The organism is Anaerococcus sp. Marseille-Q5996, assembly GCF_946893725.1.
Lineage (GTDB): Bacteria > Bacillota > Clostridia > Tissierellales > Peptoniphilaceae > Anaerococcus > Anaerococcus martiniensis.
This window is the reverse complement of the sequence record NZ_CAMPPE010000004.1, coordinates 115,344-173,014: the sequence shown is the minus strand read 5'-3', so window position 1 is coordinate 173,014 and position 57,671 is coordinate 115,344. Positions and strand designations below refer to the sequence as shown.

The following is a 57,671-nucleotide window of genomic DNA, read 5'->3' as shown; positions in this document are numbered from 1 at the left end:
GGAGAAACGTCCATGTATTGGATTTTCTCTCTTGGGTAAATATCATTTTCACCCCTAAAACCACGACCTGATACTCTTTCGTTGACGAATCTATTTTCATCATCAAGTGGCTCATTGGCTTGGGCGATAATGTAGTTATCTTCTGTATCTGCTGTTAGGTAGTCTATCTCATCTGTTACAATTCCACCTTCTTTTACAACCCTATATGGAGTTTCGATGAATCCATATTTATTGATTCTAGCATAAGTTGTAAGGGATGTGATAAGTCCGATATTTGGTCCTTCTGGAGTTTCTATTGGACAGATTCTACCATAGTGAGAATCGTGGACGTCACGAACTTCTACCCCTGCCCTATCTCTTGATAGACCACCTGGTCCTAGGGCTGATAGTCTTCTTTTGTGTGTTAGCTCACTCATAGGATTTGTTTGGTCCATAAATTGTGAAAGCTGTGAGCTACCAAAGAATTCTTTTATAACTGCAGTTACTGGTTTGATATTGATAAGTCCTTGAGGAGTTGCAAGGTCTGGGTCTTGGGTTGTCATTCTTTCACGTACAACTCTTTCCATTCTTGCAAGACCAACTCTAAATTGGTTTTGTAATAATTCTCCAACACCTCTTACACGGCGGTTACCAAGGTGGTCGATGTCATCAACTTCACCAATGCCTTCAAATAAGTTAAATTGGTAGTTTACAATTGCAAGTAGGTCTGCTTTTGTAACATTTTTTGGAGATAATTCTTTTTTACGAGCATTCATTGCATTTAAAATTTCTTCAGCATTGTCGTATTGGTCAAGAATTTCTCTCATAACTGGGTAGTAAACTTTTTCTGAGAATTCATCTATGTCATAGTCTACACCATCTAGTTCTTCAAATGATCTTATATCTACAAAGTGGTTACCAACTATTCTAAGTACTTGGTCTTCACCATCATTATTTAATTTTTTAATATCAACAGAGTTTATACCTGCATTTTCGATTGCAATAGCTGTTTCGTGGTCGATTTTATCGCCTTCTTTTACAAAAAGCTCTCCTGTTTCGCCATCGATAACATCTGCTGCTGCAACTCTTCCTTCAATTCTTGGCCATAAAGCTAGTTTTATATTGTATTTATATCTACCAACTTTTGCCAAATCGTATCTTCTATCGTCGAATAGAAGGTTATTGATAAGATTTTGAGAAGACTCTAAACTTGCAGGGTCTCCTGGTTTTAATTTTTTATAAATTTCAATTAAAGCTTCTTCACTAGTCTCAGAATTTTCTTTTTCAAGAGTTGTTCTAAGGTGTTTTGTATCTCCAAGTGCATTTATAATTTCATCATCAGTTTCAAATAAAAGTGCACGTACTAGAGTAGTAGCTGGAAGTTTACGAGTTCTGTCAAGACGCACATTTACTGTATGGCTTGCATCTGTATCAAACTCAATCCATGCTCCTCTATTTGGGATTACAGTTGAAGAATATAATTTGTCCCCAGCTTTATCAGTTTCTTCTGCATAGTAAACTCCTGGAGAACGAACAAGCTGGCTTACAATTACCCTTTCTGCACCGTTTATTACAAAAGTTGCAGAATCTGTCATCATTGGGAAATCTCCCATGAAAACTTCTTGTTCTTTTACTTCTTCAGTTTCCTTATTTATAAGTCTAGCCTTAACTTTAAGGTCTCTAGAATAAGTTGTATCCTTGTATTTTGTTTCTTGGACAGTGTATTTTGTTTCTTCATCAAATTCGTATCCAACAAATTCAAGAATCAAATTTCCATTATAATCTTCAATTGGGGAAATATCTTCTAAAATTTCTCCAAGACCTTCTTTTAGGAACCACTCGTATGAATCTTTTTGAACTTTTAGCAAATTAGGTAGATCTAAGACTTGAGGGAATTTAGAAAAACTCACTCTTTCAGTTCTTCCAAACATCTCGTTGTGATATTGGGCCATTAATTAAAAACTCCTTATCTTTATAAAAACACAAAAGGCTAAAAATACACAAATATCTTAGCCTAATGAACGAATAAAAATCTTTACTGAATAGATTTCTAGCAATGCTTAATTATACTATACCAAACTAGGTTCTGTCAAATATTTTTTTATAGTTTTCTATACTTAAATGAAATTTGTAGGAATGTTATGTTCCTTGCCCGTTAGCTCAGCTTCCGTATGGCCTATAACAATGCCTGCTACTGGTGAAAAACCATCATCTAGATTTAATTTTTCTATATATGCTCCATCCTTGCCAAGATTGTGGAAGGTCCCTCTGATATAGCAAGAACCAAGATTTAAACTTGTTGCAGCAAGTGATATGTTTTCTAAAACACATCCAGCATCTTGAAATCTTAAATCATTCTCTTTGCTTGATGAAAAAACAATTAATAAAGGTGCATCAAAGAGTGGATCAGATTTTTTGTCCATTTTCTTCATATACTCTTTGCTAATTTCTTCTATAAGAGACTTATCCCTTATAACAGTCAACCTGCACTCATCGTAAGTTCCCATGCCAATTGGGGCTTTATTGGCTGCATCTATTAGTTTTTCAATGTCTTTATCAGATACTTTTTCATCAGAAAATTTTCTTGTAGAAACTCTTTTTCCTAAAACTTCATAAAAATCCATAAATTACCTCACTTTACTATTACTATACGAATTATTTCTAGTTTTTGCGAGTTAATTTTCCTTATAAATAAGTCCCTATTTGTGTTATAATTAGACCAACGGAGGAAGTATGAGAGATACAGTTAAATTTTTTAGTGTAATTACAGGTTTTTTTAGATCACTTGTTACAATTATGTTTTTGTTAGGAATTGCTTTTACAGTCCTAGTTGATACAAATTTATTAATGTCATTTTTAGATTTACTTGGTTTTCAAGAAATAGCTGCAGGTATTGTAAAACCAGTATTTATAATTATCTTTGCCCTATTATTTGTAGTAAATTTTATAATTACCAGACACATTTATAAGGCAGGTATAACTGGAGACTACCACCTATCAAACTTTGTTTTTGGCTTATTATTCCTTGCAATTACTGGATTTGTTTTTGTAACATTTAGAAGTTTTACAACCAATCTGATATTTGTATTTTTTGCCCTAAATGGTCTTTTGGTTTTAAATTCCATGCTAGGTTTGATTGCAAAAGCTCGTGGCCAATACCCAGCCAGTGAAGCAATGACTGCAAATATTGAAAATCCAAATGATTTTATAGAATTTGAAGATAGTGATAATAATGAGCAAATCTTAGAATCAAAAGCAATTGGCATAAACGATGTGGTGGAGAATACTGGAGAAATTAAAGTTATAAAAGATAACAAAGATAAGCAAAAAATCGTAGATAGACCAGCTGAAGACAAAAAAGAAAGTCAAAGCGAAGATGTCAAAAAAACTATTGATAATAGTAAAGAAAAGAAACAAGAAAAAGAAATTGCAAAAGCTGACAAAAAAACAGAACGAAAAGTAATAGAAAAAGATAGTAAGGTGGTTTTTGAAAGCAAAAAATCATCTGTAAATAACAAAAATAATGAAAACACCATTAAGAATTCTCGCCCAGTAGAAGTCAAAAAATCGAAGACAAATAAAATATCATATGCAAATACTGATAAAGATGGCGAAATATACGGCGAGGATGAAGCAAATAAAATTAGAAAAGAAAAGGATGAGAAAGTTTTTGATAAGGACCAATTTACTGGGATAAAAGTTAAAGATATTAACAAAGAAGAAAAATAAAAATGAGGTGGGTCATGGAAGAAAATTATTTTAAACTCTTAAAGGAATATTATCCGAGCAAATCCGACATTCGAAACGAGCTAATCTCCCTAAATGCTAAGTTATACTTGCCAAAGGGCACAGAATACTTTTTTTCTGATGTCCACGGTGAGGCCCAAGCTTTCTTGCAACTTTTAAAATCAGCCTCGGGAAATATTAGGGAAAAAACCTCCATTCATTTTGGAGATACTCTTTTAAAAGAAGAACAAGATAAGCTTTGCGAGCTAATTTATAATCCCAAAGCTGCCCTCCATCAAATGGAAGAAAATGGTGAGCTTAGTGATAACTATCTAACCATAACTATCCATAGGCTAATAAGTTTGTTTAGATTTGTTTCAACCAAGTATGCCAAAAATTATGTAAGGCAAAAATTTGGTCATTTATTTACCGACATAGTTGATGAACTCTTATATACCAACGATTCGGAGTTTAATAAAAAAGAATACTACGATCAATTAATAGAAAATATAGTAAAATACGACGCCGCAGAAGAATTTATAATAAAAATCACAACCATGATCCAAAGGATAAGTGTTGATAAACTTCACGTTGTAGGAGACATCTACGACCGTGGTCCTTCCCCACAAATAATTATGGATGAGCTATTAACTTTTCCAAATGTTGACATTCAATGGGGCAACCACGATGTTGAATGGATGGGTGCAGTAGCTGGCAACAAGGCCCTAGTTGCTGCTTGTATTGCAAATGCAATTTCATATAACAATTTTGATATGCTAGAAGATGGATATGGTATAAATCTTAGACCCCTTTACGAATTTGCAATCATAACCTACAAGGATGATCCTTGCGAATTATTTATGCCAAGGATATTTGATACAAATCTTTATGACAATATTAGTTCAGAAATAGCTGCAAAAATGTTTAAGGCAATATCAATTATTCGTTATAAGCTTGATGGCAAACTCATAGAACGCAATCCTGATTTTAATATGGATGATAGGAATTTCTTAAAAATAATTGATTTTGAAAATAGTACATATAAGGGAGCAGATCTAAAAGATAGTAATTTCCCGACAGTTGATCCAAAAGACCCACTAAAATTAACTAAAATGGAAGAGGCTGTAATTGAAGCCCTAGCTCTTGATTTTAAACGCGGGACAAAACTTAACCGCCATATAGAACTCTTATATGAAAACGGATCTATTTATAAAATTGAAAATGGATCACTATTATTCCATGGATGCATCCCACTAAATGACGATGGATCACTAATGGAGGTTGAAATATGGGGTGATTATTATTCTGGCAAGGCTTTAATGGATAAGTTTGATGAGATTGCTAGATCTGCATTTTATAATAATGATCAAAAATCCTTGGATATCATGTGGTATCTGTTTTATGGTAAACAATCCCCTATCTTTGGTAAATCCCAATTTTCGTATTTTGAAAATATTTTTATCGAAGATGAGGCTTTAAGAAAAGAAATTTACAATCCATACTACAAATTATCCAACGAAGAAGAAATTGCCGATATGATTTTGGATGAATTCGGAGTAACCGGTGCCCGCAGAAGAATTGTTAACGGCCATGTCCCAGTAAAAACTAAAAAAGGTGAATTGCCTATAAAGGCCAAAGGAAAAGTTTATGTAATCGACGGTGGTATTTCAAAACCATACCAAGAAAAAACTGGAATTGCTGGCTACACCTTGGTTTTCAATTCCCATGCAGTTTCCTTAGCAGAACATAATAATTACCAATCAATAACCGATGAAGCCAGTTCATATAGGCCAAATATAAAAGAAATTGAAGTCCTACATCCTAGGATGCTGATTAAAGATACTGATGAAGGCAAAAATATAAGGCAAAGAATAGAAGTCTTAGAAGAATTACTGGAAAGATATGACAATTTATAGGAGTTAATAATGAAAAGAAAACACTATAACCTAATATCTATAGCCTTATGGATTGTGGCTTTGATTTTAATTTTCGCCTTTAATAATCCCTTTGCTACAAGTATCACTTGGAATATAGTTCTAGCTATATTACTTGCTGTTGTTGGTATTATATTGTATTTTGCTGCCAATAAGTGTCCATATTGCAATAGTCTAATTAATGATTATTTACTAAAACCAGCTAAATATTGCCCACACTGTGGCAAAGATATTTCTAAATTTTAGATTAATTTTTGATAAAGGAGCTATAAGTGAATTTAAAAAAAGCTAGCCAATTAAATCTAATCTTAGGCTTTATTGGCCTTGCTATTTTAATCTTTGATTTGATAAACAAGGGAAGGCTATCATGGTATTCAATAATAATTTTTCTATTTATATTTATAATCACAATTATAATTGAGAAAATTTTCTTTAAATGCCCCCACTGCAAACACCAGATAAAAAGAAATGATTACTTTAGAAAAACTTGCAGAAATTGCGGCAAGCCTTTGGACCAATAAAAAAGATGCGGTAGATATTTTCTACTCGCATCTTTTTTTATAATTTACATTTTTTCTGGTTCTGGATAGTCTTGATCAAAAGTATCTACTGTTACTTTTTTTATTTTTACTTCATCTACTGGTCTATCAGATCTATCAGTTTTACTTTCTGCAATTTTATCTACCACATCCATACCTTCTGTAACTTTACCAAAAGCAGCATAGTCACCATCTAAGTGTGGGCTGTCTTTGTGCATTATAAAAAATTGGCTACCAGCAGAGTTTGGCATCATAGATCTTGCCATTGATAAAACTCCAGCTTCATGGGCTAAATCATTTTTAAAGCCATTTGAAGCAAATTCACCTTTAATTCCATAACCTGGTCCACCCATACCAGTTCCTTCAGGGTCACCCCCTTGAATCATAAAGCCTTTTATGACTCTATGAAAAATAAGTCCATCATAAAATCCTTGGTTTATGAGTGAAATAAAGTTATTTACAGTGTTTGGTGCTATTTCAGGATATAATTCAGCTTTAATTATATCTCCATTTTCTATTTCAAATGTAACTATTGGATTAGTCATATTTACCTCTTTTCTTAAATTTGTCATATTAAGTTTATAACCAAATTTTAGCTTAAGGTAACATTAATTATCCTTTTCGTCTTTAGGATCTTTATCCTTATCTCCCAAGGCTGCAGTGTGAGTAAATACTGGATACTGGTCTATGAAGGCATCATCAAGGCTTAATCTTCTTTTGTCATAGGCTATTTTATGGTAGTGATTTTTAACTATTTCCAAAAATACTCCTGTATTAAAATCTGAAACAACATCACTGAATTCAAATTTTTCTTTAAAATTATAGTCATTTCTTACAGTAACCTTGTTTTTAGCTGAGTTATATTTTACTTTTGTAGCCCCTATATATCTTTCAAGATTAAAATGGTCTTTTTTTTCTATAATATCAAACTTTTTCATTTGGCTGATGATAAAATCTTTGTCGTAGTTTCTTTCATGAACTTCTTTTAGTGTATCTTTTACAGTTTGGTAAACTTCTTTTGATTTTTCATCTTGAATTTCGCAAATCTCATCATCGATTGATTCTTTAAGATCTGCAAAATAATCTTCATCAAGTTTTTTAATATTAAATTTCTCAACTGCTATCTTATCAATGTATTTTTTTGTCAGCGGGTCAATTTTACCTCTAGAAATCTCCCCATCATTATTTACTCTTAGTGATTTGGTTGCAGTATTTATTTCTATAATACTATCATTGTCACGGTATTTTATATAGACACCCTTAAAAACAATAGTATCTAAATCTAAAATAATAAGTGTATCACTTTCTTCATCAAAAAAAAGTGTTTCTATCTTATCTTCATTGCAAAGTCTATTTAATTTTTTCTTTACACTATTAGCTTTATCCATTCTTCCCCCTAGCATTATTTTACATACTGGACAGTTTATAATGATTATATCATTTATTTGTAAAGTTTGTGTAAAGAATTTAAAATTAAAAAAAGACTACCAAAAAATGGTAATCTTTTATAAATTATTTCTGATTAATACCAACCATTAGCTGCCCAGAATTGTTGTGCACGTTCCCATGAACCATATCTTTGTGCTACATAGTTATCTGCTGCTGCTTCTTGTTGAGCTGGGCTTGCACCGTAAGGAATTAATGATGGATTTAATTGGTATCTACCGTAATATCCGCCATTTGGATTGTATGCTGTGTATGAACCGTTTGATTCTCTTTGAGCAATCCATTCTTTAGCCCAGTTTGAAGAACCTTGGTATGATTGTTGTTCTTGTGGTGCTTGTTGGTAAGTTTGTGTTCTTGTTTGAGTTTGTGTTTGAGCTTGTCTTTGAGCTGTTTGTGTATTGTTGTTTGCTGCTTGAGCTTGTTGAGCTTTTTCGTTTTCAATTCTTACTTGTCTAAATGATTCTAAAAGATCGTGGTAAACATATCCTTCTTTATCATTTGCTTTTACTTTTACATAACCATTTTCAGCAAGACCTAGTACTTCAACTTCAGTATTAGCTTTTAAAACTTCGATTACATTTGAGTCAAGGTTAGCTGCATCTCTAAAGTTTGCATCTGCTACTAGTTTTGTATCATCTAATTCGATGAACCATTTTGAAACAACATATGCTTCTTTGCCGTTAAATTCGATTTTTGTCCAAGCTCCTTCTTTGCCTAGAACTTCATATGTTTTTTCATTATTATCTATAAGGCCGATAACATTGTCGCCTTCTTTTGCTTCTGTTCTAACATTTACACCTTGGGCAAGGTTTTTGTTGATTGCAAGTTTGCTTGCCTCAGAGTCTTTTGCTCCAAATCCAATTACTGTTGGAATTACTAATGCTGCTGCAATAGCATATTTTTTAAAGTTAAACATGTATAATATCCTTTCAATTGCCTTTTAGGCTAAATTTTCTATTTAAGTTTAAATTTAACGGGTCATTTGTAACAAAGGTTACAAAATGTTAACAACTCCGTTTGTACAAGTGTTATTATACAGGCTAATTGTGTAGTAATTATGTAGATTTAGAAATTTGTAATTCTATTAGTGGATTGCCGAAATATGTTGATATTATAACATTTATGAAGAATTTCCAAAAGTTCTATTTTTATTTTTACTATGGTAAACCACATATTTACACCATTTTTAGCCGTTTTTTATAAAATTATTTCAATTTAATAAAACTTGTGAATATTTAACTATATATAATAAGTAACTAAATTGTTACAATTGCCTGCTTAAATATGTAATCAGACCATTAAATTTGCCCAGTTTTTTTATATGTAGTAAAATTTTATTAATTAGAGATGAAAGTGAGATTATGATGATTAACGTATTTCTATTATGTGGAGGACCTTCTAGTGAACATGAAATTTCCCTAAGAAGCGCCCTAAACATTAGTCTTAGCTTAGATAAAGAAAAATATGATACTAAAATTGTATATATAGATAAAAAAGGTGCCTTTTCAAACCCCTTTGATATTATAGATACAAAGGATGAATTTGAACTTGCAAAAGAAACTGATAATAATGTTGCTGGATCCATTGCAGACTTTTTAGACATCCTAAAAAATTATGACCCAGCAAATACAATTATTATTCCAGCCATCCATGGTACTTATGGAGAAGATGGAACTATCCAAGGATTTTTAGATTGCATTAGATTTCCTTATATAGGTAATGGTTTATTATCCTCTGCTATTTGCATGGATAAGGTTACAACCAATGACATTTTTGAAAAAAATGGACTTTCTCAGGCAAAATACCTTTACACATATAAAGAAGGTTTTGATGAAGAATTTATGCAAAGGTGTATTGATGAGATAGGTTTACCTCTTATAGTAAAGCCATCTGCAAATGGATCTTCTGTGGGTGTTAGCAAGGTGGAAAATAAGGATCAATTAGAAGATGCTATAATAGAGGCCTTAAAGTATGACCAAAAAGCCTTGGTTGAAGAATTAGTAGACGGCCAGGAAATAGAAATTGCAATCATTGGCCAAGGGGACAATCTGGATGCATCAGAACCTGCTGCATATATCACAGACCACAAATTCCTTGACTATGATGCAAAATATTTTGATACAAAAACCATTGCCCAAATTCCTTATCAAATGGAGGAAATTTATAAAAACCAAGCCATAGAATTTGCCAAAGAATGCTACAAGGCAGCAGGTTGCGAAGGTTTTGCTAGAGTAGATGTTTTCTATACAAAAGATCACAAATTTTATATGAATGAAATAAATACCTTCCCTGGCTTTACACCTACTTCATTTTTTGCAAGACTTGCTATGGATATGTATAAAGAATCTTTTTCTTATGTCCTTGATAAGTTAATTGAAGATGGATTTAGGAGATTTCAATGATTAAAAGAACTTTATGCCAAGTTGCAGATATGGTTGGTGGAGAGCTTTCAGATGAAAATCAAAAAGATATACTTATAGAAGGAATTTCTACAGATTCTAGAACAATAAGTCCGGGCAATCTCTATATACCGCTTATAGGAGAAGTATTTGATGGTAGGATTTTTATAAAAGAATGTGAAAACAAGGGAGCGGCTGCCTTTATTATCGATAATGATTTTGAGATTAATAAAAATATCACGATACCATATATAAAAGTAGCTGATACTGCAAAAGCCCTTAGAGATCTTGCCACAGCTTACAGAAACCAACTAGATATAAAAATAATTGGTATCACAGGTTCAAACGGAAAAACAACTACAAAAGATTTACTAGAATCTACTTTAAAAGAAAAATATAAAGTACAAAAAACAATGGGTAACTTAAATAATGAAATTGGAGTCCCAAAAACAATTCTTTGCTTAGATGAAGATACAGAAATAGGAATTATTGAGCTTGGTACAGACAATTTTGGTGACATTGCCCTTACAAGTCCTATTGCAAAACCAGATATTGCTATGATTTTAAATATCGGCGACAGCCACCTGCATAATCTAAAAACAAGAGAAGGAATTGCAAAGGCAAAAATGGAAATTACTGAAGGTCTTTCTGATGATGGGATTTTTATCTATAATATAGATGATCCAATTTTGGCAAAAGTCATTCCTACTTATGATTTAACACAAAAAGTCATGACATTTGGGCAAGATCAAAAAGCAGATTTTATAATCAATCGAGTAGAGAACACTAATTCTGGGGTAGAATTTAAACATGAGGATATTACTTACACTGTCCCACTTTTAGGCGACCATCAAGTTTATAATGCTGGAATTACAGTAATGATTGCCCAAATGCTAGGTCTTGATGAGAAAGAAATAAAAGATGGCCTAAAAAAAGTAAAAGGCAGCCACAATAGGTCTGCTATTTTAGAACTTGATGGCTTTGACATCCTAGATGATTCTTACAAGTCAAATCCCCAAGCACTTTTAACAGGGCTAAATACAAGCTACACCCTGAAGGGCTACAAAAATAAAATTGTAGTTTTGGGCGATATGCTAGAACTAGGTGATGATGAGAAAAAACTCCATTATGAAGCTGGGAAAAATATTGACCAAAAGGAGATTCACTACTGCCTTTTCTATGGCCCTCTTTCCTATGAAATGTATAAGGGAGCTATGGAAAATTTTCCAAAAAATCGCTTATTCTACTTTGAAAATAAGGCTGATGTCTGCGATAAGCTAAAACAATTGATTACAAAATCAAGCCTAGTCTTTGTAAAAGGCAGCCATGGCATGCACATGGAAGAAATAATTGAATGTATAAGAACACTTAAAATTTAAGGAGTAATTATGATTTATACCGTAACCCTAAATCCCTCCATAGATTTATACGTTGGACTTGAGGAAATAGAACTTGGAGAAAAAAATTATGTACAAAGCGAACGTACCCTACCAGGTGGTAAGGCGATAAATGTTTCAAGGGTCCTCTCTTCACTGGGAATACCTACAATTGCTACAGGATTTGTGGGTGGATTTCAAGGACAATTTATCAAGGATTGGCTTCATAATGAAGATATTTTAATCGATTTTGTAGAGATGGATGCTGTAAACCGTACAAATGTAACAATTTTTGAAAATCACAGAGAAACATCCATCCACTTTCCAGGGCCAAATATTTCATCTGACGAAGTTGATGAGCTTTTATTTTATCTATCTAGGGTCCGTGAAGGAGATACTATTATCTTTGGTGGATCTGTCCCACCTATGCAAGAAAATATGGACGAAGATATATATGATAGGCTACTTTCTGTTGCAAAAGCAAATGGTGCCGACTTTGTAGCAGATGTTCCTAGCCAATATCTTTTAAATATGGTAAAGCAAGAGCCAATTTTAATAAAGCCAAATGGATACGATATAGCAAAAATCTTTGATGCAAATATCAAAACTAAATTCGACTACATCCCTTACGGCAAAAAATTATTAGAAATGGGTGCAAAAAACGTAATTATATCCTATGGAGCCAATGGTTCTATGTTATTTTCAAAAGATAAGGTTTATGAATCAAATGAAATAAACGATGGTAGAGAAATAGTAAATACAGTTGCCTGCCGCGATGCAATGATTGCAGGATTTCTGGCAAATATGGCAAAGGATATAGATCCAGTAAAAGCATACAAAATGGCAGTAGCATCTGCATCAGCAACAGCCAGGGTCCTAGACTTACCAGATCGTGATTTGATTATTGATATGCTAGATTATGTAGAAATTGAAGAAATTGAATAAAAACTCTCTTAAATATTATTATTTAAAATTCTAAAGTAATATTTATTTTAAATAATACATCAAAAATTGGAGGGCCACTTTAAGGGAGTTCCGATAGCCCCTCCAAACCACCCCACAAACTTCACCCCTAAGCGGGGAGCGTAATTAAGCAAAAAATAAAAGATAGGCAATAAGTGCCTATCTTTTATTTTTTACTTATTCTTGTCTGATTTTATTAATTCTCTTAAAGCTTCAACTGCTACATTTATAGCCATTTCTGTATCGTGTACCACTGGATTTTCTAGCCCAGCTTTTTCTCTTTCTTGATTAGCTACTACTAAAAAGCATGAGCCGCATCTAACATTTAAATAGTTTGCAACTGTAAAAAGTGCTGCTGATTCCATTTCACTTGCTAGAGTACCCATTCTAAGCCAAGCCTGCCATTTACTTTCTAGTTCATAAGAAATTGGCATTTTGTCTGGCTCATGTTGGCCGTAAAAACTATCCTTGCACTGAACAACTCCCACATGGCTAGTTAAATCCAACTTATTACTTGCATTTTTAAGGGCAGATGTGATTTCAAATGTGCTTACTGCAGGAAACTCTATTGGTGCATATTCCTTGCTAGTACCCTCTGCTCTAATGGCAGCATTTGCAATAACTATATCCCCACTTTTTATATTTATTTGCATACCACCGCAAGTTCCTATACGGATAAAAGTGTGAGCTCCGATTTTTGTAAGCTCTTCCATGGCAATAGCTGCTGATGGACCTCCAATTCCTGTTGATGTTACAGAAACTTTTTCTCCATTTAGATAGCCTGTGTAGGTGATATACTCACGATTATCCCCTACTAACTTTGCATCATCAAAGTGGGCTGCAATTTTTTCGCATCTTTTTGGGTCTCCAGGAAGGATTACATACTTTCCGATATCCTCTGCTCCTAATCCAATATGGTATTGCTTATTATCTTCACTATAATTCATAATATCTCCTATCTAAGATTAATATTCTGTTGGCAAATCAATCTTGATAAACTCTATATTATTGCGATTTAAAAGCTTGAATGCATATTCATCCATTCTATAAGCTTCCTTATAATAAATTTTGCTGATACCCGCTTGTATCAAGCTTTTTGTACAATTTAAACAAGGAAAATGGGTTACATAGCAGATACAATCTTTTACTGAAATACCTTCTTTGGCACAATATAAAAGTGCATTCATTTCTGCATGGATAGTTGCAATGCAGTGGCCATCGCGCATAGTATGCCCGATTTCATCGCAATGTGGATTGCCTTTTATAGAACCATTATACCCAGTTGTGACTATCCTATGATCATTATTAACTATTACACAACCAACATAGGCCCTATCACAGGTCCCCCTTTGTGAAACTGTGATAGCTAAGTTCATAAAATATTCGTCCCAAGTCAATCTATCTTTTGCCATAAAAACTCCTTAAAAGCTAAAATTTAAGTCTTATCTTAAATAGAATATCAAATAGTTTTATGCTTATCAAGAGACCAAGGATGTAAATTGCCAAATCAAGCGGAATTGAGTTTATTCCAACTATGGTATCTGAAATTATAACATAAAACAAACTTGTAAAACTTAATATAGCCAGGATTTTTACAAATTTTTCGATAGGATTTGAAATAATCATATATCCTGATTTTTCTCCACTTAGTTTTTGGCTAACAAAATATGCCAATACTGCCCACAGTATTGCAACAATTATAAAACCAAATAGATAAGCATATTCTTCCTTAGTATGGGTTATTGATATGAATGGTTTAATTATTTCAGGTATATTTGTTAAAAATCTTTCAAATTTTTGGTCTAAATTGAATAATAAATTTTCATCAAAAGCTGGACTAAAAATTGAAATTATAACTCTAATATTTTGCCAAATCAGTTCAAAACCGCCAAGGGCAACAATCATCATTCCAATATGGCCCAAAAAGTTTCCGGCAATCATCCCTGTTGATACAACCAAAATACTTGTACCAAACATGGTTAATATTAATTTACCTGCAATATTACCAATACGTGGTGTTCCAGCTATATTAGATAAATTTGAAGTCCCTAATATAAGCGAACTTACAAAAAGATTTACCAAGAATAATCCTAATCCTAGTCCAAAAACTATTAGGGCCTTCATCCATACTTCATCTCGTTTTTTCCATGGTAGCATGGTTGTAAATTCGTAATAAGGGAAGGATTGCTCCATAGATGTGATTAGAAATCCTATCACACTTACAAAAAATACTAGGGGTGCAAATAAATTTGCATTGTAATAATTATTTGCAATTCCTTTTTCAGATATAAAATGCATTGCCTGTTTAAAATTGTTTGCAAGACTGACTTTTTCATAATCTATAGATGGATCATCCTCTTCAAAAAATCCTGGGAAATAACCATCCTCATCTGCTTCTGTGAAGTGAAGTTTATATTTTTTTTGGAACTTATCAAAAATTTTTTTAGATTCTTCTATATATTTCTCATCGAATTTGCCATCACTTTTTGGCGCTTTTTCTCCAACATCTTTTGCCATACTCACCACTAAATTTTCTAAGATGTCTTCATTTCGCTTTATTTGATCTCTGGCACTTAATCCATTTAGCAAAAGAGTTAGTATTGTAAGAAGGATAATCCATACAGAAAATCTTTTCCATACTAGTTTAAATAAATTTTTTAAATCTTTCATTACTTAGCTCCTTCTTCCAAGTAAAAATAATCTTCTACTTTCATATCTAGCCTATCATATTGGACAATTTCTGGAGAATCTAATAGTTTTTCAAGATCTTTCTCCTCCATATCAATTAAAATATTATAGACCCTACCTATATGAGAAATTATTATTGCCCTAGACCTAATTTCTCCTGGTAGATTGTCTTTTACTACAATTTGGATTTTGTTTATATTTCTGTTATCATCAGCATTAGTTGTTGTCAAATGCCCATCCTTGGATAAATAATAAATCTCATCGCATATGCCGCTTAGGCCAGCAAGTTCGTGACTTGATGCAAAAACTGCACAATCCTTATCCCTGGCATCTAGCAAATACTCGATGATATGACGTTTATTGATTACATCCATTCCATCTAAGATCTCATCTACTAGCAAAACTTCAGCATTAGTTGATATTATTGTTATAAGTCCCAAAAGATTTTTCTCACCCTTTGATAGGTTTCTTACATTTTGATTTAGGTCAAAATTATATTTGCTAATTTCATCTATAAAAAACTTTTCATCAAATCTTGGATAAATTATTTTATAATATCCTGGGATTTCTTTGATTTTATCGTAGTTAAAATAATCAAATCTATCAGGCAGGTAGGCAATTTTTTCAATGGTTTTTGGATTAATAATCAAGGAATTACCATCTATTTTAAATTTGCCACTATCAGCACTATAAATTCCTGACAAAATTTTAAGCAAGGTGGTTTTTCCAGAACCATTTCTACCTACAAGTCCTGTAATATTTCCTTTTTCTAAACATAGGCTTACATCATCCAAAACTTTTTTGTTTGCAAAGCTTTTATTTATATTAATTGCCTCAACAATCATTATAATCACCCGCCCTTTCATACATCTTAATCACTTCATCAAGGCTAATGCCTAAGTATCTTGCCTCAATTAAGTCATCCTGCAATTTTTTATTTATCTCATCTACTCTATCATTTATTTTCTCATCATCAAAACAAATAAATGTGCCTATTCCTGCCTTGGTTTCTATAATTCCCTGCCTATCTAACTCTTTAAATGCCTTTGATACTGTAGCCTGGTTTATCAAAAGATTACGAGAAAGCTCTCTAACAGATGGAAATTTATCTCCATTTGAAAAATAACCCTTGGCAATAGCAAGTTTAGTTTGTTCAACAATTTGCAAATAAAGAGGTGTTTCAGAGTTTGGATTAAGTTCAAACAAATTATTTGCCTCCTATAAGTGTTTTGTGTCACGCCATACACTATTATAATTATAGCATCCTTATCAATTTTTGCAAATAAAAAACCATATTCTTCTACAGAATATGGTTAATATTATTTAATCATCCATGCCTAAAATTTCATTTATTTTTGAGGAATAAATGTTTGCCTTGTTGCCAAAGACTGCTTGAATTCCATTTTGTACTTCTACAACTGCAGTAGCACCAAGTTTTTTAAGGGCATCTTGGTCTACTTTTGCCTTGTCTATACTTGTAACTCTTAGTCTTGTAGCACAAGCTGTCACATGTTCTATATTTTCTCCACCACCAAGGGCATCAATTATTTGGATAGAAATATTTTCTAAATCTGAATTATTATTTGAAACTACATTTTCTTTTGAATCTTCTGTTTCAATATTCATACCTGGCACAGCAATTTTAAATTTCCTTACTAAAGTTCTAAATAAGAAATAATATACTAAGGCCCAAACAATACCCACTGGTATTACCCTTATCCAATTAGTTTTATCATTGCCTTGCAAAGGACCAAATAAAATAAAGTCAATTAAGCCACCAGAAAAAGTATTTCCTACTCTTACACTTAATAAGTCAGCTACAAAGAAGGAAACCCCATCTAAAAACGCATGGATTACATATAGCCAAGGTGCTGAAAATAAAAATGAAAACTCAATTGGTTCTGTGATTCCTGTTAAAAATGATGTTAGGGCAGATGAAAAATAAAATCCCTTATTTTTTGCTCTATTTTCTTTAGGAATCGAATGGTACATACCAAGGCATGCTGCTGGCAAACCAAAAATCATAGTAGCGAATCTTCCAGCAAAAAATCTTGTTCCCCTAGTATATAAACCCACATGATTTGGATCAGCTAATTGGGCGAAAAATATATTTTGTGCTCCAGAAATGACATCTCCTGCCACAGTTTCAGTTCCACCTAGGGAAGTGTACCAAAATAATGGATAAATTGTATGGTGAAGCCCAACTGCCCCAGTCAATCTTAAAAAGAAACCATAGAAAAATGATCCAATTGTTCCAAGATTTGCTATCCACTCACCCACTTGTTCTAAACCACTTTGGATTGGTGGCCAGATAATATAAAATACAATTCCAATCAAAATTGCAGTTAGGGCTGAAATAATAGGTACAAATCTATTGCCTCCAAAAAATCCTAAAAACTCCGGAAGTTGGATTTGACGGTATTTGTTATGCAAGCTTGTGACTATCAAGCCAATTACAAGTGCTCCCAGTACTCCGGTATCTATACTTGCATCTTCAGCTGAAAACATTTCTAGTAAAACTGCTATCGTTCCTGCATACACCAAATAGGCTACGGCTGCAGATAGGCCTGCTGTTCCCTTATCACCATTTGCAAGACCAACTGCCACTCCAATTGTAAATATCAATGGCAGGTTGGCAAACACAGCATTACCAGCAGCAGACATTATTGAAAATATGGTTTGAAGCCAACTAACTCCTAAAAATGGAAAAGCTGCAACTGCTGCATCATTTGATAGGGCAGCACCAAGTCCCAGCAATAGACCAGCTACTGGCAAAATAGCTATGGGCAGCATAAAAGCTTGGCCAAGCCTTGAAAATTTCTTAAACATAACCCCCTCCTTTATGAAATATAATATTTAATATTACAGCATGAAAACCTTATCTTTAAAATAAAAAAAGAGTACTTTAGGTACTCTTTTTTAAAACAAGGTTGCAAAAGGTTTGGCAAGTTTGCCTACTGCTTTTGTTGTTATTGGCATTTTTTCTACATCTTCCATGGTGATTTTGCTAGCAATATTAAAAAATATGTCAAAATCGCTTTTGATTTCAACTAGGGCAGCAGCATCTTTCATCCAAACTCCACATTCAAAATTTAAATAAAGAGCCCTATAATCTAGGTTTATTGTCCCTACAAAACCATAAGTATCATCAGCAAGCCATACTTTAGAATGGGCAAAGCCTGGCGTGTATTCATAAATTTTTACACCATTTCCTATGAGAGTATTGTAGTGGGTTTTTGCAAGGGCAAAGGCAATTTTTTTATCTGGTATATGAGGCAGGCAAATTCTGACATCGACTCCCCTTTTTGCTGCATTTGTAAAGGCATTTACTATTTCATCTTCTATAATCAGATAAGGGGTCATAATATATACGTATTCTTTTGCATTATTTAAAAATGTAATTATAGAATTTTTGCCATAGTATTCTGTATCCATAGGACTATCTGAAAATGGCATCACAAGTCCCTCACTATCCATGGCCATTTTTCTTGGCAAATACGGAGTAAAATCTTCCACATCATCTCCAATGGCATTCCACATTTGTAAAAACATGATTGTAAACGATTCGCAAGCTGAGCCTTTTAAACGAATACCACAATCCTTCCAGTGGCCAAATCTTTCAAAAACATTTATATACTCATCTGCAAGATTTATCCCACCTGTAAATGCATATTCATTGTCAATTACAAATATTTTCCTATGATCACGATTATTGTAATAAGTAGAAATGATTGGAATCATCGGTGAAAACACTCGGCATTTTATGCCCATTGATTCCATTTCTTTAGGAAAATCACTTTTTACTCTGGTTAATAGATTTGTTCCATCAATTATTAACCTAACTTCTACACCTTCTTCTACTTTTTTTACCAATTCTTCTAAGATTGTCCCCCACATATAGCCATAGCTAATTATAAATATTTCTATAAAAATAAAGTTTTTGGCATTTTTTATAGATTTTAACAAGTCTTCAAAAATATCTTCACCAACTGGATAATATTTTGTAGCAGTATTTTCATAAAGAACAAATCCACCCAGGTCATAAAAATAATTTTGAATATTGTAAAGCTCTCGGTCATCTTCTTTTAGGCTATCGATCATATCTATGTTGCGGTTGTGATATTTTCTGGAAATTTTTTCGATTTCTTGGATTTTTTTCTGCTCCTTTTTATAACCAATACTAAAATAGGCCAGCAAAAATACCATGGTCGCAAAAGATGGGAAAATAGCAATAAGTATAAACCAGGATAATTTATAGGATTCGATTATAGAATCCATATTTAAAATTATCAGCATTACAATTAAACTTAAAACCGTATCTCCCCCAATTAAAACTGTTGGGTCTATATCTAAGTGCTTGTAAAAATAAACCATAGCCCCAAGTTGGAGCATAATTAAGATGAAAAATACTCCAGCCCTTGAGAAAATAAGGGAAAGAATCGATTTTTTTGTTTTTTTAACATACTTATTCTTATTAATTTTTTCTATAATATTAAAACGATCTTCTGTCATAATATTATTATAGCAAATTTTAAACTTTTAGTTAATTGACAAAAGGCCTATAATTAATATCATATTAATAAGGAGTAAATAATGAGTAAAATTCTGTTGATAAGCGATTTTGTATCCCGAGGAAAGATCGCTGGAAATATGATGGAGCCTGTCCTTTCTTATAGTGGCCATGATGTTTTTTTTCTACCTTCAGCTTTGATTTCAAATAATTTTTCTATGGGAAAAGTTGCTATTTTTGACACAAGTGATTATATAAAAAATAGTTTACAAGTTTGGCAAGAACTGGATTTTAATTTTGATGTGATTTTTTTAGGCTATATCAATGATATGAGACAAAAAAATATTATTTTATCATACATTGAAAATTTAGAAAAAAAACCTCTTATAGTTTTTGATCCAATTATGGGAGATAATGGCAAACTTTATAAGGGAGTTGATGAGGAAAAAATAAATATCTACAAGGAATTTTTAGATATTGCAGATATTACCATGCCAAATATAACTGAGGCTGAGTTTCTTGGCCTAGATGATTTTAATAAACTATCTAAGGATGGCAAAAAATATATCATAACCAGCCTTGAAGATGAAAATGGATTTTATAATCTGGTTATTGATAAAAATCCCTATAAAATATATTATAAAAAAATAGACCATAATTTTGCTGGTACTGGTGACCTTTTGGATGCTCTTTTTATAAAATATTATCTAAAAATCAAGGATTTTACAAAAGCAAATCAGCTTGCCACAGATAAAATCTTTGAAATATTAACTAGGCAAAAAAATGACCATCCAGATGATATGGAAATTTTTGTAGAAGAGTACCTAAAACTTTTAGATGAGGAGATAGATTTTGCAGGAAAGTAAGTATTTCAAAAGGGCCCTTGCCATTGCTTGGCCTGCAGTTTTTGAATCCTTTTTTATAGCCTTAGCTGGAATCATAGATACATTTATGATTTCATCCATGGGTCCTGAGGCAATTGCTGCCATAGGTCTTACTACCCAGCCAAAATTTTTGGCAATTACATCTTTTTTTGCAATATCCAGTGCAGTTTCAGCCCTTGTTGCCAGGCGACAGGGTGAAGATAATCGCAGAAAGGCTAATCAAACTTTAGTAACTGCACTTTTAATTTCTATGATATTTGTAGTCCTTACAAGTATCTTGATGATTAGATTTGTAGATCCAATATTAATTTTTGCAGGAAGTGATGATGCTACTCACCTGATGGCCAAAGAATATTTTAATGTAATCATGCTGGGTTTAGTTTTTAACTCACTATCAATGATTATAAATGCAGCACACAGGGGTTCTGGCAATACAAGAATCGCCTTTGTAACCAACCTGGTATCATCGATTGTAAATATATTTTTCAACTATTTATTAATTGATGGAAATTTGAGTTTTCCTGCCCTTGGGACGAAAGGTGCTGCTATTGCAACGGTAATTGGTGCTGCAGTTTCAACTATCATGTGCTTTTATTCACTAACAAAGAGAAATTCCTACCTAAGCCTAAAAGAAATGGCCTATGGTGATATAAGGATAAGCAAGACCATTGCCAAAGAAATTTCAAATCTAGCTGTCAATATTTTTATTGAAATCATGTCCATGAGGATAGGATTTTTCATAACCGCCCTTACAGCTGCAAGGCTAGGAACTGATTACTTTGCAGTTCATAATGTCGGTATGAATTTGCTTTCACTTTCTTTTTCCCTTGGAGATGGGATGAGTGTAGCAGTTATCACCCTAACTGGTAATAATTTAGGTGCTGAAAGAAAAGATGAGGCCATAAAATATGGCAAGGCTTGCCAGCAAATTGGTTTACTAATGGGAATTATGATTTCTATAATATTTATGGTATTTGGAAGGGCAATATTTAGCTTGTTTTTCACTGATGCAAGCATTATAGAAAAAAGTGATATTGTAATTAGATATATTGGTTTTATTGTAATTTTCCAAATACTACAAGTAATCTATGGTGGGTCCTTAAGATCTGCTGGGGATGTAAGATATACCCTATTTGTTGCTATCATTTCTGTAACAATCGTTAGATCAGTTGCAACCCTAGTTATGGTAAATCTGCTAAAACTAGGCCTAGATGGAATTTGGATAGCAATTTTAACTGATCAAGCAAGTAGATTTATTGGATTAAGACATAGGTTTAAGCAAGGAAAATGGGTTGATTTAAAAATTTAGAGGGAAATAATGAGAAGAGTTTATAAATTTTTAGTATTTGTTTTGGTCTTAGGTGTTCTCACTGGATGTGAAAAGAAGGTTGAAGAGGTAAATCCTACCGAAACTACCACTACCATTATAGAAGTTGATAAAGAAAATAATGAAAATCAAGATACTGATGAAGATCAAGAAGACACTGAAGAAGAGAATACAGAAGATAAATAAAAAACTGATTGGTAAAACCAATCAGTTTTTTTATTCTGCAGAGATTAGCTCCACAGTTGATGTTAATATATCCGAATATGAATATGACACTGTACGTTCCACATCAAAGTCGTTATTTACTTTTACAGTAAAGACGCTAGGAAATGCATTTACAATGACACCTGTTTTTGTTTTTATACGTTTACGTCCCATATCAGCCTTGAGTATAACTTCTTTGCCGATATTTCTTTTGACTTCTTGTCTGATGTCATTAACTGATCTTTGCTCCATTAAATCATCCTCTCATTACATGCTAATATCAATTATACTTTCAAGGAGCATATAAGTCAAGAGTGTAATATTATACTAAATGTCTAATGGTGTGTCAAATATTTTTATAAAAAGCCTTGTAAGCCAGTACTGTTTGGTATAAATCAGCCTTGCTTACTAGTTCTGTTGGTGCGTGCATAGAAATAACCGGTGTTCCACAATCAACTACATCCATACCATATTCTGCAAGGATAAAGGCAATGGTTCCCCCACCACCTGCATCAACTGCACCAAGCTCGCCTGTTTGGTAGATTACATTTTCTTTTTCAAAAGCCATTCTTACTTCTGATAGATATTCTGCATTTGCATCATTTGATCCACCCTTTCCACCGCTACCGGTGTATTTTGTAAGGGCTACTCCACATCCAAATTGGGCTGTATTATCTATTTCTGATACATCTTTGAAATTTGGATCATAAGCAAGGGTTACATCTGCTGATAGGACTTTTGAATTTGCAAGGGATCTTTTTAGACTGATTAAATTTGCCTTTCCTTGGATGTTTAAAAGCTCAAGCACAGCATTTTCAAAAAATTGAGAAGTCATAGCAGTTGCTCCACGAGATCCAATTTCTTCCTTATCTACAAATAAGGCTACTGCAGTTTTTACTGGATTTTCTAAATCAAGTATTGCATTTAATGTTGAGTAGGTACAAACCCTATCATCTTGGCCGTGGCCAATTATCATGGAATTATCAAGTCCTGCATTACGCGCTTTTATTGCAGGGACAACTTCAAATTCTGCACTTATGAAATCTTCTTCATCAATTCCATATTTTTCCTTAAGAATTCTTAGAATATTTTTCTTAACAGGATTATCATCTTCATCTGTAAGTGGAATTGATCCAACAATTAACTTTAATTGTTCCCCTTCGATTACTTCCCTAGCTGGTTTTTGCAATTGTTTTTTTGAAAGGTGGATTAATAATTCTGATATTGTAAATACCGGTTCATCGTAATTTTCCCCAATAGAAACATCAATTTTTTCTCCATTTTTGTTAAAAATTACTCCATGGAGAGCTAACGGGATTGTTGTCCACTGGTATTTTTTAACCCCACCATAATAGTGAGTTTTAAAATATGCAATACTATTATCTTCTGAAAGAGGGACAGGTTTTAAATCTAATCTAGGAGAATCAGTGTGGGCTCCGATTATGCTCATACCTTTTTCCAAGTCTTCATTACCAATTACAAATAAGGCTATTGCCTTGTTTTTGTTAACTATATAAACTTTATCTCCTGCTTTTAGAGAATTTTCGCTGATTTTTTTATCAAGACTTACAAAACCTTCATCCTCAGCACGTTTTATAATCTCATTTGTTGCAAGTCTTTCAGTTTTTGCTATATTTAAAAAATCTATATAGTCTTTTGAAATTTCTTCTAGTTCGTTTTTTTGATTTTGGTCAATGTTTAACCAAACATTTTTTCTCTTATATTCCATAATTTTCCTTAAATAAGTTTCCAAATATTTTTAGTATAGGCTACTGGATCTTCTATTTCTAGACCTTCAATTAATTTTGCTTGGTCTAAAAGTAGATTTACAATTTCACATTTATTTTCATCATCTTTTGCATTTTCTAAAAGCTCATAGGCCTTAGAATTTTTATTGATTTCTAGTACTTTTTCTGCTTTTACAGCTGGGCCTTGAGGATTATTTTTAAGGGCCTTTTCCATTTCTATAGAAATATCTCCCCTTTGCTTTATCATAGCAGGAATGTCACCCATTTTTTCTCTAAATTTGATGTCAACAACATCTTCAGGCAGATTTTCTAAAAGTTTTTTAATTAAATCTTTATTATTTTCATCCTTTGATTCGCTCTCATCTTCTTCAGCAAGAGATTTAAATTTAAGTCCATCATATTCTTCTAGCATTTTTACTAAAAATTCATCTATAGGCTCATCTAGTAATAATACATCCTGATCATCATTGACTAGGGCTAGGGCTGGTGAATTTTTGATTTTTTCTATAGAATCTCCTGTTGCATAAAGGATATTTTCATCTGTTGATTTTGCTTTTTCTTTATAATCTTTAAGTGAAATTAGTTTATCTTCATTTTTAGAATAAAATAGCAATAAGTCTTGTAAATCTTCTTTGTTTGATCCAAAAGCTTCATAAATTGCTACTTTTATATTATTGCCAAATTCTTTGAAAAAGTCAGCGTATTTTTCTGGCTCATTTTTTTTAAAATCAAGCAAGTGATTACGGATTTTTTTGTTAATTTGTTTTGAAATTACCCTTAATTGCCTGTCTTGTTGTAAGGTTTCTCTGGAAATATTTAAAGTTAAATCATCACTTTCTACCACACCTTTTGCAAATGAATAAGCATCATCTAATAAATCTTCGCTGCGGTCCATGATTTTTACACCATGGGTGTATAATTGAAGGCCTTTTTGATAATCTTTTGAGTAATAATCAAATGGAGCTTTTTTTGGAATGTAGATTAGGGCCTTAAATTGAACTGTTCCTTCAGCAGCAAAGTGAAGCCATGAAAGTGGCTCATCAAAGCCAAAGTGTTGGTCTTGGTAAAATCCAATATAGTCCTCATCTGATAATTCACTTTTATTTTTTTTCCAAATTGGTGTTTCAGAATTTAGAACATCAAGTTCTTTATAATCTTCATATTTTGGATCCTCATCGGTGCTATCCTCAGAAAGTCTGGTTTTTGTAACTTCCATTTTGATTGGATAACGGATGTAGTTTGAGTATTTGCTTACTAAATTTCTAATTCTAAATTGGTCGAGATATTCATCATAGTTTTCATCTTCTGTGTTTTCTTTTAGGAAAAGTGTAATTTCTGTACCTTGGTCATCTTTATCGGTTTCTGATATTTCAAAACCATCAGCATTCTCACTTTCCCAAAGGTATCCAGTTTCATGCCCAAATTTCTTAGTTTTTACAGTAACCTTATCAGCCACCATAAATGCAGAATAAAATCCTACACCAAATTGCCCTATCAAATCTTTTATGTCAGAATTTTCTACTGAGTTTTTAAATGATTCAGTGCCAGATTTGGCAATTGTTCCTAGATTTTCTATTAAATCCTCTTCATCCATACCAATCCCGGTATCTTTTATGGTCAAGCTACGATTTTCTTTATTTGGAATAATTTCTATATAATAATCATCTTTTTGTGTGTCATTGTCTGATTTTAAGTCTTTGTAATATAATTTGTCCAAAGCATCGGATGCATTTGAGATTAATTCTCTTAAGAATATCTCCTTGTTGGTATAAATAGAATTAATCATCAAATCCATGACTTTTTTGGCTTCAGCTTTAAATTCTTGTTTCAATTTCTTCCTCCTTAGCACTCTATGTGTCTAACTGCTAATATTATACTAAGTAGACTTTAATTTTCAATTTGACTTAGCTCTTTTCCTTTAGCTACTAGTTCTTTCTGAATGGCCATCCTTTCTTTTATAAGCTCATCTTTTCTCTTAGCTAATTTATTTTTATTTATCATTGTTACAAAAATTAAACTTAAGATAAATATAACTATAAAAAAACCTACACTTTGATTAGTAGTAAGGGAAAATTGTTTGACAATGAGTGTAGAAATAGTTGATGCTATAAGGGGTATGACAAGTAATTGGAAAAAAGAAACACTTTTACCCAAATTATTTATCATTTCATTTTTTTCCTTTAATTCCTCTCTTAATTTTAAAATTTCTTCTGTTAATTTCTTTTTTTGATCCATAATATTGACCTTTCTATGATTTTCTATTATTATACTAATTGTCAACAAAAAACATAATCCCTAGTAAACCACTTGCTAATAACTGTTTTTGAAGTACCATTATATTAGAAAAAGGGGGCATAAATATGGAAGATACAAAACAAACAACTGGCAAAGTTGAAATCACACGCGATATGCTAATCGGTGAGATTATTCAAGCAAAACCAGAAACTATAAACACACTCCTTATGGCAGGTATGGGTTGTATATCATGTCCATCATCATTATATGAAACACTTGATGAAGCATGCATGGTACACGGCATGGATCCAGAATACCTACTTGAGGAATTAAATAAATAAAACTCGAGGCTAAAAGCTTCGAGTTTTTTTATATCTCAACATATCTATTATCAAGGCTTAAATCAAATAAAAATCTTAAAAAAGATTCCTTATAGTTCACAAATTTATTGGCCCTTCTTAGGGCAAGGACTCCTTCAAGATTTTCCCATCTGGCATCTGCTACTTCTTCTTCTTGCAAGATTAAATCATCCAAATTTATATCCGCATGTAGGACATAAAAATCATCAAATCCTAATGGGAAATTTGCAGTTAGGCTTGGTCTGATATTTGTAAAATCAATCTTTATTCCAAGTTCTTCAAACAATTCTCTTTGGGCTCCGATAGCTGATGATTCACATGTAGATACTGCTCCACCGCAAGTTACATCCCAAAGGCCAGGCATTTTTTTATTGTAAGTACGCTGTTGGATTAAAAGTTCGCCCTCACTATTAAAAATGCATACATGGACCACCATCCTATAAAATCCCTTGGGTTGGGCTGTTCCCCTAACATAAGTTTTTTCAGTTTTTTGCCTATTTGCATCATACAAATCCATTATTTCATCCATAAGCTCACACTCCTTTTAAATTATTACCCCATATGCTTTAAAATTTAAAAAATCCTAGCCTAAGCTAGGAGATTTTAATTTGCTTTCATAAATGCATTTGTAAGTCTTGGAATTACTTGTTTTTTACGGCTAAGAACTCCTGGAGCAGAAATGGTGCCATTTTTTACTTTATTGCCAAATTCTTCTTCAATGTCTTCTATGTGGTCTCCCACTACCAAAAGCTCACTAGTTTCATTAAATATATCTGTTAGTACTAAAACAAAGGTAGTTTCTCCCTTTGTCTCAATTTTTTCTTGCATGAGCTTTGTAATCTCATCACGAAGTGGTTCTAGTTCTTCTGGATTCATGGTCATCACTTGGCCAACTCTAACATCTTCCCCATTTATTGTGAAAGTTTTTACATCTCCTTCTACAATGTCTGTTGGAGATTTTTCTTTGAGACTTGTACCAGCTTTAAACATTTGATTTGCAAATTCTTCTGGGTTTAAGTCTGCAATCTTACTCATCCTATCCAAAATGCGGCGGTCAACATCTGTTGTTGTTGGTGACCTAAATAGCAATGTATCAGAAATAATTGCTGCACAAAGCAGTCCTGCAATTTCTTTTGATGGTCTAAGCCCAGATTCAAGATACATTTCAGAAATAATTGTAGCAGTAGATCCCACTGGCTCTGCCCTATAAAATAAAGGTGCAGTTGTATATATATTTGCGACCCTGTGATGGTCTATGATTTCTATAATTTCTGCCTGGTCTATATCATCAATTGATTGGTTTTTTTCGTTGTGGTCAACCAAAATCAATTTTTTCATATTTGATGAAATAAGATGGTATCTTGATATAGAACCAATTACTTTTTTATTTTCATCAACTACTGGATATGATCTAAATCTAGATTTTGCCATTGTTTCACGCACTAAATCTATGGTATCAGTGGTTGAAAAATAAACTAAGTCATCTTCAGTCATTACATGGCTTACTGGTATGGTCATTGGAAGCAAACGTGATGTCATAAATGTATTATATTCGGTAGATAAAATTGTAACATCATTTTCCATGGCATAATCTATCAAATCTTCATCAATAGTTGATCCATTTGTCAAAATAACAAGGGAAACTTTGCGGGTAATTAAATACTCCATATAATCAATTCGATTACCAACTATAACTATATCACCCTGGCTAAAATAATTATCAAATTCTTGATTGTCATCATTCATGGCCATAACAGTCATCTTACCATCAAAGGGTCTTTGATTTTCTGGTAGAGATAAGATTTTTGCTGATAAGACATCAATAATATTTTCAATCGGTGTATTAGCTCTGCCTATGATTTTATCATCCCAAACATCCATATAAGATTTTGTAATATTTGAAAGGGAAGCAATACCAATTATTTTTCCTTCATTATCAACAACAGCAAGGGAATTTGTAAGACCTTCTTGGAAAATATCCCAGGCAACCCTTACAGGAATTGATGGATCTATTGCGTAAGACTTATCTATATTTAAATCGCTTACCTGCAAAATCATAGACTCTTTTAAAATAGGGGCTTCTACTCCAAAATAATCTAGGACAAATTTGGTTTCTTGATTTAATTTTCCAAGTCTAATTGGAATAGCATCCACATCTCCCAGTCTATTTTTTAAATCTGCATAGCAAATTGCAGAAATAATTGAGTCTGTATCGGGATTTTTGTGCCCACTTACATAAACTGTATCTTTCATTATCTCTCCTTAAATAAATTCTACCTTTAACATTTCTATCTTATATCTATCTACTTCATCTACAGTAATTTTAATATTATCTACTTCAATACTATCTCCCTGCTCAGGAATCCTTGATAAGTAATCAATTACATAGCCACCAATGGAGTCATTTTTTATTTCTTCAAGTTCTAAGTTAAAATAATCATTAAAATCGCTTAGGTGGAGGGCTGGTTTTACCAAATAAGAATTTTCTGTAAGTTTGAAAATATCCTTCTCATCCTTATCGTATTCATCATCGATTTCTCCAACCAATTCCTCAACTATATCCTCAATTGTAACCAGTCCACTAGTTCCACCATATTCGTCAATTACAATTGCAAGAGAAACATTTTCTGATCTCATATTGGTAAAAAGGTCAAAAATGTGCATATTATCATAAACATAGTATGCTGGTCGAATTATTTCTTCTAGATTTAATTCTTTACCATCTGCAATAGCAGAAACTATATCTTTCATATGTAGAATGCCCAAAATATTGTCGATATTTTTTCCATAAACAGGTATCCTAGAATGATTTGTTTCTTTTAGCATCTCGTTTAATTCTTCTTGGTCTGATTCGATAGAAATGGCCTCCATATTTGTTCTGGCAGTCATTATATCAGAAACATATGAATTACCAAACTCAAACACATTGTTAATCATTTCACTTTCTTCGTTATTGATAACCCCTTGTTCTTCAGAAACATCCACAATAGTTTTTAAATCTTCTTCTGTAACCAGACTTGACTCCTCTTCTTCTCCAACAAATACTTTAGTAATAGCACCCGTAATTTTCCCTAAAATAAAATTTATTGGCTTTAAGACAATATCGAGTAATCTTATAGGTCTGGCTACAGCGAGGGCTAATTTTTCACTATTTGCTGCTGCAATATTTTTTGGAGTAACCTCTCCAAATATAAGTACAACTATCGTTAGGATAATCGGTGAAATTACCGCACCCTTTGGCCCCATGACTTCTGTAAAAAATATGGTTGCAATTGTAGTTGTTACTATATTTACAATATTATTTCCAATTAAAATTGTAGTTAGGACCGAACCAATATTATCTACCAATTTTCTAACTAAAGGAGCTTTTTCAACTCCATTTTTTTCCATTTGCCTGATTTTGAAAATATTTACACTAGTAAGCGCAGTTTCCGACGATGAGAAAAACGCTGATAAAATAATTCCTACAATTATGACAATTAATTGTATAAGGTTTTTAGTACTCATATATCCTCCATAAGTTATATATTTATTATAGTTGAGAAAAAATAAAAATAAAGATTTTTCGCAAAAATAAATAAATTGTGTATAATAGGTCTGTATCATTTATAAATAAGGAGGAAATAATGGCATTTGAGTCGTTTAACGAGCGTGCTTTTAAGTTACGCGAACATGGTACAGACCAAAAAACAGAAATCATGGCTGGTATTACTACTTTTATGACTATGAGCTATATCCTAGCTGTTAACCCTGCTATACTTTCCGATGCTGGCATGGATGCAGGTGCTGTATTTACTGCTACTATATTAGCTTCATTAGTTGCTATGCTAATCATGGCATTTTATGCAAATATGCCTTTTGGTTTATCTGCAGGAATGGGATTAAATGCATTTTTTGCGTATACAGTAGTTAACCAAATGGGGATGAGCTGGCAGTTTGCACTTACGGCAGTATTTTTAGAAGGTCTTATTTTTATAGTTTTATCCTTTACAGGTATCAGAGAGGCATTATTTAATGCTATTCCAATCAATCTTAAGAAAGCAGTTTCAGTTGCTATCGGTTTATTTATAGCACTTATTGGTTTAATCAATGCTGGTATTGTCGGAGTTGGTGATATTTCTCTAGAACTTGGCAATATTGCATCAAAAGAAGGTTTTGTATTCTTTTTTGCCCTCGTAATTATGGTTGTTCTTACAGCTAGAAATGTAAAGGGTGCCTTACTTTGGGGTATTCTTGCATCTACAGTTGTATCACTATTTCTTGGAGTAACAGCACTTCCAGATGGTAATGCAATTGTATCTCGCCCACCATCTGTTGCTCCAATTGCCTTTAAATTAGACTTTTCAAAAGTTTTTTCTTTTGAGATGTTTTCAGTACTTTTCTCATTTTTGTTTGTAGATATTTTCGATACTCTAGGAACTCTTACAGGTGTTGCTACAAAGGCAAAAATGCTTGATGAAAATGGAAACTTAGCTGATGGATCAAAGGCACTTTTAGCAGATGCAGTTGGTACAACATTTGGTTCACTTTTAGGAACTTCCACAATTACAACTTTTGTAGAAAGCTCTGCTGGTGTAGCAGAAGGTGGAAGAACTGGATTAACTACACTTTCAACTGCTATTTGTTTTGCAATTGCAGCCTTCTTCTTCCCACTATTTTCAATAATACCTGCCCAATCAACAGCTGCAGCCTTAGTAGTGGTTGGATTATTTATGCTTTCAACAGTTGTAGAAATTAATTTCTCAGACATTACAGAAGCATTCCCAGCATTTATGACAATTTTAATGATGCCTGCAACATATTCTATTGCAGAGGGTATCTCATTTGGTATGATTTCTTATGCTGGTATCAAACTTCTAACAGGCAGAGGCAAAGAAGTGAGCCCATTAGTATATGGACTTGCAGTAGTATTTTTATTAAGATATATACTTCCATTATTCATGTAAATTAAAATAAGATTGCCAAATTTAATGGCAATCTTTTTTTACATTTTTTCTTCAACTGATTTTACCTTGTATTCCATATCGTGATTTTCATCACGTCTATCATCCATTTTTATAACTGTGTAAACACGGTCAGATCCAGCTTTAAATACTTCTTCTTGCATTTTTCTTGCTATTTCAAAACATTTATCAGCATCTGCTTCAATTACTGTACCCATAGGATTTAGTTTGTGTTTTACACCCTCTGCCTCTAAAACCTTGCTAGCAGTCGCTACATATTTACTAACTGAAGTTTCCTTTGTACCAATTGGTATTAAGCATATTTCCATTATTGCCATAAATATTCTCCTTATAAATTTGTTTCATAAAATGCCTTATATATTTTGTAGGCATCATAGTGGTCTTCTATACCGCCAAGCTCTCTTATTGAGTGCATGGCAAGTATTGGCTCACCAACATCTATAGAATTTATTCCAAGACCTGTTGATGCAATTGGACCTATTGTAGATCCCCCAGCCTTGTCATTTCTATTGTGAAATTTTTGGATTTTGCAGTCAATGCTATTTGCTAGATCTATTAGTCTTGCATTTGAAGCAATGTTTGAAGAATAAGCTCCATTTGCTGCAGTTTTTATAACCAATCCCTCATTCATTTTAATTGGATTAGTAGGATCATGATATTCCTTAAAATTTGGGTGGATGGCATGGGCCTGGTCAGCTGATATTAGATAAGTATTTGCTAGGGCAATATAAAAATCTTCATCATCAAGCTCACGATTATCACAGAGTCTTTTTAAGGTATCTCTTAAAAATGGAGAAAAGGCACCTGTTGGTGCTCTGGACCCTATTTCTTCATTGTCGTTTAAAACTAAAACATTATTTTTACTTGCATCAGCATCCACAAGAGCCATTAGTGAGGCATGGACTGATCCTAGGTTATCGATTCTGCCAATTTGGTACATGTTATTTATTATTGCACCCTTTTGCCTATCATAAAGTCCTAAGTCAAAATCCAAAATCTCATCAGCATTTATGCCAATTTCTTCTGCCAATAATTTTTCCAAGTATCCTTTTTCAAAATTTTCTTCTATGGTTTGAATTATTGGATATAGGTGGTTTTGAGGATTTAGTTCAAATCCCTTATTTACTTCCCTATTCATATGGATGGCTGCATTTGGAATGGTTAGTAAGTCTTTGTCTATATTTACCAATTCACTTTTAATTTCTCCATCCTTTTTGTAGGAAACTTTTCCTGCCAGAGATAAGGTTCTATCTGTCCAAGTAGAATAAATCATCCCACCATAGGGTTCAATATTTATTTTTAAATATCCGCTATCATTTACTTCAGCATTTGATTTTACCTTAAAGGTAGGGCTATCGGTGTGTGATCCAATAATATCAAAACCTTTTGTCAAATCTTCGCCCACTGTAAAGGCAATAAGAGCTGTGTCATTACGGGTCACAAAATATTTCCCCTTATCTTCTATCTCCCATTTTTCATTTTCTTTTAGCTCTTTATAACCATTGGCAATTAAAATTTTTTTTGCATTTGCAACTGCAAAATAATTTAAGGGACTCTCATCAATAAATTTTATTAAATCTTTACTAAATTCTAAACTGTTCATATTATTATTTTACCCAAGTTGATTGGGGTATCTATAAAAGGAAATGTGAAGTCTTTGACTATTTGGGATTTTATCCTTATAATAGTAATAATAAGTTATACATAAATCTAAATAAGGAGTAAGAATGAGAGAATTAAAAGAAAAAATCCTAGAAGAAGGTGTAGTTCTTAGTGATGATATATTAAAAGTAGATTCTTTTTTAAACCAACAAATCGATGTAGAATTAATTTCAAAAATGGGCAAAGAATTTGCTGAGCACTTCAAAGACAGACAAATAGACAAGGTATTCACAGTAGAATCATCTGGTATTGCACCAGCATTAGCAACTGCAAGTGAGCTTGGAGTAAAATGTGTTTTTGGACGTAAAAAACAATCTCTAACAACAAGCGAAGACGTTTACCACTCAAGCGTATTTTCATTTACAAAACAGGTAATGAATGAATTAATCGTAAATAAAGAGTTTATCAACGAAGGTGAAAATGTACTAATGATTGATGACTTCCTTGCAAATGGCCAAGCTGCCAAAGGAATGATTGCAATCATCCGCCAAGCAGGTGCAAACCCAGTAGGTTGTGGAATAGTAATTGAAAAATCATTCTCAAATGGTCGTAAATTAATCGAAGATATGGATGTTGAAGTATATTCTCTTGCTAGAATTGCAAAGCTTGAAGATGGAAATATAGAATTTGCTGAATAATATATGCCAGGTTAATCCTGGTTTTTTTGTAGAAAAAAAGTAGCCACATGGGCTACTCTTTTTTTATTTATTTTGCAAATTCTGCAGCGTTTTTACCTGCTATTCTACCATATACTGTTATATCTGCTATAGCTGCTGATCCGAGTCTGTTTTCTCCGTGGATACCGCCTGTAACTTCTCCTGCTGCATATAGACCTTCTATCCATTTATTATCTTTTGTTAAAACTTCTGCTTCTGTGTTTATTTTTAGTCCACCCATTGTGTGGTGTACTGCTGGAGCTGCTTTTAGCATGTAGAATGGACCTTCTTCTATTGTCCAGCCTAACATTCTTAGGTTGAAGTCTGGGTCTTCTTCTTTTTTAGAGTTTTCGTTAAATGTTTCTACTGTTTTTAATAGCTGGTCTTTGTCTAAATCAAAGTGGTCTGCTAATTCTTCGATTGTATCAGCTTTTACAAGATTGCCTTTTTCAAATTGTTCTTCAGCTTCTTGTGGGTTTGATGCCATTGTTCCTGTAGTTTCGTTTGATTTTTCATCCCAGATTAGGTAACCAACGTGGTCTGTTTGTTCTTTAATTGCTAGTGAGATTTCTCTTCTGGTTGCAAGTTCTTCTACAAATCTGTTTCCTTCTTTGTTTACTAGAAGTGCCCCACCAACTAATCTTGTATCACCTACATAAAGTAGTCTACCTGTTTCTGGGTCACATACTGGGTAAAGTTGAATTTTGTCCATATCAACTGTATCAGCACCAAGTGCTTCTGCCATTACGATACCATCACCTGTTGCTCCTGGTGAGTTTGTTGACTGAACGTGCTCATCGATTTCGTGGTCATTTTCGTAAGTCATTTCATCATTTGCACCGAATCCACCTGTTGCAAGTACTACAGATTTTGCATTTACTGTTAGGTTTTCATCTGGTGTTTCAGCTTTTACACCTGCAACTTTGCCATCTTCTGTAAGAATTTCTTTTACATCTGCCTCTGTAATTACTTCTATGCCTAGTTCTTCACATTTTTTTAGATAATTTTTAATTAATTCATTACCTGAGTGAGCTGCTGGAATAAGTGATCTTTTTACTGAGTGGCCACCAAAGAACATTAAGCTATCTAGCCATTCTACACCTATATCATCACGTAGCCAGTAAGCATCTTCTGTTGCATGTTCAGCTAGGGCATCGATTAATTCTTCATTTCCCCCAGCTTTTTTTACATCTTCTGCAAATAATTCTTTGCTATCTTCAATGTTTTCTTTTTCTTGAAGTTCATTTGCTGGAGCTGCGTATTCTCCACCTGAAATTAGAGTATTTCCACCAACTTGTGGTAATTTTTCTAGTAAAACTACATTTGCCCCATTTTCTTTTGCTGTAACTGCTGCTGCAAATCCAGCTCCACCACCACCAACTACTACAACATCTACATCTTTTGTAGCATCAGTTCTTTCTTTATCAGCACTTGTAAAATCCTCTTGGTAGTCTTCAATATTGTGTCCACTTGCAGTAATTGCAGCTGAAACTGCTTCTATAAGTGCTGTTGACGAACTTGTTGCTCCTGATACAGAATCGATGTTTACTGATTGGTTTTCAATAATTTCTGGCACCATTTTATCGATTGCAGTTGCTCCAAGACCTTCTGTTTCTTCATGGTCTACATGAATATTTGAGATTTTATCTCCATCAAAGCTAACATGAGCGATTACATCACCCTTGTAACCCTTAGCTTTTCCTTCAGAAGCATCTGGATCAACTTCAGCTGTTTCTTTTTCTGCGTCTTTTTCTTCTTCTTTGCCTTCATCTACTTTTTTTGTATCTTCAGTCGATTGCTCGCTTACTGTTGTTTCAGTAGATGTTTCTTCACTATCTTGTGCTGTGTTGTTTGCTCCACATGCAGAAAGAATTAGTGACATTGATAATATGTAAGGTAAAATTCTATTTTTTTTCATAACTCCTCCTCAAATTTTACTTATGAAAATATTTTATCAAATAATTTTACTTTGTGCAATGTGATAAAGCATATAGTTATAAAAGATAAACAATATTTTGCAAAACAAAATATTCACATAATATTTTGATTAATAACTATAAAAAATGTTCAACTTAAGTTATTGTCTATGATTATTTAAAATAATACTATATAATTTTCTAAATGATAGATTTTACCTTCCCCTTACGAATATATAGACAAAGGAGGATATATGGATGATAAAAAAATAATATCCGGGATAAAGAAGCGAAAAGAGCCTTATTTAAATGAATTTATAAATAAGTATGGTGGTATCCTTAAGGCAAGTATTGTAAAAACTATTGGAAAAAGAGACGAGCTTGTTATAGAAATATTAAATGATACCCTACTTGCTATTTGGGATAATATAGATTCTTTTGATGAAAGCAGATCTTCTTTTAAAAACTGGTGTGCCGGTGTTGCTAAATATAAGGCCATTGATGCTATTAGAAAAGAAAATCGCCATAAGAGTATTGAGCTTAGCCAAGTTGAAAATAATGTTTGTATTGAAGAAGACTTGTCAATAGATGAAAGCCAAGAAATTCTAAAACTCTTAAGTGATGAAGATAGAGAAATCTTTAAAAAACTATTTGTAGAAGGCTATTCCTATGATGATCTATCAAAAATAACAGAAATTCCTAAAGACAGACTTTACAATAAGGTTTCAAGGTCTAAAAAGAAACTAAAATTACAACTAGGAGGTAGATATGACTAATATATACGATAAAATAAACGACATGGATTTTGAAGTAGATTCTGTAAAATTAAATGATATAGAAAGGGTAAAGATGAAAAAAACAGCTAAATCTTATGCAAAAAAAGATACTAAAAAGAAATTTATAGCTAGTGCCGCAGCAGTCCTACTCTTTGCAGGTCTAATGACACCATCAGTAAGGGCTGAAGTACAAAAATTTACGACAGATATTAAAGTTTCAATGATGGATGCCTTTGGTGCAAGCCCTGATTCTTATAAATATGTAACAGAGTTACATAAACCAGTAACTGTGGGCAATGATACTTTTGTAATAGAAAATATTGCTTTTGAAGATAATAAAGCATTTATAAATACCCTTAGAGATATTGATGGATCTATGGAAAGTCAACTTTCAGAAAATGAAGCTAGTGTTTATAAAATTGTTGTAGATGGAGTAACATACAAGGCTTTGGGTAGCTCTAGAAGTTCTGGCCTATTAGAAGATGGAAAAACAATACCCGAAGTTAGCATGATAAATTTTGATAAAGAATTTCCAACTCTTAATAATGCTGATGTTGACCTTTATTATACTAATGGTAATTCAATTGAAATAATATCAACTAAAGCTAGTACAAATACAGTTAATGAAGAAAATGTAATCTTTGCAAAAGATCAAAATTTAAAAAATGGATCAGTGATTTCTCTAATGAAGTTAAATCCAATTACTATGACTGCTATTATTAAAAACCTTGAAACAGACTATTATTATCAAATCGAGGGAACCAATAACGAAGGAAAAACTTTATTACTTGATGAAAGAATAAACGAAAATGGTGAAGTAACTTTTATTTACAACAAAGACTTTTCAGATATGACTTTAGATGAAATAAAAAATGCAGATATAATAAACTTTGTTCTTAAGGGAACTAGGATCAACAAAGAATCTGGAAAAGAAATTAATGGTGAATATAAAACTATAGAAGAATTCACATATAAAAAATAATAAGTATAAATACTAAAAAACCGGCTGAATGCCGGTTTTCTTAAATTAACTATTTACAATAACATCAACTTGTTCATGGATAACTGATATGTTGTGTTTGTTTTCTGATGAATAGGCAAAGATTAGACCCTCATCATCTATATTTAATTTGTTTTTTATAGCTTTGATATGTTTTGTAAGTTGGTTTTTAGAAATTTTATCATATTTTGTTGCAATTACAAATCCTGTAAAACCTGATTCCAGTATCCATTCATACATTTGTAAGTCTAATTGTGTTGGCTCGTGACGAATATCTACCAAAAGAAAAACTTCTTTTAAATTTTCTCTTTGGTGGAGGTATTCGTTGATTAGCTTATCCCATTTTGCTTTTTCAGTTTTAGAAACTTTTGCATAACCATAGCCCGGCAAATCTACCAATCTAAATTTTTTATCAATATTATAAAAATTTATAGTACGAGTTTTGCCTGGTTTGGAGGAAGTTCTTGCTAAGTTTTTCCTGCCTAAAAAAGCATTAATAAATGAGGACTTGCCCACATTTGAGCGGCCAACAAAGGCAATTTCTTCAATTGATTCATCTGGCCATTGGGATTTAAATCCTGCAACTTGTTCTAATTCAATTTCTTTAAATTTCATATCAAGGCCCTATCTATAACTTCAGAAACGTTGGAAACTTCTATAAAGTTAATCTTATCCCTAATTTCTTTTGGAATATCTTCGGTATCTCTTTTATTTTCTTTTGGAATGATTACATCACTGATGCCGTAAGAATAGGCAGCAAGTGCTTTTTCTTTTAGCCCACCTATTGGAAGCACATCACCGGTTATGGTCACTTCACCAGTCATGGCAATGTCATTTCTAACTTTTTTGCCAGTTAGAGATGAAACCATGGCAGTTGTCATTGTAATACCTGCTGATGGACCGTCTTTTGGTGTTGCTCCTTCCGGTATGTGGACGTGAATGTCTTTATTATCGTAAAATTTGCCACGAATGCCAAGTTCTTTTGCATTTGATCTGATGTAGGTCATAGCCGCCTGGCCAGATTCTTTCATGACATCCCCAAGGGATCCAGTAAATTCGACATTTCCCTTACCTTCCATAACATTTGCTTCTATTGTTAGCATAGTACCGCCAACTGAAGTCCACGCAAGTCCATTTACTACTCCAACCTTGCTTTCTCTTGAAATATGGTCTTCGAAAAATCTTTCTTTGCCAAGGTATTTGCTATAATTTGCCATAGTAACACGAACTTGGTCTTTGCCTTCTAGGATTTCTTTTACTGCGCGTCTACAAATCTTTGCAATAAGTCTTTCAAGCTCGCGTACTCCAGCTTCCCTTGTATAATTTTTGATGATTGCTTCAAGCACAGCATCAGAAATAGAAAGTTCATCTTCATTTAAGCCATTTTTTTCCATTTCTTTAGAAACTAGATATTTTTTGGCAATATTTAGCTTCTCACTTTGAGTGTAACCAGAAATTTCAATCATCTCTAACCTATCATAAAGGGCATCTGGGATTTCATTTGGGTCATTTGCAGTTGTTATGAAAAATACATCTGACAAATCAAATGCTATATCTAGGTATCTGTCGATAAATTTATCATTTTGTTCTGGATCTAGGACTTCAAGTAGGGCTGATGATGGATCTCCCCTAAAATCTGATCCTAGTTTGTCGATTTCATCTAAAAGGAAAACTGGATTTTTAACACCAACACGGTTTATATTTGATAAAAGTCTGCCAGCCATTGCTCCAACATAAGTTCTTCTATGTCCACGAATTTCACTTTCATCAGTCACCCCGCCCAGACGCATTGATACAAATTCTCGGTCTAGGGCTCTTGCAATTGATTTTGCAATAGAGGTCTTACCAACTCCTGGAGGGCCTACAAGGCAAATAACCGTTCCTTGGTTATTTTTATTTTTTATCCTCACAGCAATAGACTCTAGGATACGTTCTTTTACTTCATCTAGACCATAGTGGTCCTCATCAAGAACAGTCTCTGCCCTTTTAATATCAAGAACATCCTTACTTTTTTTGCTCCAAGGCAGATTTACTGCAAAATCTAAATATGCACTTAAAACCCCATAGTCCGGACTCATTTCTGGGATAGAGTCTAGTCTTTCTGCATCCTTTAATAGAGCATTTTTGCTTTCCTTATCTATTTTTAATTTGTTAATTTTAGCTGCAAGTTCCATGGCTTCACTTTCAAACTCGCCATTTGCTTCGCTAAGTTCGCGGCGGATGACCTCGATTTTTTCTCTAAGATAATATTCTTTTTGAGATTGGTTGATATTATCTTGGACTTCTTGGTCAATTTCTAAACTTAAATTTTTAAGTTCTATTTCTTTTGATAATATGCTATGAAGAAGGGTTAAGCGTTTTTCTGCATCAAGTTCTTTTAGTAGTCCATAATATTCATCTGCCTTTAAGTCCAAATGATATATAATTATGTCGGCAAGTCTGTGAAGGTTATAGACTTCCCCTACAGAAAATACAGATTCATCAATATTATTGCCATCAAGTTCGATATAGGATTTAAAATCTTCTATCAAAAGCTTTCTTAAGGCTTCTTTTTTATTCGATTCCTCTTCGTTTGCCTCGATGTATTCGTATTCTTCAACATTAACCTTATAGAATCCTTCTCCAAGTTTGATTTCATTTATTTTTGCAACTGCCTTTGCTTGGACATAAACTCTGATGTCTCCATTTGGCAAACTAAATGATTCTTTGATGCTAACAACCATACCATAATCGTAAAGGGCATCAGTTGTTGGATTTTCATCAAAAACATTTTTTTGATTGACTAAAAATACTTCTTTGTTTCTTATATTTGCATCTTCAATAGCATTTTTTGATATAGGTCTAGCACAATCAAAATTTAAAATAGTATTTGGGAATGCCCATAGCCCCCTAAGTGGAACTAGTGGATATTCATTTGTGCTTACTTTATAAACATCTGCCATTTTTAACTCCCGTTTAAAAAAGGGAATGGCTAGCCACTCCCTCTACTTATCTTTTCTTATATTTAAGTTTTGAGTGATCCTTAATAGAATCTTTTGTAACAACTACTTCTTTTATATCAGTTTTTGATGGGATTTCATACATCACATCTAAAAGTAAATCTTCTAATATAGTCCTAAGTCCACGTGCACCCGTTTTTTGTTCAATTGCTTTTTGGGCTATTTCATGTAAGGCCTTTTCTTCAAATGTAAGTTTTACATTATCTAATTCAAATAATTTTTGGTATTGTTTGATTAGTGAATTTTTTGGCTCTTTTAGGATACGGATTAGGGCATCTTCATTTAGACTATCTAGGGTTACAATTATTGGCACCCTACCTATAAATTCTGGAATTAGACCAAATTTTAGTAAATCTTCGGTATTTACATCCTTAAGATTTGCCTTGTGGTTAGCTGCAACTAGTTCTGCACCAAAACCTATAGTTTTTTGAGCTTGGCGTCGATTAATTATATCTTCTATGCCATCAAAGGCTCCACCTAATATGAATAAAATATTGCTAGTATCAACTTGGATATATTCTTGGCTTGGGTGTTTCCTACCACCTTGTGGTGGAACATTTGCCTCAGTTCCCTCAATTAATTTTAATAGGGCTTGTTGGACACCTTCACCAGATACATCACGAGTTATAGAAGGATTTTCACTTTTACGAGTGATTTTATCTATCTCATCCACATATATTATTCCATGCTCTGCAGCTTCTATATTGTAATCTGCAGCTTGGATTAATTTTAAAATGATGTTTTCTACATCCTCACCCACATAACCTGCTTCGGTAAGGCTTGTTGCATCTGCAATTGCAAATGGAACATTTAATTTACGAGCAAGGGTTTGGGCTAGGAGTGTTTTTCCTGAACCTGTTGGCCCTAGCATAAGGATATTTGATTTTGATAGCTCTACTTCATCAAGGTCGCTATCATTTGCATTTATCCTCTTGTAGTGGTTATAAACTGCTACTGCCAAGGTCTTTTTGGCTGCGTCTTGGCCTATTACATATTCATTTAAAAAATCATTTATTTCTGCTGGAGTGGATAAGTCTACCTCACCATTTTCATCAAAGTAGTTTTCATCAAATTTTACTTCTGCATTTATTATCTCGTCGCAAAGACTTACACATTCATTGCAAATGTAGGCATCTGGACCTGCAATGATGCGTTCTACCTGAGAACTATCTTTGCCACAAAACGAGCATTTAACATCTTCACCTTCGAAGTTTGCCATCTATTTCCTACTTACTTTCAATAACTTGATCGATTAGGCCATATTCTAAAGCTTCTTGGGCTGTCATGGCAAAGTCACGATCAGTATCTTTTTCAATTTTTTCTAAGTCTTGGCCTGTATTTTCAGCTAAGATATGGTTTAGTCTATCTTTTATTTTTAAGATTTGTTCAGCTTGGATTACAATGTCAGATGCTTGTCCTTGGGCACCACCGCTTGGTTGGTGGATCATGATATTTGAGTTTGGTAGAGAAAATCTCTTACCCTTTGCACCTGATGAAAGTAAAACTGCACCCATAGATGCTGCTTGTCCGATACAAATTGTTGATACATCTGGTTTGATGTAATTCATTGTATCAAAAATGGCAAGACCACTTGTTACAACCCCACCTGGAGAGTTGATATAAAATTGGATGTCCTTATCTGGATCTTCACTTTCTAGGAATAGTAATTGAGCAATGATAATATCACTCATTTGATCATTTACTTCCCCTGATAGGAAAATTATCCTATCTTTTAGAAGTCTAGAATATATGTCATAGGCTCTTTCGCCTTTGTTTGTTGATTCTACAACTGTTGGTACTAAGTAATTTCTAGTTTGCATATAATCTCCTTACTTTAATTAAGGATGATATCTTAGTTTTCTTCGCTTTCTTTAGAATCTTCGCTGTGGTCATGGTCGTGGTTGTGGTCATGATCATCGCCAACTGCTTTGTGATATTCTTCGTGTGGTAGGGCTTTTGCATTTTTAACTAAAAGTTCTACAGCCTTACGACGTTTGATATTTTCTTTGATTGTATCTTCTGATACATTTTTTCTAAAGATTTCTTTGAATTTGTCGATATCATCTACACCATACATTTTTGCTGATTCGTTGATTTCTTCTTCAATTTCATCATCAGTAACATCGAAACCTTCTTTTAAAGCTACTTCATCAATTACAAGATTTGCTTTAACTCTATCTTCTGCTTGAGCTCTGTATTGTTCTCTAACTTGGTTGATGTCCATTTGTGTCATTTCTATATATTGAGCAAGACCGATACCCATTTGTTGTAATCTTTGGTCAAGGTTTTGCATTTCAACATCGATTTCTTGTTTTACTAGAGATTCTGGTGTTGAAACTTCACTTGCTTTTACAAGAGCATCGATTGCTTGGTTTTGTTTCATGTTTGTTGCAAAGTTTTCTTTATCTTCTTTTAGTTTTTCTCTTAAGTCAGCTTTTAATTCATCAAGAGTTTCGAATTCAGAAATATCCATTGCAAATTCATCATCTAGTTCTGGTAATTCTTTTGTAGTAATTGAGTTAATTTCTACTTCAAATTTAGCTTCTTTACCTTGGAATTCTTTTGCTTGGTAATCTTCTGGGAAAGTTACATTTACATCAAATTTATCGCCTGCTTTGTGCCCTACAACTTGTTCTTCAAAGCCTTCAATAAATGTTTTTGAACCTAATTCTAGATCATAATCTTCAGCTTTTCCGCCTTCAAATCTTTCCCCATCTAGGAAGCCATCAAAGTCGATATTTACTGTATCACCCATTTTTGCTTCGCCATCTTCAACTGGAATTAGTCTAGCATTTTCTTCTTGTTGACGAGATAGTTCTGCATCTATATCTTCATCAGTTACTTCTGCTGAAATATCTTCAATGATTAATTCGCTGTAATCTCCTAAAGTTGGGTGTGGTTTTGTTTCTACTTCAACTTTGAAAGTAATATCTTTATCTTTTTCTATATCATCAAGGTCAACTGATGGTTGGTCGATTGGTTCAAGACCTAATTCTTCTACTGCAGCTTCGTATGGTTCTGGGAACACAATTTGGATAGCTTCATCATAGAAGATTTCTGGACCGTACATTTTTTCTAATACTTTTCTTGGAACATGTCCTGCCCTAAATCCATCAATTCTGTATCTTTTTTTGTTTCTTTTGTAAACTGTATCTACAGCCTTTGCAAAGTCATCATATTTTACGTCAAATTCAAATTTTGCAATGTTATTATCATGAGATTTTAATTCTGTCATTTCTTCCTCCTGCTTATATAGCTACTCATTTGTTTAATATACTACATCTATGTCTATCAATCAACACTTAAAAGACTAGATTTAATGTAGTTTATAATGTCTTCTTTATTATTTTTTAATTTTTCATCATAGATTAAATTTTCTATATTATTGAGGGCTTTTCCCAATTCTTTTCCTTCTTTGAAACCCATTTTTTTTAAGTCATTGCCATTTATTTTTATTTGGCTTTTACTTGTTGGTATATCATCATTTTTTATCTCTTTTAATAAATCTAGGCCCAAATCAATATTTGAGTCATCAGCATGTTTGGTAGACATCACATCTGCCCTTTGGAGCTTAAAGAGATTTAATAAATTTTCCTCACCTATATTCCTTAATAGTTTTCTAACTGATTTTTTGGTATAGGTGTTGGTATTATCCATATGGCGTTTTACCAAAATAGATGTATTTTCTATAAACTTTTTAGAATATTTTAGGATTTTAAGTCGATTTATCAAAAGCTCCTCAGAAAGGTTTTGGTGGCCAAAAAATCTTCCTTCCCCATTTTCATCTAAGAAAAAGGTATCAATTTTGCCAACATCATGGTAAAGAGCTGCCATTCTTACTTCAAGAATTGCTGGTGTTTTTTCCAAAACGCTCAAAGTATGGTCGTACAAATTTTCTGTATGAAAACTTGAATGTTGGTCAAAGCCCCTTGTTGCAAAAACTTCTGGAAAAATAAATTCCAAGAGTCCTACTTCATCCAAAAGTATTGTTCCCCTCTTGGGATCATCTGCAAGTAAAATCTTATTTAGTTCTACTTGGATGCGTTCTTTTGATATTTCATCAATGGATTTTGCATTTTCTTTAATTGATTTTTTTAAATCATCAGCTATTTCAAATTTTAGGGTACTTGCAAATCTTACCGCCCTTAGTGATCTTAGGACATCTTCCCTTATGCGTTCATTAGGATTTCCTACGGCCCTTATGATTTTACTCTCCAAATCTTTTTTGCCATCAAAAATATCAATGATTTCACCATTTCTTTTTGCCATTGCATTTATGGTAAAATCTCGTCTTTTTAAGTCTTCTTTTATATCTTTTGTAAAAGCAATTTTTTCTGGATGGCGTTTGTCAGCATATCCCGATTCACGCCTCATGGTTGTAATTTCATATTCATCTGGCCCGTCTAGGACTTTTATAGTCCCAAATTTTGCACCAATATCAATTGTTTTATAATCCTTAAAAACTTCCTTAATTTCTTCTGGCAAGGCTGATGTGGTTATATCTATATCGAAATTTTCTCGATTTAAAAGCTCATCTCTTACACAACCTCCAACTTTATAGGCCTTATATCCAGCATTTTCCAGTTGGTCAAGGATTTTATCAGTCTTCTTTTTCATCATCACTTGTTGTTTTTTTTTGTACATCAATCCTATAGCTTACAAGGTCATCTCCATTGTATACCTTAACAGCATCTGGCAGGTCTAATTTGACATCTCCTGTTGAATTTGACCTTAGATAGTTAATATTTACTGGTTTTGTTGGGATTTCTTCAATATCTCTGATTACGGATTCTTGTCCTTTGATAACTATTGAATCTGGAGAAAGCTCTCTGGATGTTTCTTCATAGTCCCTATCAATGCGACCGCTAGTTACAAGCTTTAATTTTACTCTTTTAGTTTCATATACTATAAATGAAACATTTACATCCTGGTGGGAAATATTTATATCAGCAAGGGCCTTACCATTTTTATCCAAAACTTTGACAGGCAAATTGTGGATTTTGCCATCTAATAAGTTTATATCATCTATTCTTAGCTCTGCCCTATCTATCTTATTTATGATACTTGCAGGTCCTTTTACTGTAACTTCTTTTGGAGACAACTCATTTACTTCAACAATTCTCCCATCTTTTATTTCATCAGAAAAGATAAGATTGACCGGCATGGTTTTTTCTATAACCTTTTGAATATTTAAATTTATTTCACCTGGTTCTATTTCATCAACGCTGACACCAGATGGTGTATCAACTTCTATATCTAGTGATTGAACGCCTTCTTTTAAATCAGAAATATCTACACTTGCATAAATATTTTCTGACCTTAAAGATAGCAATTTTTCACGGCTTCCCTTAAGTTTTACGCTTGTTGCGTAGGATTCGTCTTTACCAATTATGGTGTATCCATTTTTTTCCAAATCATCTTGGTTTCTAATTACAACTGGTATATTGCGATAGCTCTTATTTACTGTTGGATTTGTTGTGTTTATGACAAAGGTCCACATAAATATGGCTACTATTATTGAAAGAATTTTTAATTTCAAATCATTTTTATTATTCATCGTCATCTTCTTTCTTTTCATCATCGACAGTTTCTTCTCTTACGAAGACCAGGTCTTTTTTTAGTCTTTGTTTAAAGGAATCTTCATCAAAATATCTGTCGATTCTGCCAGATTCTACAATTGAAATATTTCCCGTCTCTTCACTTACAACAATTACAATTGCATCTGATCTTTCAGATATACCAACTGCTGCCCTATGGCGTGTTCCTAGCTCTTTTGAAATCAAATTTGAATTTGAAAGTGGCAAATAGCAAGCCGCTGCAATGATTTTTTCGTTATTTATAATAACTGCACCATCGTGTAAGGGGGTATTTGGAATAAAAATATTTATAAGAAGTTCGCTTGAAACATCAGCATCCAGGGTTGTTCCACTTTCTACTATGTCATTTAGGCCAACTTCTCTTTCTAAAACAACTAAGGCTCCTATTTTTTGGCGAGAAAGTGAAGTCATAGCACGGCTTAGCTCATCGATGCTTTTTTCATTTTTTAAGGCACGCTCGCCAGTAAAAATAGATCTACCACGGCCAATTCGCTCTAGGGCTGACCTTAGTTCTGGTTGGAAAACTACAATTATAAATACAAGGGCAACGGTTAAAAATTGATTCATTACCCAGCTAACTGTATTTAGATTTAAAATATCAGCAACTGATGCAAAAATTAAAACAATTATAAGTCCATATAAAACTTGCTCAGCACGGGTGTTGCGTAATAAAGAAAATAATTTATAGACAACAAAGCTAATTATTGCTATATCTATAATGTCTGTAACTCTTATAAGTGCTAAAGAGTTGAAAAAATCAGTAAAATAATTCATCTGTCCCCCTAATCCTTTTCTACTTATATATTACTATTTTTTAGGCCTTGTCGGTAGTTTTTTGCAAAATAAAAACACCTAAGTCTAGGTGTTTTATTATCCAAGCATAACATCAAGAATCATCATTATTACAAAACCTGCTGCAAAACCAAGAGTCCCAATATTTGTGTGGGCCTCTCCCTCGCCTGTTGCTTCTGGTATAAGTTCTTCTACTACAACATAAAACATAGCCCCAGCAGCAAAGGCCAATAGATAAGGCAAGATTGGAATCATAATTTGTGATAATAAAATTGTTATAAATGCTGCAATTGGCTCAACCGCACCAGATCCTACTCCCATCCAAAAAGCCTTATTTTTATCAACTCCAGCTTGACGAAGTGGCATAGAAATAATTGCTCCTTCTGGGAAGTTTTGTATGGCAATTCCTATAGAAAGCACAAGGGCTCCTGCTAAACTCACATTTCCTGTGCCAAAAAGTGCACCAGCATAGGAAACTCCAACTGCCATTCCTTCTGGAATATTGTGGATGACCACAGCTAAAACCATCATGGTAGTTCTTCTTAAGTTTTCAACATTTCGACCTTCTGGCGCTTCAGAATCAATATGTTGGTGGGGTATAGCACTATCAAGGAATAATAAAAACAAAATCCCTATTATAAAACCAATTACAGCTGGAATCCAGCTCATCCTCCCCATATTTCCTTCCACCATATCCATGGCAGGAATTAGTAGTGACCAGATGCTTGCTGCCACCATGACGCCAGCAGCAAAGCCTGATAAACCTTTTTGTACTTTTGGATTTAGCTCATCTTTCATGACAAAAACCATGGCAGAGCCTAGGGTTGTACCTAAAAATGGAATGAGCAATCCAAGTATAGTTTCTTTATTCATTTTTTCTATCTTTCTAAATAATTTAATAATTTGGTGAATCTATCTTCCAAATTTCATCTGCATAATTAATAATTGTCCTATCTGATGAGAAATATCCTGCATTTGCAATATTCATCAGACATTTTCTAGACCAAGCTAATTTATCCCTATAATCCTTATTTATTTTTTCGTGGGCTTTTTTGTAATCTTCAAAGTCTTTTAAAATAAAATACCTATCTCCACGAGATCCATCTTGTGGATTTATTAATTCGTTATAAATATCAAGGAACATATAAGAATTATTGTCATCTAACTCTCCATTTACCAAAGCCTCAACCGCATCTTTAATATCCATATTAGTTTGGTAAATGCCTCTTGGATTATAAGATTGGTCAATTTCGTTTAGCTGTTCAACTGTAGCTCCAAAACGATAATTATTTTCTTCTCCCGCGTGGTCAAAAATTTCTATATTTGCCCCATCATAGGTGCCTAGGGTTAGTCCGCCATTTAGCATAAATTTCATATTCCCAGTACCAGATGCTTCCTTACCTGCTGTTGAAATTTGCTCAGAAACATCAGCTGCAGGATAGATTTTTTCCCCATATGATACTCTGAAGTTTTCTACAAATACTACTTTTAATTTTTCATTTACATCAGGGTCATTATTAACTACCCTTGCTACTTCATTTGCAAGTTTGATGATGGCCTTTGCTCTAAAATATCCTGGTGCTGCCTTTCCTCCAAAAATAAATGTAGTTGGATAAAAGTCCATGTCTGGATTTTTCTTAAGTTCATGATATAAATAAATAATGTGGAGGATATTTAAATGCTGACGTTTGTATTCGTGAATTCTTTTAACCTGGATGTCAAAGATTGATTCTGGGTCAATTTTTATCCCCTCATTTTCTAGGATATAAGTAGCAAGGCGTTTTTTATTTTCCTGTTTTATATCCCAAAGCTCATTTAAAACATCTTCATCATCAGCAAATTTTTCCAGTCCTTTAAGCTCATCTAGATTGTATTTCCAATCCTCTGTACCAAGTTTTTCTGTAATAAATTTTGAAAGGGCTCTGTTTGAGTAAACTAACCATCTTCTTGGTGTTATACCATTGGTTTTGTTATTAAATTTCTCTGGGAAAATTTCATACCAATGTTTAAAAGTATCATCTTTTAGGATTTCTGTATGAAGGGCTGCTACACCATTTACTGAAAAACCAACATAAATTGCAAGATTTGCCATATGAACTTGGTCATAAATTACAATTCTATATGGGTCGATTTCAGTTTCAGAAAGTCCCTTTTCCTTAAAATTATTTACCAAAAGATCATTAATTTGATAAATTATTTCTAGACACCTTGGACTTACCTCTTCAACAATATCAATTGGCCATTTTTCAAGGGCTTCTTGTAAAACCGTGTGATTTGTAAAGGCAAAAACTTTTTGAGTGATTGCAAAAGCTTCTTCAAATTCCAGGCCATTTTCATCCACCAAAACCCTAATTAATTCTGGGATTGCAATGTTTGGGTGGGTGTCATTTAGCTGTATGACATGGTAGTTATGGAAGTTTTTAAAGCGCATGTCATCAGAAAAATATCTCTTATATTTTGCTACTAAGTCCTGGATAGAGGCAGAAACAAAGAAATATTGTTGTTTTAGCCTTAAAACCTTACCTGCCCTTTGCATATCATTTGGATATAGGACTCTTGTGATATCCTCAGCCCTATTTTTCTTTGCAACCGCAGCATCGTATTCAAAATTGTTAAATTTATCAAATTCAAATTCTTCAAAGGGTTCAGCCTGCCACAATCTTAAGGTATTTACTTTTCCATTTTCAAGGCCCACTACTGGCATATCGAATGGGACTGCCTTTACAGCTTGATCTCTAAAGTTTACAATTCTAGAGTCAGAATCCACTCTAATTGACCAACCGTCCCCATCTTTTATCCAGCTATCTCCTTCTTCTTTTTGAAATCCATTTTCAAAAGATTGCTTAAAAATGCCTTCACGGTAGCGAACACCATAGCCGTACATATTTATATCTTGGGTGGCTGCAGAATCCATAAAACAAGCAGCTAGACGCCCTAGTCCACCATTACCAAGGGCTGCATCATCCTCATAGTCTTCGATTGCTTCAAAATCAATTCCTAGTTCATCTAGTAATTCTTTTACTTCATCATAAATTCCAAGATTTATCAGATTATTTCCCAAAGACCTACCAATTAAAAATTCTGCTGAGAAATAATAAGCAGTTCTTTCATATCTGGATTTATTCTTGCTGGCCCTCCATTCTTGGTTGATACGCTCCATAATTGTATCACAAAGGGCATCATACTTATCTTTTTCGCTTGTTTCATCAAAATTTTTAAGAGTTATCCTCTGCAGGTTTTCTACATAATCTTCTGTAAACTTATTCTTTGCTAAATTATCCATTATATCTCCCATATAATCTTGACATTTCCTTGATTTTTATTGGCAAGGAATCTGTAAAATCTTCTTTTTTCGCTCTCCACTTCCAATTATTTCCTAAAGTGGATGGAGTATTTATTTTCGCTTGATCTCCCATTTCAAAAAAATCTTGGATTTGAAAAATAGCAAGGTCAGAAACTGATGCCATTAAAGACCTAATGATTTCCCAAACATAATCCTCTTTTTCTAAATTTTTCAGTCCAAAATATTTTTCTACAAGGGATAATTCTTCATCATCAAGTGATTCTAACCAACCTTTAAGAGTTGATGAATCATGGGTTGATGAATAAACAACTGAATTTTTTTCATATTTATGTGGCAAATAACTGCTATCGAAAGTCCCATCAAAGGCAAATTGGATAACATTCATGCCTGGAAAGCCGTAATGATTTTTTAATGCATCGACTTCCTTAGTGATATACCCCAAATCCTCTGCTATAAATTGCTTATCAGGAAATTTTTTTAGCAAGTAATCAAAAAAATCATAGCCCCCGCCCGGCTCCCATTTGCCAAATTTTGCATTTTCATCTGTGGCAGGAATTGCATAATATTTTTCAAATCCCCTGAAGTGATCAAGGCGAAGCAGGTCATAAGTTCTTAATGACATTTCTAGCCTTTTTTGCCAAAAGCTATAGGAATCCTCTTTCATTTTCTCCCAATCATAAACTGGATTGCCCCAAAGTTGTCCATCTTCAGAATAGGCATCGGGTGGTGCGCCTCCAACTATAATTGGCTCTTTAGTTTCTGGATTGATTTTTAAAATATCTGCATTTACCCAAGCATCACATGAATCATAGGCAACATATATTGGTAAATCACCGATAATTTCAATATTGTGTCTATTGGTGTAAGCTTTTAATTTTTGCCATTGGCTGAAAAATTGGTATTGGATAAAGATATAAAAATCTATGTCTTCTTTGTGTTTTTCTTTAAATTCTTTAAGGGCATCTGGATTTCTATCTCTTAAGTCCTCATCCCATTCCACCCAGTTTACATCAAGTTTATCGTGCTTGATTGCCATAAAAAGGGCGTAATCTTCTAGCCAAAAACTTTCTTTTTTTCTAAATTCAGATATTTTTTCATCCAATTTTCCCTTTGAGTTTTCAAAGGCTTTTTTTAATATCCTATAGCGTATATTGTATTGGATGGCATAGTCAATGTATCTTTCATTATCTCCAAAATTTATATTTTCAAGGTCATCTTTTTCTAAAAGTCCATCTTCAATCAATATATCAAGGTCTACAAAGTATGGGTTGCCTGCAAAAGATGAAAAGGCCTGGTAGGGACTATCTCCATAAGAAGTTTGACCTAGGGGCAAAATTTGCCAATATTTTATAGAAGCTTCTGATAAAAAATCTACGAATTCATAGGCAGCCTTGCCAAAGGTTCCTATCCCATAGGGTGAAGGAAGAGAAAAAATTGGCATTAGGACACCGTTTGATCTTTTAAGTCTTTCTTGCATAATTTTTCCTATAAGAGTTCTATAAAGTTTATAACTGGCACTTCGTAAGGGTGATTTGATTTTATAATTTCAAAGACTTCATCCTTTTCTTCTGCTTTTATTCTAAATTCTAATTTCACTTCATTTACTTCACAAGGCTTACCAACTTCTCCTATATCAGGATTTGATCCTTCTAGGGGAATAAAATGTCCTGTTACAACACTTTCTGCAAATACAGAATCATAGCCATCATCCTTTAAAATTTCTTTTTCATTTAGTCCTTCTATTACTTGCCACTTATCATCTGCTGGTACAAAAACTTCAACTTTGATATATTTCATAATCATTCCTTTCAAAATAAATTAGTCCGCTATATGATTTTAATTGCCTATCAAAAATTTCAAAATTTACCTTATAAACTCTCCCCCAACTAGAAATAACTAGTTCATGGTAGTCGCCCATATCGTTGCACTCTGTGATTGTTACCCCGTGGTGGGCTAGGACTTTAACATTTTTACTCATCCAGTTTATAAAAATGACTGGGCAATTTTTCCTAAGGCCTTCATTTATAAAGGCAATTTTTTCTTCTGTACTGTGTCGTCTTATAATATATTCTTGCATAATATAAGCATAGAGATTTAAATCTCGATCTCTCCTTATACGGTTTACTCTGCGGTTTAGGGCTTCTGCTGTTGGTACACCGTTGATATGGGGACGGATTTTCTTGTAAAAATCATAATGGTAGTTGTTGTACTCTTCTAAAGTAAATTTTTCATCAGGATGATACATATATAGGTAAGCATTAGTAAATGCAGTTACCACACAAGACCTATCCCTATAAAATTTTGAAACACCTAATTCTCCCAGGGCATTTTGATAGCCTCCATAATAGATACCATTTTTGCCTCTTACCGGAACAAATTCTCCTACTTTGCTATTTTTTAATTTCATTTTTATCCTAAATTCTTTTTAATCTTTTATTTTAACTTTACCCTAGAAAATTTTTTTATTCTAATGGCAGATTTGTTATAATTGATTTAAGAAACACAAAAGGGAGAGTTTATGAAAACGTGCTATATAATCGCAGGTGGCGATTTTGATGGTTTTTTTGATCAGATTAATGAAGAAGATATGGTAATTGCAGCTGATAAGGGGCATCTATATGCCAAAGAAGCAGGCATTACTCCAACAATGATTATTGGTGATTTTGATTCGGCAAATCAACCTGAGGGGGATTTGGTTATAAAATTAAATCCTATAAAAGATTATACAGACACAAAAGCTGCCCTAATGGTAGCTGAAGATTGGGGCTATGATGAGATAATTATTTATGGTGGCCTAGGTGGACGTGAGTCTCACACATTTGCAAACATTACAAATGCCTTGGAGTTTAAGAAAAAAGGTATAAATGTTGTTTTAAAATCAAAATATAAAAGTTTTCATATTGTAGACGATAAGCTCGATTATAAAATTAAGGATAGTGAAGATTTTTATGTTTCAATCTTTGCCCTTTCTGATATTGTAAAGGGAGTTGATATTAAGGGTTTATATTACGAATTAAATAATTTTGATCTAACAAATGACAATGCCCTTGGAGTATCAAATGAAACTTGTGGCAAGGATTTTAAAATAAAAGTTGAAAGTGGCTACCTGCTGGTAATTTTTGAAGATAAGTCAATTTAAAAAGACCCCTTATGGGGTCTTTTTTATTTAACTTTTCTATCTAATTCTTTTTGTCTAAGTTCTTCAACTGTCTGATTGGATTTTTCTGCTACAGTTATCCTATCCATATGTTTTTCTTTAAGTTTAATATTGGTGCGATCGACCACCAGAGTATAAATTACCGTTGCAAGTGGCATAAAGAAAATCATACCCAAAATACCAAACAATCTTCCTCCTAAAAATACTGAAAGGAAAATCCAAATTGCTGGCAAACCAGAATTTTTCCCGATTACTAGTGGGTATATAATATTTTCTTGAACTTGCTGTAAAATTACTAAAAATATTATATAAATCAGCGATTGGATTGGTGATTGGATGAATATCAAAATCATACCAAAGGCACCTGCTATAATTGGCCCAAAGTATGGAACTATATCCATAGCGCCAACCAAAACAGAAATCATACCTGCATATGGTATTCTTAATATTTTCATACCAATATAATTAAATATACCTAGTGATATGCAAGATAAGACCTTTGAGTCCAAAAATTTGGAAAATGAATCATAGGTTAGTTTAAATAAATAATTTATTCTATCTGCTCTTTCTTCGCTGAAGTTTGCATATAAAATTTTATTGGCATTTTGTCTTAGGTTTTTCTTATTTACGCTTACATAAATAGAAAATACAAATCCCATGGCCACAGCTATTAATCCTGATCCTACTGATGATAGGATATTTTGAGCCCTATTTAATAAATTCGAACTGTCTCCACTAATATAGGCTGTAACTGCATCTGAAATTTTAACCACATCTAGGTCTTGGAAATAGTCTTTAAATTGGACTGCCTGCTTGTGGATAGCTGGGAATTTTTCTGTATATTCTAAAAGTGAATCCATAAATACTGGCAGGTTAGTAATACCTGTTTGAAGGGCATTGATAAATTCTGGAATAACAACGACTAAAAGTATACTTACTCCAGCAAAAAAGATTAGCCAGCTGACTATAAGCGAAAGTGCAACTACCAATTTTTTGTGTTTTAAAGGATCGATTACCTTACCAAAAACTTTTTCTTGGAAAAAATTCATAGGCAAATTAATCACAAAGGCTATGGCAAAGCCTAGTAATATCGGTCTAAAAACTGCATAGGTAGCCACTAAAAATTTGCCAATAGGCTCTATATACCAGATTGCAAAAAATGTTAAAAGTAAGATAAGGCCTACTTTTAAATTATTTTTTGATTGTTGGTCTAATTCATTTTTTTCATCTTTTTTCATTTTTTTCCTCTCAAATGATATTAGTCTTCAAGGCTCATGCTAAGGTCCAACCATTTTTCATCAAGGACTTTTTTTCTTTCTTCTAATTCCTTAATCTTTGCAAAAGTTTCTACTACTTTTTCTTGGTCAGCATAAAAATCTGGGGCCAGGCTTAGGTCAGTTAGGCTTGCAATTTCATTTTCAATTGCTTCCATCTCATTTTCAGCATCCCTAATATCATTTTTTATTTTCTTAATTTCATTTTTCTTTAGATTTTGTTTTTTCTTTTCTTTGACTAGTTGGGTCTTGCTTATAGATTGACTCTGTTCTATACTTTGACTTTGTTCCCTAAGTTTATTTTCATAATAAGAATAGTTACCCAAATATTCGTCCATGCCATCAGATTTCATATCTAAAATTTTGCCTGCTATCTTATTTAGGAAATATCTGTCGTGGCTAATAATTAGCATAGTCCCTTCGTAATCAAGTATGGCATCTTCTAAAATTTCTTTAGAATCAATATCCAAATGATTGGTTGGCTCATCCATCAAAATGAAATTTGTATCTGAAATCATAAGCTTTAATAGAGAAATCCTAGCACGCTCACCTCCGGAAAGTTCTGCAATTTCCCTATCAACATCATCTTCATAAAACATAAATTTGGCAAGATAGGACCTGATTTCAAAATTTGTCATCATTGGATAAGTCTGACTTATTTCTTCAAAAATTGTATTTGATAGCTTTAAAGATTTTTGCTCTTGGTCAAAATAACCTATATTTACGCTTTGGCCAACTTTAACTTTGCCGGCTGATGGCATTTCTTGGCCCATTATTATCCTAAAAAGAGTTGTTTTTCCAACCCCATTTTCACCTATTATTGCAGTTCTCTCGTTGCGATATAGGTTAAAGGAAATATTTTCAAAAATTTTCTTATCTGCAAAAGATTTTTCTAAGCTCTCAACCTTCAGAACATCTTCCCCACTTTGGATGCGAGGAGTAAATTTTAGCTTCATGGAATTTTGGATAGTTTCTGGCATTTCTATTCTTTCCATCTTATCCAAAAGTTTTTGGCGTGATCTGGATTGGGAAATACCTCTTTTTCTTTTTGACCCACCTTGGTTTTTTAGGCGGTCGATGATTTCTTCCTGTCGGTCGATTTCTTTTTGCTGGTTTTTATATTGATGCATACGAACTTCTAGGTCTTTTTTACGTTTTTTTACAAACATAGTGTAATCCCCATTATAAGTTGTAAGTCCGCCATTTTCTAGCAAAAATATTCTGTTTACAGTATTATCCAAAAAATACCTGTCGTGGGAAATTACTATTACTGATCCAGAATAATTTTTGATAAAGTTTTCTAAAAACCTGATAGCCCCAATATCTAGGTGGTTGGTTGGCTCATCTAAGAGTATTAAATCTGGTTTTTCTAAAAGTAAATAAGCCAGCTCTACCCTTGCTTTTTGCCCACCTGATAGGTTTATAATATCCTTATCAAAGTCTTCTTCGCTGAATCCCATGGCTTTTAGGGTGCCTTCTAGCTCAGATTTGATGGCGTATCCGTTTTTTTCCTCAAACTTTTCAAATAATTTACTATGTTCTGCCAAAAGATTATCCATTTGGTTTGGTTTTAAGTCAGGATTTGCTAATTTTTGTTCAATTTTTCTTAAATTTGCTTCTATATCGATAATATCATCAAAAACTTTCATGCAATAATCATAGATACTTATATGATAGTCTATAGAAAGTATTTGTTCTAGATATCCAACTTTAACATTATTTGGTATGTAAACTTCACCGGAGTCTTTTTCGTTTTCTCCCATTAGAATTTTAAAAAGGGTGGATTTGCCAGCCCCATTTATACCAATGAGCCCAACTTTATCACCCTTTTCAATCTTAAAACTTACATTTGTAAATATGTCCTTGGTCGGATATGATTTACTCAAATTGCTTGCTGTAAGTATATTCATTTTTAAAAATTAAAGTCCTCTGGAGAATTGATGAAGTAGGTTAATGTAAATAAGGATTCATCAAGGTGCACATTTTCAAGGACAACATCATTTTTTGTCTTTATATCTACTGGAGAAAAGTTCCAAATCCCATCTACATTTCCATCGCAAAGTATATCACAAACTTCTTGGCTAGCATCTTTTGGTGTAGAAATTATACCAATATCAACTTTATTATTTTTTAGGTAATCAGGAAGTTTCTCTATACTGACAATTTCTGGATCATTTTCATTGGCTTCTCTTGCTTCTAGATCAAATACTGCATCGATATGATAACCTAAATCTTGGAAAGATTTGTATTTATAAAGTGCATGGCCGATGTTTCCAAAACCAACTAGGACCATTTTGTACTTTTTATCGACACCAATTATTTTTGAAAGCTCATCCATTAGCTCACGCACATTGTATCCATAGCCTTGTTGGCCAAAACATCCATAATGATTTAAGTCTTGTCTGATTTGACTTGCTGTTAGTCCTGTAATTTCTGATAATTCTTTTGATGAAACCCTTACTATGCCACGATCGTTTATGCTTTCTAGGTATCTATAATATTTTGGTAGTCTTTTGATAACCGATAATGATACACCATTGTCTTTAGCCATTGTTCTCCTCATCTTTCATAAATTCTATATCTTCATCTGTTAAATCTTCCACAAGAATTACTTCTTCAGTGTTATATGTAGAATCATCATTAATATCTGATTCAAAGACTATTTTTTCATCAATGTCTTTTGTTATATTATACTCAATTTCACTGTCATTATGCAAATTTTTGTTAATTTCTAAATTTTCTTTATCATTACCTACAACAGGTTCGGAGTATTCTAAGTACTCCTCATTTTTATTTTTTAACTTTAAAGCATTGATAACATGAGCAAAATATACAATTATTAATATGGTGTATAAAACCAATTGACTGTTGGCATTTAAAAATTGATTATTAAATGATAGTCCTACTGGAAGTCCTGGGATAAATCTTGCTAGGACTAAGATTGCTGGCACACTTAAAATCGCAAATCCAAGGCCTGTTACTATGGCTACTAATATTGACCAGCCATATGATTCTTTTTGAAATAAAATATAAAGTCCAAAAATAAGCATAAGGGCCCAGGCTAAAATAAAACCTGCCGCCCAAATGTAGGAAACTAGCCATATATTTAAATTTGCTGATACAATAGTTATTAAAAACACTAGCAAAACCACAACACTTAGAATTTGGCTGAGTGTTCTTTCAAACCTTCTATCCATATTTACCTCTTATTTATTCTTTTTTGATTTGTATCTTAGATTGCTATCTAGGATTCTTTT

The 57,671-nt window shown here is 33.1% G+C and carries 56 protein-coding genes (2 of these 56 cut by a window edge); 16 read left to right on the top strand and 40 right to left on the bottom strand.

From position 1 onward, the window contains the following. Both OC526_RS06755 and OC526_RS06750 read right to left on the bottom strand, forming a co-directional pair. Positions 1-1,931, bottom strand: partial view of a DNA-directed RNA polymerase subunit beta gene (locus tag OC526_RS06755; protein WP_262122983.1) — the 5' portion only. 1,861 nt of this gene lie to the left of the window's left edge; the window shows 1,931 of its 3,792 coding nt (coding positions 1-1,931); the start codon lies at positions 1,929-1,931; its stop codon lies beyond the left edge, outside the window. A gap of 165 nt (positions 1,932-2,096) precedes the next feature. Further along, positions 2,097-2,603 carry a nitroreductase family protein gene (locus OC526_RS06750; RefSeq protein ID WP_262122981.1) on the bottom strand — a complete coding sequence of 169 codons (507 nt, stop codon included), beginning with the start codon at positions 2,601-2,603 and terminating at the stop codon, positions 2,097-2,099. Between the two features lie 109 nt (positions 2,604-2,712). On the opposite strand from OC526_RS06750, the gene OC526_RS06745 reads away from it, so the two are divergent. The 4 genes from OC526_RS06745 to OC526_RS06730 are packed head-to-tail and all read left to right on the top strand — an operon-like array spanning position 2,713 to position 6,160. Then, positions 2,713-3,708 carry a hypothetical protein gene (locus OC526_RS06745; protein ID WP_262122980.1) on the top strand — a complete coding sequence of 332 codons (996 nt, stop codon included), beginning with the start codon at positions 2,713-2,715 and terminating at the stop codon, positions 3,706-3,708. Between the two features lie 14 nt (positions 3,709-3,722). Further along, positions 3,723-5,621: a fructose-1,6-bisphosphatase gene (locus OC526_RS06740; protein ID WP_262122978.1), complete on the top strand. Its 1,899-nt coding sequence runs from the start codon at positions 3,723-3,725 to the stop codon at positions 5,619-5,621. Between the two features lie 9 nt (positions 5,622-5,630). Then, positions 5,631-5,885 (top strand): zinc ribbon domain-containing protein, encoded by a 255-nt coding sequence (locus OC526_RS06735; RefSeq protein WP_044567694.1) that lies wholly within the window; start codon positions 5,631-5,633, stop codon positions 5,883-5,885. Positions 5,886-5,911: 26 nt separating this feature from the next. Then, on the top strand, positions 5,912-6,160 hold the full coding sequence (locus tag OC526_RS06730; RefSeq protein WP_262122974.1) for a hypothetical protein: 249 nt from the start codon (positions 5,912-5,914) through the stop codon (positions 6,158-6,160). 44 nt (positions 6,161-6,204) lie between these two features. On the opposite strand, the gene OC526_RS06725 is transcribed toward OC526_RS06730, so the two are convergent. The 3 genes from OC526_RS06725 to OC526_RS06715 form a co-directional block, all read right to left on the bottom strand. Then, entirely contained in the window at positions 6,205-6,723 is a 519-nt protein-coding gene (locus OC526_RS06725; protein WP_262122973.1) for a peptidylprolyl isomerase, read from the bottom strand. A gap of 63 nt (positions 6,724-6,786) precedes the next feature. Beyond that, positions 6,787-7,566: a hypothetical protein gene (locus OC526_RS06720; RefSeq protein ID WP_262122971.1), complete on the bottom strand. Its 780-nt coding sequence runs from the start codon at positions 7,564-7,566 to the stop codon at positions 6,787-6,789. A gap of 134 nt (positions 7,567-7,700) precedes the next feature. Then, positions 7,701-8,540, bottom strand: coding sequence for an SH3 domain-containing protein (locus OC526_RS06715; protein ID WP_262122969.1), 840 nt, complete (start codon positions 8,538-8,540; stop codon positions 7,701-7,703). 448 nt (positions 8,541-8,988) lie between these two features. Here OC526_RS06715 and OC526_RS06710 point away from each other — a divergent pair, with 448 nt between their 5' ends. The 3 genes from OC526_RS06710 to OC526_RS06700 are packed head-to-tail and all read left to right on the top strand — an operon-like array spanning position 8,989 to position 12,344. Continuing rightward, positions 8,989-10,026: a D-alanine--D-alanine ligase family protein gene (locus OC526_RS06710; RefSeq protein WP_262123000.1), complete on the top strand. Its 1,038-nt coding sequence runs from the start codon at positions 8,989-8,991 to the stop codon at positions 10,024-10,026. Further along, positions 10,023-11,402, top strand: a complete 1,380-nt coding sequence (murF, locus tag OC526_RS06705) for a UDP-N-acetylmuramoyl-tripeptide--D-alanyl-D-alanine ligase (protein ID WP_262122967.1) — start codon at positions 10,023-10,025, stop codon at positions 11,400-11,402. Before OC526_RS06710 ends, murF begins: the two co-directional genes overlap by 4 nt. 9 nt (positions 11,403-11,411) lie before the next feature. Then, complete coding sequence (locus OC526_RS06700) at positions 11,412-12,344, top strand: 1-phosphofructokinase family hexose kinase (protein ID WP_262122965.1); 933 nt, start codon at positions 11,412-11,414, stop codon at positions 12,342-12,344. 191 nt (positions 12,345-12,535) lie between these two features. On the opposite strand, the gene udp is transcribed toward OC526_RS06700, so the two are convergent. The 7 genes from udp to OC526_RS06665 all read right to left on the bottom strand — a co-directional run bounded on the left by udp (position 12,536) and on the right by OC526_RS06665 (position 19,562). Beyond that, positions 12,536-13,309, bottom strand: coding sequence for a uridine phosphorylase (udp, locus tag OC526_RS06695; protein WP_262122963.1), 774 nt, complete (start codon positions 13,307-13,309; stop codon positions 12,536-12,538). An 18-nt stretch (positions 13,310-13,327) separates the two neighbouring features. After that, positions 13,328-13,774: a deoxycytidylate deaminase gene (locus tag OC526_RS06690; protein WP_262122961.1), complete on the bottom strand. Its 447-nt coding sequence runs from the start codon at positions 13,772-13,774 to the stop codon at positions 13,328-13,330. A gap of 16 nt (positions 13,775-13,790) precedes the next feature. Then, positions 13,791-15,032, bottom strand: a complete 1,242-nt coding sequence (locus OC526_RS06685; RefSeq protein WP_262122959.1) for a hypothetical protein — start codon at positions 15,030-15,032, stop codon at positions 13,791-13,793. Beyond that, positions 15,032-15,895, bottom strand: a complete 864-nt coding sequence (locus OC526_RS06680) for an ABC transporter ATP-binding protein (protein WP_262122958.1) — start codon at positions 15,893-15,895, stop codon at positions 15,032-15,034. Before OC526_RS06680 ends, OC526_RS06685 begins: the two co-directional genes overlap by 1 nt. Continuing rightward, entirely contained in the window at positions 15,885-16,256 is a 372-nt protein-coding gene (locus OC526_RS06675; RefSeq protein ID WP_262122957.1) for a GntR family transcriptional regulator, read from the bottom strand. Before OC526_RS06675 ends, OC526_RS06680 begins: the two co-directional genes overlap by 11 nt. Before the next feature lie 117 nt (positions 16,257-16,373). After that, complete coding sequence (locus OC526_RS06670; RefSeq protein ID WP_262122955.1) at positions 16,374-17,879, bottom strand: PTS transporter subunit EIIC; 1,506 nt, start codon at positions 17,877-17,879, stop codon at positions 16,374-16,376. Positions 17,880-17,969: 90 nt separating this feature from the next. Further along, positions 17,970-19,562, bottom strand: coding sequence for a phospholipase D-like domain-containing protein (locus OC526_RS06665; RefSeq protein ID WP_262122954.1), 1,593 nt, complete (start codon positions 19,560-19,562; stop codon positions 17,970-17,972). An 81-nt stretch (positions 19,563-19,643) separates the two neighbouring features. Between OC526_RS06665 and OC526_RS06660 the strand changes: the two genes are divergently transcribed. From OC526_RS06660 to OC526_RS06650, 3 genes are read left to right on the top strand one after another with little or no spacing between them, the layout of a single operon-like run. Beyond that, a complete protein-coding gene (locus OC526_RS06660; RefSeq protein ID WP_262122953.1) occupies positions 19,644-20,426 on the top strand; it encodes a bifunctional hydroxymethylpyrimidine kinase/phosphomethylpyrimidine kinase in 783 nt (260 codons plus the stop codon). Then, positions 20,413-21,753, top strand: a complete 1,341-nt coding sequence (locus OC526_RS06655) for an MATE family efflux transporter (RefSeq protein ID WP_262122951.1) — start codon at positions 20,413-20,415, stop codon at positions 21,751-21,753. The genes OC526_RS06660 and OC526_RS06655 overlap by 14 nt, the downstream gene beginning before the upstream one ends. A gap of 9 nt (positions 21,754-21,762) precedes the next feature. Next, positions 21,763-21,957 (top strand): hypothetical protein, encoded by a 195-nt coding sequence (locus tag OC526_RS06650; RefSeq protein WP_262122949.1) that lies wholly within the window; start codon positions 21,763-21,765, stop codon positions 21,955-21,957. A gap of 30 nt (positions 21,958-21,987) precedes the next feature. Here the strand turns inward: OC526_RS06650 and OC526_RS06645 are convergent, their stop codons facing one another. The 4 genes from OC526_RS06645 to OC526_RS06630 all read right to left on the bottom strand — a co-directional run bounded on the left by OC526_RS06645 (position 21,988) and on the right by OC526_RS06630 (position 25,958). Beyond that, positions 21,988-22,227 carry a Veg family protein gene (locus tag OC526_RS06645; protein ID WP_203127572.1) on the bottom strand — a complete coding sequence of 80 codons (240 nt, stop codon included), beginning with the start codon at positions 22,225-22,227 and terminating at the stop codon, positions 21,988-21,990. A 94-nt stretch (positions 22,228-22,321) separates the two neighbouring features. Continuing rightward, the gene (locus tag OC526_RS06640; RefSeq protein ID WP_262122946.1) at positions 22,322-23,704 is read right to left on the bottom strand and encodes an aminopeptidase; all 1,383 of its coding nucleotides are present in this window, start codon (positions 23,702-23,704) and stop codon (positions 22,322-22,324) included. A gap of 8 nt (positions 23,705-23,712) precedes the next feature. Further along, positions 23,713-25,554, bottom strand: a complete 1,842-nt coding sequence (htpG, locus tag OC526_RS06635; RefSeq protein ID WP_262122944.1) for a molecular chaperone HtpG — start codon at positions 25,552-25,554, stop codon at positions 23,713-23,715. Positions 25,555-25,610: 56 nt separating this feature from the next. Then, positions 25,611-25,958 (bottom strand): hypothetical protein, encoded by a 348-nt coding sequence (locus OC526_RS06630; RefSeq protein ID WP_262122942.1) that lies wholly within the window; start codon positions 25,956-25,958, stop codon positions 25,611-25,613. A 125-nt stretch (positions 25,959-26,083) separates the two neighbouring features. Between OC526_RS06630 and OC526_RS06625 the strand changes: the two genes are divergently transcribed. Next, the gene (locus tag OC526_RS06625; protein ID WP_296141652.1) at positions 26,084-26,299 is read left to right on the top strand and encodes a DUF1858 domain-containing protein; all 216 of its coding nucleotides are present in this window, start codon (positions 26,084-26,086) and stop codon (positions 26,297-26,299) included. 28 nt (positions 26,300-26,327) lie between these two features. Here the strand turns inward: OC526_RS06625 and OC526_RS06620 are convergent, their stop codons facing one another. From OC526_RS06620 to OC526_RS06610, 3 genes are all read right to left on the bottom strand, one after another. Further along, positions 26,328-26,846 carry an NUDIX hydrolase gene (locus OC526_RS06620; protein ID WP_262122940.1) on the bottom strand — a complete coding sequence of 173 codons (519 nt, stop codon included), beginning with the start codon at positions 26,844-26,846 and terminating at the stop codon, positions 26,328-26,330. Between the two features lie 74 nt (positions 26,847-26,920). Continuing rightward, entirely contained in the window at positions 26,921-28,570 is a 1,650-nt protein-coding gene (locus tag OC526_RS06615) for a putative manganese-dependent inorganic diphosphatase (protein WP_262122939.1), read from the bottom strand. Between the two features lie 9 nt (positions 28,571-28,579). After that, entirely contained in the window at positions 28,580-29,824 is a 1,245-nt protein-coding gene (locus OC526_RS06610; RefSeq protein WP_262122938.1) for a hemolysin family protein, read from the bottom strand. Positions 29,825-29,943: 119 nt separating this feature from the next. Here OC526_RS06610 and OC526_RS06605 point away from each other — a divergent pair, with 119 nt between their 5' ends. After that, positions 29,944-31,263, top strand: a complete 1,320-nt coding sequence (locus OC526_RS06605) for an NCS2 family permease (RefSeq protein ID WP_262122936.1) — start codon at positions 29,944-29,946, stop codon at positions 31,261-31,263. 38 nt (positions 31,264-31,301) lie between these two features. Here OC526_RS06605 and OC526_RS06600 read toward each other — a convergent pair whose 3' ends face one another. Next, the gene (locus tag OC526_RS06600; RefSeq protein ID WP_262122934.1) at positions 31,302-31,598 is read right to left on the bottom strand and encodes an MTH1187 family thiamine-binding protein; all 297 of its coding nucleotides are present in this window, start codon (positions 31,596-31,598) and stop codon (positions 31,302-31,304) included. An 11-nt stretch (positions 31,599-31,609) separates the two neighbouring features. Beyond that, positions 31,610-32,884 (bottom strand): M18 family aminopeptidase, encoded by a 1,275-nt coding sequence (locus OC526_RS06595; protein WP_262122932.1) that lies wholly within the window; start codon positions 32,882-32,884, stop codon positions 31,610-31,612. A 124-nt stretch (positions 32,885-33,008) separates the two neighbouring features. Between OC526_RS06595 and OC526_RS06590 the strand changes: the two genes are divergently transcribed. Beyond that, positions 33,009-33,581 carry a xanthine phosphoribosyltransferase gene (locus OC526_RS06590; RefSeq protein WP_262122930.1) on the top strand — a complete coding sequence of 191 codons (573 nt, stop codon included), beginning with the start codon at positions 33,009-33,011 and terminating at the stop codon, positions 33,579-33,581. Between the two features lie 67 nt (positions 33,582-33,648). On the opposite strand, the gene OC526_RS06585 is transcribed toward OC526_RS06590, so the two are convergent. Next, positions 33,649-35,517, bottom strand: coding sequence for a flavocytochrome c (locus OC526_RS06585; RefSeq protein WP_262122928.1), 1,869 nt, complete (start codon positions 35,515-35,517; stop codon positions 33,649-33,651). Between the two features lie 252 nt (positions 35,518-35,769). Between OC526_RS06585 and OC526_RS06580 the strand changes: the two genes are divergently transcribed. Both OC526_RS06580 and OC526_RS06575 read left to right on the top strand, forming a co-directional pair. After that, positions 35,770-36,291, top strand: a complete 522-nt coding sequence (locus tag OC526_RS06580) for a sigma-70 family RNA polymerase sigma factor (protein ID WP_262122926.1) — start codon at positions 35,770-35,772, stop codon at positions 36,289-36,291. Continuing rightward, positions 36,284-37,273 (top strand): hypothetical protein, encoded by a 990-nt coding sequence (locus OC526_RS06575; RefSeq protein WP_262122924.1) that lies wholly within the window; start codon positions 36,284-36,286, stop codon positions 37,271-37,273. Before OC526_RS06580 ends, OC526_RS06575 begins: the two co-directional genes overlap by 8 nt. Before the next feature lie 45 nt (positions 37,274-37,318). Here OC526_RS06575 and yihA read toward each other — a convergent pair whose 3' ends face one another. From yihA to OC526_RS06510, 13 genes are all read right to left on the bottom strand, one after another. Further along, positions 37,319-37,906, bottom strand: a complete 588-nt coding sequence (gene yihA, locus OC526_RS06570; protein WP_262122922.1) for a ribosome biogenesis GTP-binding protein YihA/YsxC — start codon at positions 37,904-37,906, stop codon at positions 37,319-37,321. Then, complete coding sequence (gene lon / locus OC526_RS06565; protein WP_262122920.1) at positions 37,903-40,233, bottom strand: endopeptidase La; 2,331 nt, start codon at positions 40,231-40,233, stop codon at positions 37,903-37,905. Before lon ends, yihA begins: the two co-directional genes overlap by 4 nt. A gap of 46 nt (positions 40,234-40,279) precedes the next feature. Next, a complete protein-coding gene (clpX, locus tag OC526_RS06560; RefSeq protein WP_262122919.1) occupies positions 40,280-41,509 on the bottom strand; it encodes an ATP-dependent Clp protease ATP-binding subunit ClpX in 1,230 nt (409 codons plus the stop codon). Between the two features lie 7 nt (positions 41,510-41,516). Further along, positions 41,517-42,110, bottom strand: a complete 594-nt coding sequence (gene clpP / locus OC526_RS06555) for an ATP-dependent Clp endopeptidase proteolytic subunit ClpP (RefSeq protein ID WP_262122918.1) — start codon at positions 42,108-42,110, stop codon at positions 41,517-41,519. A 32-nt stretch (positions 42,111-42,142) separates the two neighbouring features. Beyond that, a complete protein-coding gene (gene tig, locus OC526_RS06550) occupies positions 42,143-43,525 on the bottom strand; it encodes a trigger factor (protein ID WP_262122916.1) in 1,383 nt (460 codons plus the stop codon). A 56-nt stretch (positions 43,526-43,581) separates the two neighbouring features. Then, complete coding sequence (locus tag OC526_RS06545; RefSeq protein WP_262122914.1) at positions 43,582-44,934, bottom strand: CCA tRNA nucleotidyltransferase; 1,353 nt, start codon at positions 44,932-44,934, stop codon at positions 43,582-43,584. Then, positions 44,891-45,847, bottom strand: a complete 957-nt coding sequence (locus OC526_RS06540; RefSeq protein ID WP_262122913.1) for a YbbR-like domain-containing protein — start codon at positions 45,845-45,847, stop codon at positions 44,891-44,893. The genes OC526_RS06545 and OC526_RS06540 overlap by 44 nt, the downstream gene beginning before the upstream one ends. Continuing rightward, positions 45,840-46,661, bottom strand: a complete 822-nt coding sequence (gene cdaA, locus OC526_RS06535) for a diadenylate cyclase CdaA (protein ID WP_262122912.1) — start codon at positions 46,659-46,661, stop codon at positions 45,840-45,842. Before cdaA ends, OC526_RS06540 begins: the two co-directional genes overlap by 8 nt. A 96-nt stretch (positions 46,662-46,757) precedes the next feature. Further along, positions 46,758-47,552 carry a ZIP family metal transporter gene (locus tag OC526_RS06530; RefSeq protein WP_262122911.1) on the bottom strand — a complete coding sequence of 265 codons (795 nt, stop codon included), beginning with the start codon at positions 47,550-47,552 and terminating at the stop codon, positions 46,758-46,760. 22 nt (positions 47,553-47,574) lie between these two features. Further along, positions 47,575-49,962 (bottom strand): glycogen/starch/alpha-glucan phosphorylase, encoded by a 2,388-nt coding sequence (locus OC526_RS06525; protein WP_262122909.1) that lies wholly within the window; start codon positions 49,960-49,962, stop codon positions 47,575-47,577. Beyond that, complete coding sequence (malQ, locus tag OC526_RS06520) at positions 49,955-51,460, bottom strand: 4-alpha-glucanotransferase (protein ID WP_262122907.1); 1,506 nt, start codon at positions 51,458-51,460, stop codon at positions 49,955-49,957. The genes OC526_RS06525 and malQ overlap by 8 nt, the downstream gene beginning before the upstream one ends. Positions 51,461-51,468: 8 nt before the next feature. After that, a complete protein-coding gene (gene cutA, locus OC526_RS06515) occupies positions 51,469-51,780 on the bottom strand; it encodes a divalent cation tolerance protein CutA (protein WP_262122905.1) in 312 nt (103 codons plus the stop codon). Continuing rightward, positions 51,761-52,390, bottom strand: a complete 630-nt coding sequence (locus tag OC526_RS06510; protein ID WP_262122904.1) for a hypothetical protein — start codon at positions 52,388-52,390, stop codon at positions 51,761-51,763. The genes cutA and OC526_RS06510 overlap by 20 nt, the downstream gene beginning before the upstream one ends. 111 nt (positions 52,391-52,501) lie before the next feature. Between OC526_RS06510 and OC526_RS06505 the strand changes: the two genes are divergently transcribed. Next, positions 52,502-53,122 (top strand): thiamine diphosphokinase, encoded by a 621-nt coding sequence (locus OC526_RS06505; protein ID WP_262122902.1) that lies wholly within the window; start codon positions 52,502-52,504, stop codon positions 53,120-53,122. A gap of 23 nt (positions 53,123-53,145) precedes the next feature. Here the strand turns inward: OC526_RS06505 and OC526_RS06500 are convergent, their stop codons facing one another. The 5 genes in view from OC526_RS06500 to typA are tightly spaced (at most 20 nt apart) and all read right to left on the bottom strand, a layout consistent with a single transcriptional unit that may run on beyond the window. Further along, complete coding sequence (locus tag OC526_RS06500) at positions 53,146-54,378, bottom strand: AI-2E family transporter (RefSeq protein WP_262122900.1); 1,233 nt, start codon at positions 54,376-54,378, stop codon at positions 53,146-53,148. A 20-nt stretch (positions 54,379-54,398) separates the two neighbouring features. Beyond that, complete coding sequence (gene abc-f / locus OC526_RS06495; protein ID WP_262122898.1) at positions 54,399-56,324, bottom strand: ribosomal protection-like ABC-F family protein; 1,926 nt, start codon at positions 56,322-56,324, stop codon at positions 54,399-54,401. A 2-nt stretch (positions 56,325-56,326) separates the two neighbouring features. Beyond that, the gene (locus OC526_RS06490) at positions 56,327-56,965 is read right to left on the bottom strand and encodes a redox-sensing transcriptional repressor Rex (protein WP_262122896.1); all 639 of its coding nucleotides are present in this window, start codon (positions 56,963-56,965) and stop codon (positions 56,327-56,329) included. Beyond that, positions 56,958-57,611 (bottom strand): hypothetical protein, encoded by a 654-nt coding sequence (locus OC526_RS06485; protein WP_262122894.1) that lies wholly within the window; start codon positions 57,609-57,611, stop codon positions 56,958-56,960. Before OC526_RS06485 ends, OC526_RS06490 begins: the two co-directional genes overlap by 8 nt. A gap of 9 nt (positions 57,612-57,620) precedes the next feature. After that, positions 57,621-57,671 carry the 3' portion of a translational GTPase TypA gene (gene typA / locus OC526_RS06480; RefSeq protein WP_262122893.1) on the bottom strand. The gene runs 1,770 nt beyond the window's last position, so only the last 51 of its 1,821 coding nucleotides appear in the window; the start codon falls outside the window, past its right edge — the gene reads right to left on this strand; the stop codon is at positions 57,621-57,623.

Excerpts from the sequence above, each read along its gene's own strand:
- OC526_RS06545 (WP_262122914.1), bottom strand. The coding sequence starts at position 44,934 with ATGTACAAAAAAAAACAACAAGTGATGATGAAAAAGAAGACTGATAAA.
- yihA (WP_262122922.1), bottom strand. The coding sequence starts at position 37,906 with ATGAAATTTAAAGAAATTGAATTAGAACAAGTTGCAGGATTTAAATCC.
- murF (WP_262122967.1), top strand. The coding sequence starts at position 10,023 with ATGATTAAAAGAACTTTATGCCAAGTTGCAGATATGGTTGGTGGAGAG.
- OC526_RS06490 (WP_262122896.1), bottom strand. The coding sequence starts at position 56,965 with ATGGCTAAAGACAATGGTGTATCATTATCGGTTATCAAAAGACTACCA.
- cutA (WP_262122905.1), bottom strand. The coding sequence starts at position 51,780 with ATGAAATATATCAAAGTTGAAGTTTTTGTACCAGCAGATGATAAGTGG.
- OC526_RS06625 (WP_296141652.1), top strand. The coding sequence starts at position 26,084 with ATGGAAGATACAAAACAAACAACTGGCAAAGTTGAAATCACACGCGAT.
- OC526_RS06745 (WP_262122980.1), top strand. The coding sequence starts at position 2,713 with ATGAGAGATACAGTTAAATTTTTTAGTGTAATTACAGGTTTTTTTAGA.
- OC526_RS06660 (WP_262122953.1), top strand. The coding sequence starts at position 19,644 with ATGAGTAAAATTCTGTTGATAAGCGATTTTGTATCCCGAGGAAAGATC.
- cdaA (WP_262122912.1), bottom strand. The coding sequence starts at position 46,661 with ATGAATTATTTTACTGATTTTTTCAACTCTTTAGCACTTATAAGAGTT.
- OC526_RS06735 (WP_044567694.1), top strand. The coding sequence starts at position 5,631 with ATGAAAAGAAAACACTATAACCTAATATCTATAGCCTTATGGATTGTG.
- OC526_RS06685 (WP_262122959.1), bottom strand. The coding sequence starts at position 15,032 with ATGAAAGATTTAAAAAATTTATTTAAACTAGTATGGAAAAGATTTTCT.
- malQ (WP_262122907.1), bottom strand. The coding sequence starts at position 51,460 with ATGCAAGAAAGACTTAAAAGATCAAACGGTGTCCTAATGCCAATTTTT.
- OC526_RS06610 (WP_262122938.1), bottom strand. The coding sequence starts at position 29,824 with ATGAGTACTAAAAACCTTATACAATTAATTGTCATAATTGTAGGAATT.
- OC526_RS06630 (WP_262122942.1), bottom strand. The coding sequence starts at position 25,958 with ATGGATCAAAAAAAGAAATTAACAGAAGAAATTTTAAAATTAAGAGAG.
- OC526_RS06645 (WP_203127572.1), bottom strand. The coding sequence starts at position 22,227 with ATGGAGCAAAGATCAGTTAATGACATCAGACAAGAAGTCAAAAGAAAT.
- lon (WP_262122920.1), bottom strand. The coding sequence starts at position 40,233 with ATGGCAGATGTTTATAAAGTAAGCACAAATGAATATCCACTAGTTCCA.
- OC526_RS06615 (WP_262122939.1), bottom strand. The coding sequence starts at position 28,570 with ATGAAAGATACAGTTTATGTAAGTGGGCACAAAAATCCCGATACAGAC.
- OC526_RS06670 (WP_262122955.1), bottom strand. The coding sequence starts at position 17,879 with ATGTTTAAGAAATTTTCAAGGCTTGGCCAAGCTTTTATGCTGCCCATA.
- OC526_RS06720 (WP_262122971.1), bottom strand. The coding sequence starts at position 7,566 with ATGGATAAAGCTAATAGTGTAAAGAAAAAATTAAATAGACTTTGCAAT.
- OC526_RS06690 (WP_262122961.1), bottom strand. The coding sequence starts at position 13,774 with ATGGCAAAAGATAGATTGACTTGGGACGAATATTTTATGAACTTAGCT.
- OC526_RS06650 (WP_262122949.1), top strand. The coding sequence starts at position 21,763 with ATGAGAAGAGTTTATAAATTTTTAGTATTTGTTTTGGTCTTAGGTGTT.
- OC526_RS06725 (WP_262122973.1), bottom strand. The coding sequence starts at position 6,723 with ATGACTAATCCAATAGTTACATTTGAAATAGAAAATGGAGATATAATT.
- udp (WP_262122963.1), bottom strand. The coding sequence starts at position 13,309 with ATGAATTATAGTGAAGATAATAAGCAATACCATATTGGATTAGGAGCA.
- OC526_RS06580 (WP_262122926.1), top strand. The coding sequence starts at position 35,770 with ATGGATGATAAAAAAATAATATCCGGGATAAAGAAGCGAAAAGAGCCT.
- OC526_RS06700 (WP_262122965.1), top strand. The coding sequence starts at position 11,412 with ATGATTTATACCGTAACCCTAAATCCCTCCATAGATTTATACGTTGGA.
- OC526_RS06500 (WP_262122900.1), bottom strand. The coding sequence starts at position 54,378 with ATGAAAAAAGATGAAAAAAATGAATTAGACCAACAATCAAAAAATAAT.
- OC526_RS06600 (WP_262122934.1), bottom strand. The coding sequence starts at position 31,598 with ATGGCAATAATGGAAATATGCTTAATACCAATTGGTACAAAGGAAACT.
- OC526_RS06710 (WP_262123000.1), top strand. The coding sequence starts at position 8,989 with ATGATTAACGTATTTCTATTATGTGGAGGACCTTCTAGTGAACATGAA.
- OC526_RS06715 (WP_262122969.1), bottom strand. The coding sequence starts at position 8,540 with ATGTTTAACTTTAAAAAATATGCTATTGCAGCAGCATTAGTAATTCCA.
- OC526_RS06640 (WP_262122946.1), bottom strand. The coding sequence starts at position 23,704 with ATGGAATATAAGAGAAAAAATGTTTGGTTAAACATTGACCAAAATCAA.
- OC526_RS06750 (WP_262122981.1), bottom strand. The coding sequence starts at position 2,603 with ATGGATTTTTATGAAGTTTTAGGAAAAAGAGTTTCTACAAGAAAATTT.
- OC526_RS06605 (WP_262122936.1), top strand. The coding sequence starts at position 29,944 with ATGGCATTTGAGTCGTTTAACGAGCGTGCTTTTAAGTTACGCGAACAT.
- OC526_RS06585 (WP_262122928.1), bottom strand. The coding sequence starts at position 35,517 with ATGAAAAAAAATAGAATTTTACCTTACATATTATCAATGTCACTAATT.
- OC526_RS06575 (WP_262122924.1), top strand. The coding sequence starts at position 36,284 with ATGACTAATATATACGATAAAATAAACGACATGGATTTTGAAGTAGAT.
- OC526_RS06740 (WP_262122978.1), top strand. The coding sequence starts at position 3,723 with ATGGAAGAAAATTATTTTAAACTCTTAAAGGAATATTATCCGAGCAAA.
- OC526_RS06590 (WP_262122930.1), top strand. The coding sequence starts at position 33,009 with ATGAGAGAATTAAAAGAAAAAATCCTAGAAGAAGGTGTAGTTCTTAGT.
- OC526_RS06680 (WP_262122958.1), bottom strand. The coding sequence starts at position 15,895 with ATGATTGTTGAGGCAATTAATATAAATAAAAGCTTTGCAAACAAAAAA.
- OC526_RS06505 (WP_262122902.1), top strand. The coding sequence starts at position 52,502 with ATGAAAACGTGCTATATAATCGCAGGTGGCGATTTTGATGGTTTTTTT.
- OC526_RS06485 (WP_262122894.1), bottom strand. The coding sequence starts at position 57,611 with ATGGATAGAAGGTTTGAAAGAACACTCAGCCAAATTCTAAGTGTTGTG.
- OC526_RS06540 (WP_262122913.1), bottom strand. The coding sequence starts at position 45,847 with ATGAATAATAAAAATGATTTGAAATTAAAAATTCTTTCAATAATAGTA.
- OC526_RS06665 (WP_262122954.1), bottom strand. The coding sequence starts at position 19,562 with ATGACAGAAGATCGTTTTAATATTATAGAAAAAATTAATAAGAATAAG.
- clpX (WP_262122919.1), bottom strand. The coding sequence starts at position 41,509 with ATGGCAAACTTCGAAGGTGAAGATGTTAAATGCTCGTTTTGTGGCAAA.
- clpP (WP_262122918.1), bottom strand. The coding sequence starts at position 42,110 with ATGCAAACTAGAAATTACTTAGTACCAACAGTTGTAGAATCAACAAAC.
- OC526_RS06510 (WP_262122904.1), bottom strand. The coding sequence starts at position 52,390 with ATGAAATTAAAAAATAGCAAAGTAGGAGAATTTGTTCCGGTAAGAGGC.
- abc-f (WP_262122898.1), bottom strand. The coding sequence starts at position 56,324 with ATGAATATACTTACAGCAAGCAATTTGAGTAAATCATATCCGACCAAG.
- OC526_RS06525 (WP_262122909.1), bottom strand. The coding sequence starts at position 49,962 with ATGGATAATTTAGCAAAGAATAAGTTTACAGAAGATTATGTAGAAAAC.
- OC526_RS06595 (WP_262122932.1), bottom strand. The coding sequence starts at position 32,884 with ATGAACAGTTTAGAATTTAGTAAAGATTTAATAAAATTTATTGATGAG.
- tig (WP_262122916.1), bottom strand. The coding sequence starts at position 43,525 with ATGACAGAATTAAAATCTCATGATAATAACATTGCAAAATTTGAATTT.
- OC526_RS06620 (WP_262122940.1), bottom strand. The coding sequence starts at position 26,846 with ATGGATGAAATAATGGATTTGTATGATGCAAATAGGCAAAAAACTGAA.
- OC526_RS06530 (WP_262122911.1), bottom strand. The coding sequence starts at position 47,552 with ATGAATAAAGAAACTATACTTGGATTGCTCATTCCATTTTTAGGTACA.